The following is a 57,671-nucleotide window of genomic DNA, read 5'->3' on the forward strand; positions in this document are numbered from 1 at the left end:
TCTGCCCGTCTTTATTGAGGCGGTAAATATCCTTCATCATGGCAGAAGCCACCTGGTTAGGTACATGCTGCGAGGGATTTATGTGAACGAACTCCTGATCTTCCGGATGATATTTATCGCGCAGATGATCTCGTAGCACGCGAGCATAAAGTGGGATCAAGTATCTGAAATAAACAATCTCTTTTTCGCCAACAATGTATTTTAGCTTGATAGCGAAGTTGCGGCTGTTATTGGTAAGGCTACCCCAAAGCTTGCGCCCTTCCCACCAGCGATCATAAGCCGAATTGATACGAAAGGCCAGTAGCAAGGAAAACACGAAACCTATGGTTTGATGAATGTAGATTATCTTGGTAATGATACTGGTTTTGGGCAGCTCGAAATAATCGATCAGCAAAAAGGTAACAATGGCCGAATAAGCCCCAACGGCAGTCATCAGCGGAAACAGCTCGCGAAGGGTTTCGGCCTTGTGAAACCTAAATACAAATGAGAACCACTCTCTCGGGTTATAGTAAACCATACTTATTTTGCAATTATAAGCCCGCTGCGCTACTTAAGTGCCGGGCGGCGTTAAACACATCAACAAAAGAATTATAAAGCGGCACGGGGCTTAATCTGATCACATTGGGTTCGCGCCAGTCGCCGATTACGCCGTTTTGGGTAAGGTAATTAAAAATTGCCTTTCCACCGCGTTTGCAGATCAGCGACAATTGGCTGCCCCTGTCGGCAATAGTTTCGGGCGTAATGATCTTGAAAACCTCTTCGCCCTGCTCATTATTAACTGCCTTTATCAAAAACTCCAGGTAAGCCGTCAGAACATCCCCTTTTGCGCGAAGAACATCAATACCTCCCGCACGCTCAAAAATATCAAGAGAAGCCTTATAAAGCGCCAATAACAGGATGGGGCTGGTACTCACCTGCCAGCCTTCGGCACCAACTGCCGGATCAAAGCCCGGAGCCATTAGAAAACGCTTATCCTCACGGTATCCCCACCAGCCTGCAAAGCGATTGAGCGAAGTATCGTTAAAATGCTTTTCATGCACAAAAATTCCGCTTATACCACCCGGACCGGCATTCATATACTTATACGAACACCAACAGGCAAAGTCGACATCCCAATCGTGCAGCTTAACAGCCACATTACCCGCCGCATGTGCCAGATCAATACCGACATAAGCACCGGCCGCATGACCGGACTTGGTAATAGCCTCAATATCGAAGTACTGCCCGGTATAATAATTTATGCCGCCGAAGAGTACCAATGCCAGCTGATCCTTATTTTCTTCTATCGTTTTCAGGATATCTTCGGTACGTAAAGTATACTCTCCCTCACGTGGAAAGATCTCAATAACAGCATCCGCCGGAGCATAACCATGAAACTTTACCTGGCTTTCAACCGCGTACTGATCTGACGGAAAAGCACCGCCTTCCATAATAATCTTAAACTTATTATCAGTTGGCTTATAAAAACTTACCATCAGTAAATGAAGATTTACTGTAAGTGAATTCATGATAGAAACCTCACTAATTTTGGCACCTACAATAGGTGCGGCCAGCGCCGCGACTTGCTTATGATAGCTCAACCAGGGCGCATCGCCATCAAACCAACCCTCTACCGCAAGGTTTTGCCAGGAGCTAAGTTGCTCCGCGATATATTTTTGTGCCGATACCGGTTGCAGGCCAAGCGAATTGCCGCAAAGATAAATAGCATCTTTACCGGCATGCTGTGGTATTAAAAACTCTTCACGAAAGTGTTTAAGCGGGTCCTGCTCGTCCAGTTGCAGGGCAAATTCAAGCGTGTTCTGAAAATCCATTAGTCAATTATACAAAAAAGGCCGCTCCAATGCCTGCGCTTTATATTATTTATTGGGTTTACTTACATAAACATCGCCCTTCACAAAAAAGCGATACGGCAGCAAGGCATCATCCCCGGCATAGTCGACACCAACCCGCGGACAAATTTTCAATTCTTCATCTTTAAAAATCAGCACCCTGTCTTCAACCCAAAGCGTATCGCTCAACATGCTCACACCGTTTATTTGCCTGGAGATACCGAACGCCTTAGCCACCGAACCCGGCCCGGCAGTAATGTTAGGCTTCACTACAGCCATATTACGCCGCGCCTGCATCACCTCGATACCCTCTGTTGGGTGCACCGCGCGAATGAGAACCGCATGAGGCACGCCTTCTGCACCGGTTACGATATTAAACATCTCGTGAATGCCATAGCAAAGATAAACATAAGCGATGCCGCCATGCTCAAACATGGTTTGGGTGCGCGGTGTTTTCTTATTGCCAAAGGCGTGCGATGCTTTATCGCCTGCACCATTATAGGCTTCTGTTTCAACAATGTAACCACCAGTAATTACACCATCAATATAAGTGTATAGGTACTTACCCAATAACTTGCGGGCAATGTCAACCACATCGTTACCGGTATAAAAAGATGCTGGGAGTTTCATTTAATTTAGAATATTTTTAAGCCAAAGATTGATCTCGTCGGCTTTATCAAAGATCATGACATGCGTTCCGCCCTCAATAATATGCGCTCCTTTGATGCGCTTATAATCGAACACAGTATCCTTATTACCCGTAATATGATAAAGGTTTTCGGGAATGGTTCTGTTTGTCCATTTTAGGATAGCCTCCATGGCCCACTTGGCAAATACCGGTAAGGTATTCTTCAACATATCCTGAAACAGCCATGCTTCATCTGCCGACATTTTACCAAACAACGGCTTCACCATAAATCCCATGGAGGTAAATACTTTGCCGGGGATGGCACGGTTCAAAGGCACTCTTCTGAATACCGGGAAATACCAGGGCGCTTCATCAACCGACTTGATACTGGAGATCAATATCACTTTATCCAATTTCACTTGCTTGGCTATTTCAACCGCCAGCATCCCTCCTAACGAATTACCAATTACTATAAAATTTTCAGTGATATTATAATGATTGATAAGCTTTTGTGCATAGCTTTCTAAACTATCACTTAAATCAGGTAATAGCCAATTTATATATACAAGCTCGTACCCTTCAGTATGTATATTCTTGTAGATCCTGCTATCAGCTCCTAAGCCGGGGATAAGAAATAATTGACTCATCAGAACTTGATCAGGGCAACTATCTGCTCCAGGTACTTAGCGTCTGTTTCATCAAATTGCGCCAGCTCTTCGCTATCAACATCAAGCACGGCAACTACTTCGTTATCATGAAAAATAGGTACTACCACTTCCGACCTTGAAAGTGAACTGCAAGCGATATGCCCCGGGAACTCTTCCACATTCGGAACCACTAAAGTTTTAGCTTGAGCCCATGACTCGCCGCAAACGCCCCTGCCTTTAGCAATGCGTGTACAGGCTACCGGTCCCTGAAAAGGGCCTAATACCAATTCGCCATTTTTAACAAGGTAAAAGCCTACCCAAAACCATTTGAACTGCTCTTTTAAAGCCGCGGTTACATTGGCCAAGTTTGCCACTAAATCTTCCTCGCCGTATAATAAACCGGTTATTTGCGGTATCAGGGAAAGATATTGTTCTTCTTTATCTGTAGAGATAATTATTTTCAGATCTTCTGCCATGTAACAAATGTAAGTATGTGCCATTAAAAGTAAATAAGGCAAATCTCATATTTAATCTTTTATTTCGTGCTGATGATCGTTAGTCTCACCATTGTTCGATATAAAAAAGCCTTTGTGCCTTTCGCGCTGCTGGCTATGGCCTTGCACAGGCTACCACTGGCGTTGCAACATGGCTGCTACTTTTGGAAACTATTGGGCACCGGCCGCAATGGCACTTTCGACCTTGAGCCCGACTGGCGGCAATGGGGCTTATTAGCCACCTGGGATAGCCGCGAAGACTTTGATACCTTTTACAAAAATTCATTCATATCCGGCTGGTGGAGGCTGTTCGGTACCGAAATATGGACTGTACTATGCACACCCATGCAAAGCCACGGCAAATGGGATGGCAAACAGCCCTTTGGAAAGCCCGAAAGTAATGCGGACTACATTGGCCCCATCTGTGTACTTACCCGCGCTACCATCAGGTTTAAAAGGTTAAAAAACTTTTGGTCGCATGTGGATGAAGTAGCCAGCCTGATGAGCAAAGCGCCGGGTTATATCACCTCTATAGGTATTGGTGAAGCCCCTGTTTACAGGCAGGCCACCTTTTCGATATGGAGCGGCGAAGAAGCCATGAAAAGCTTTGCCTATAAAAGCAAGGAACACGCCGAGGTCATCAAAAAAACCCGCCAGGAAGACTGGTACAGCGAAGAACTTTTTGCCCGCTTTAAACCCATCGCCAGTTTTGGCACCATAAACGGACACGATCCTTTAGAGAACATTATATAAAAAATCGACATGAGAATTATTGCAGAATTACCCCACCCCGAATTTAAAATATCTATCCTGTCCATGAATCAAAAGTTCATTGTAAAAATAGAACAGGGCCTTTTAGAACAGACCTACAAGATAGCCGAAATGGATTTGACGGAAGGCGTGAACAGTGTGTTCGAGATATTGGATGAAGACTTTCTAAAAACTATTGCCATCCGCTTTACCGAAATGCGCAAGGATTATAAAGAAGCATATTACCGGTATAATTACTAAAGATATAGTTTATAAGTAATTGAAAAACTAATTACTTATAAAAAAAATACTTAGCAAACAGAATTTTATTTGGCACGTATTTTAAGTTCCAAAACGTTCTAAACAAGAAATGCCTTGCGAAACCGCAAGGCATTTCTTGTTTAGAGTAAAATCCGATCATTCGGGATTTAAAGGATCAATACCGAGCAACTGATCTACCAAAAGCGGCACGCCTACGGTCGCGTTCTTTTCTATTTGCACTACATTTTTGAGGTGCCCTACTCCCGGTATTTTCGGGTCGACAATTATTTTGGCTACATCTTTGGGTACGTAATTGATGAGGCCGGCAGCGGGGTAAACTGCCAGCGAAGTACCTATCAAAATAAAGATATCGGCAGCGGTACATATTTTCGCGGCTTCTTCAATCATCGGCACATCTTCACCAAACCACACTACATGGGCACGCAATTGCGAGCCTAATTCGCAAAGCTCTCCCATCTTCAATTCCCAGCCGTTAATGGGGTAAGTAAGCTTTGAATCGATGCTGCTTTGCGACCGGGTGATGATGCCATGCAGGTGCACCACATTGGTTGAACCGGCGCGCTCGTGCAGGTCATCAATGTTTTGGGTGATGATAGTAACCTTATATTTCTCTTCCAGCCTGGCCAGCGCATAATGGGCTGCATTGGGCAATGCCGCTAATACCGATTTACGGCGTTCATTATAAAAATCCTGCACCATTACAGGGTTCCAGTCCCAGGCTTCGGGCGTGGCCACGTCCTGTATATTGTACCCCTCCCAAAGTCCGTCGCTATCCCTGAATGTTTTTAAACCGCTTTCGGCGCTGATGCCCGCACCAGTAAGGATCACTATGTTTTTCATATTGCCAAGTTAAATATTAGCCACAAAAAAAGCGACCGCTTTGTTGGGCGGTCGCTTCAAAAAATATTGTTTATAAATTTTATAAAGCCAACTCGCGCGGACTGCGCAGGTATTCGAACTTGCTCTTAGCCATTTCAAAGCCGCCATACAATATTGCCCCAAAAACGAAATCGCCCAGTAGCATATTACGTTGAAAAGGGATCGCGTTGTATAAAGAAGTAGCATATCCTCCTAAAGTATTAGGGTACATACCCGGAATTAACCATGGCAAATCGGTAAGCAACCAAAATACGATTACAGATGCCAATGACGCCAAGCTTACATTTACAACACTCGCCTTTTTAATTAAGGTGCCAATAAACACCATAATAGCAAAACTTAAATACACCCAAAACGAATAAGAGTAGTCAATTTCAAGCCTTGATGAATACAGGTAGTTAATCACCGTATCACTTATAAAAAGTGTGGTTAAAGGCACTAAATAGGCTTTCCATTTATCGGTAAAGTACGTACCGCCAAATAGGGCTATGGCACCTACCGGTGTAAAATTGCTTAAGAAAGGCACCTGATAGGTAACAAAGCGCATGGCTGCTGCACCTAATATCATTAATATTAATACCGTATTACGGGCATTCATTTTTTGTACCGACATGTTAAAAGAATATTAAGCGAAATTACTCATTTATACTTTAAATAGAAAACAGCCGGCCACTACTTATTTATGAACAATATTTTACCCGGACTTATGCCAACCTCTAACGTGTATTCCTTTTTCCCATCCTTAGTAAAGGCAAAAACCTCGCCCGCGATGCTGTAATCCTTTGCATCGGTAATAAATACTTCGCCGGTTTGCTTGTCAGCTTCTATAGCATAAGGGGCAACTATAGCGGTGCCATCGATAACAAAGTTATCGGTCACTATTGCTTCCGTTTTTACATTGTATACTTTTATTTTACCATCGCCGCCAATAATGTAGGCTAAATCGCCATTGATGGTTATTACATTTCCGTAACCAACACTTGTTTCAACAGTTGAGGTTACATTATCAGCAGCACTACTGATGCGTGTAAATGATGGTGAAACATCAGTGTAATTACCCATAGATACCACATAAACATCGCCGTAAGCATCCGCGATTACACTTACAGGGTTAATGGGTACTTCTATCTTCTTTGTTTCGGTAAGCGTATTCAAATCAATGACTGACACTGTTTTATCATAATTAGGGAAACTGTATCCGCCGGAATTGGCTACATATAATTTATTGTTGCTGATAGCCATTTGTTCGGGGTTACGGCCTACCGCTATGTATTTTTCAATAGTGAGCGTAGCGGTATCCAATACAGCCACATTACCATCTGTACAACTTACAAAAGCTTTATTTTTATTAAAAACGATGTAACGCACTTCACGTGCAGCACCCTTGTCTTCAAATTTGATCTGCTTTATTGATTTGGCATTTTTAGGATTAACCACTTCTACCGTACCCGAGCGGTTTACTACGATATACATTTTAGCGCCATAGGTAGCCATATCGTTAGGAGTATTACCTATCGCCCGGCCGTTGGCGTCGTTAAATATATCTGCCGATAAATTCTTTTGTGTATAGTCGTAATAACTTAATGAACCCTTACCATCGCTCCCGCCCTGGTTTAAGATATACACCCCGGCACGCTCCGCCGTTGGCTGATCGGGCACTACATCATTCTTCCCTTTACGGCATGATGATAGTGCGCTTAACAACGCTATAGAAATAATTAAGTAATTGACCTTCAAATTTTTCATGTTATTTATATGAATTAAATTGTTAATTGAAACGTAAGCCTGAACGATCGCCCCGGCATTGGATAATACTTTATAACCGAATAGTTTTTATTCAATAAATTATTGGCTTCGGCAGATAAGGATACCGGCAACTTGCCATAAGTAAAGTTATACACTACCGATGCATCACTGATATTATAAGCAGGTATCATGTATTCAGGGATGTTATTACTGGTATACCTTACCGACGAAAAGGTATGATTATAATACACGCCCAGCTTATTATACAACACTCCCGCATTTGCCGAAAGTAAATGTTTTGGTGTATACGGAATTTGATCGAGATAGATGCGCTCAGACGGATTGGTTACGTTTTGAGCACGTTGATAGGTATACGCAACCGAGAACACGCCCTTGCAATTTTGCGCGAGGTTTAGCTGACTTTTCAGGTTAACATCCAGTCCTTTTATATCCACCTTGCCCAAATTGATCACCGCCGGTATTTCGGCCGAACGCCCCGGCAGGTAGATGATCTTATCTGTTATAGTGTTGTAGTAAGCATCGGCAGTAAAGGTTATATAATCAATCAGGCTGTTCACCACCTTACTATACGTAAAACCAAGGTTGTATTGATTGGTGTATTCGGGCTTAATGACCCTGGGTAGCGTAGTGTAATAATATTCTTCGGAGAAAGTAGGGTTACGGAAGATCCGTTTGTAAAATGCCCTCAATTGCAGGTTTTGTTTATTAAAAGGCTGTACCGAAAGCATCAGTGTTGGCAAAAAAGCCGACCGTGATGGCGGAGCCTTGCCTTCCTTAACTGATTGACCAATGTAGCGGTGCAACACATTGCCCTGCAAATGCCACTTATCTAACGTTACATCAGTAGCCAATACATTGTATAACTGCAATTGAGTTGGAAAGGCATAAGCATAAACGTCAGATTTAAGATCAGCCAGGGATGCATCCAAAGAATAGGAAACTTCCCACTCCGGCAGTATACGGTAAGCTAATGATGCCGACTGGTAAATTTCCCGCTGGGTGTAGTGCTCGCTTAATTCGCCTTTAGTGTTCACAAAAGATGTATCGAGGTAATGCTGATAACCGCGTGAAGCTTTTGTATTTAACAGCAAATGAAAGCCATTGGTAAAAACACGCTCGTACCCTGCCTGCACAAATACATCTTCGTTACGCAGGCGCTGATACGAGTTGTTTACGTAATAGATAAACGCGCCGGGCAAACCGCGTTCGCTATTATAATAATTGAACTGGATATGGAAACGGTTGCTATCTGATTTTGCCCAATACAAAGCGCCATCAATTTGATGCGTGGTTATATCGCTGTTTTTACGGATGGCCAAAGTATCTGAAGCATCATCATCCACCTTAAACTTATAGCGCCCGTTGGCTTTTTGATAGTAGCTGTTAACAATGAACGACCAGTCATCACTTATCCGCTGCTGCCACTGTAAGTAAGGATTGATCAACCCGAAACTCCCTCCTTTTAATCCCAACTGTACCTGGTAGGGTTTATCGACAGATAACCCTGGTCTTACCGTTTTAATGCTCAACACACTCGCCGAAGCGAAAGCGCGGGCAGTCATGCAAATTTCAGGTTGCTGGGCATTGTACAAGGCTATTTCCTGTACGTTATTCAGGTTGAATTTACCAAGATCTATTTGTCCGTTTTGCGCATCGGTAAGTTGAACGCCATCGTACAGCACGGCGGTGTGGTTAGCACCCATACTCCGTACCGATACCGTTTTTAAGCCGCCTATCCCCCCATAATCGCGTACATTTACGCCTGCAAAATTGCGTACGGCATCGGCAACGTTAAAGGCACTATATCTTTTAAAGTCGGCGGCGGTTACATGCTGCGCCGGGCTAAGTGTTTGCACTTTGGGTGCCGCGGATGAATTGATTTTTACTTCCTTCAGCTTTTTGGTGGTATCTGTTTGCGCGTAACTATCGGCACCGTGCAATACCAGTAACAGTGCTACCCATTTAGATAACCGTATTTGTTTACAGATATACACCGTGCTTTTCAATTGGCGACAAATTTATTATGGGGATAAAAAATAGCAGGTACAGGCTTAAAAGCCGTTACACGCATTCAAGCTTCAATCCCCGAAAGCTTCGAATAATTATTGTGCTATGGCAGGTCTTCTGACTATGCTCCTCTTTTACCCCGGCCTTCCCGTTTGCTTACAAACAGTGACCATATTTGAACAGGGCAATAATTTAACGGAGCTTACAGCTGCGGGACAGTTACAGATTTACGCTGTATTCCCTTTTAATTTAACATACATTGTGCGCATGCTAAAACCAAAGCATTTGTAAAAGTACAATATGCATTGGTAAATCAATATTGTTTACTAAAAATCACGCAAAGTTTGAATGCGATGTCAACAGTAAGATAGAAAATAACAATCTTGCATTGTTATTAATTAACTAAAACAAGCCATATAATAGATATATGATAAAAGATACGCTGAAAAATTTGATCATCCGCGACCTTGAAAAGTTAAAGCAAGAGATAGAAGCTTACCAAAATGAGGACAAGATATGGTATATTGAAAAGAGCATATTAAACTCTGCCGGTAACCTTTGTTTACATTTGGTTGGTAACCTCAACACTTATATCGGCGCGGAATTTGGCAAAACGGGTTATGTAAGGAACCGTGTGGATGAATTTGCGCTGAAAGATGTGCCGCGCGTGGAACTGGTGGATAAGGTAGAAAAAACGATTATCATGATCGCGAATACTTTTGAGATGATCTCGGAAGAGCAATTGAATGAAAAGTACCCGGCCGAGATACATTTAAAAGACGTTTCGACTGAATACTTTTTTGTTCACTTGGCAATACATTTAGGTTACCACCTGGGGCAGATAAACTACCATCGTCGCTTATTGGATAATTGAGTGTCAATATACTTTACTTTATAAACAAGGTTATATTATTTTCATTTAAAGAAAACCCATCGCCATGTATGCTGTTTTAATTACATACTACCTAAAGTAACAAATTATGACAACGACAGCACTAACAGTAACCGACCGTTACAAAGGCCAATCAACCGATGAACCTATAAATTTGAACTGGCCCGAGCGATATATATCTATCGCAAGTGGTATTAAACTGGGTCTTTCGGGTTTTAAGAATCTGTTTAAATCGCCATTTTCAAGTATCCTGAAAATTGGCGCTGGCGGCTATCTGTTAACCCGTGGTGTTACAGGCCATTGCGAATTATACACCAAAATGGGCAAAACAACTACCGATGATGCCGTGAATATCAATATACGTTCATCGTTTACAGTAGCGAAGCCTCGTTACGAGGTATACGATTTTTGGCGTAAGCTGGATAACCTTCCCCTGTTTATGAAACACCTTGAAAGTGTTGAAGTACTGGACGACAAACGTTCGCACTGGGTATTGAAATTACCTACCAATGTGGCCCGTGTTAGCTGGGATGCTGAAATTGTAAAAGATGAACCCGGCTACATGATCGGCTGGAGCTCGCTGCCCGATTCCATTATTGACAACGCAGGCAAGGTTCGCTTCCGTGATACCGAAGATGGCGGCACACTGGTTGATGTGGTGATATCATACCAACCACCGGCAGGCGGCTTTGGCGCAAGTATAGCCCATGTATTAAACCCAGTATTTAAGAACATGGTAAATACCGACGTACAAAACTTTAAACAGTATATGGATATCGATAATGAACCCCGCACTATTAATGGTGAGGGCGAAGAAACCTTTATAGTGATCTCGTAATAAGAATCCAACTACAGCAAAAGCATGGGCGTTTTTACGTTCATGCTTTTTTGTTATATCAGGTCAAATGCCCGCGCGTATTCTGCAAACTCCATTACATTTGATATGCCCAGCTTTATTTTAATATTACGGCGATGGGTTTGAACAGTTTCTGCCGATATAAATAGCTCATCGGCAATTTCGGGTGATGATTTACCGGTAGCTACCAGTTTCAATACTATTTTCTCACGTTTACCCAGCGTTGAAAAAGCCTCAAGGTTACGGCGAAGGAACAGGTTTTCGTTCAATATCTTCTCTGCCTTGGCTTCTACATATTTCATGCGTTCAATAGGCACCGCTGTTGTAATAGTTAAGGTGGGGTTGCCGGCTTCGTCCCACATAAAGATCCGGGTAGAGGTGATATGCCATGTCCAATCTGTTTTTCCCTGTAGTTTTACCTGCTGAAAATAAGAAAAGCTTTCTTCGGCACTGTTATTACGAAGCAAAGTGTCCATTTTGGGTAGCAGGCCTTCCATATATTCCATATTGAAGAAACGAGGGTAATAGCCCGCTCCCATTTCCTGTAATTCAGGCAAGGTAACGCCTAATAGTTTAAGCCCGTTACTGGTCATGTAAACAAGGTTGAAATCGCCGATCTGGTGAATCATTACTACACAGGGCATTAACTCGGCATAAGGAGCAAAATCATCTATTTTGCTCAGCGCATCTGGGTTTAGATTCATTATTTAGGGGCTAATATGATCTATTATTCTAAATATGAATAATAAAAAGCATTTGTTAATACAAGCCACTACTGAAAATAATTTAACTACTGATTATCAGTTATTTATTTTTCAGCATAAACACTGGCAAATTATTAAAGGCACAATAGTATGAGAATAAAACCCATAACAAAATATCGATTATTAATATTTTGGAAGATTAAAAAGCCAAATACCCTTAAAACAGAAAAACCCGCTTGTGGGCGGGTTCTTCTTTAAATAATATGCTGATATTATTTTACTGCATCAACGATAGCTTTGAAAGCATCTGGGTTGTTCATCGCTAAATCAGCTAATACCTTACGGTTCAAACCAATTTCTTTAGCGGCTAATTTACCTATTAATTGAGAGTAAGAAATACCGTGTTGACGGGCACCTGCGTTGATACGTTGTATCCAAAGGGCTCTGAATTCTCTTTTCTTGGTTTTACGGTCGCGGTAAGCATACTGTAAACCTTTTTCAACTGTGTTTTTAGCAACGGTATATACCTTGCTACGAGAACCCCAATAACCTTTGGCGAGGTTCATGATTTTTTTTCGGCGTCTTCTCGACGCTACTGCGTTTACTGAACGTGGCATCTTTTGATGTTTTTGGTAGTGAGTGCCCCTTTACGGTGATCTTTAATACTCTAATACCTGGTTAAAAATTTTGTTTAATTACTTACCGATACAAAGCATACGCTTTACGTTACCGGTGTCAGCATCAGATACTAAGCTGGTCTGACCTAAGTTACGCTTACGTTTAGTTGACATCTTGGTTAAGATGTGGCTTTTGTATGCGTTTTTTCTTGCAATTTTACCTGTTCCAGTAAGCTTGAAGCGCTTTTTAGCACTGGAATTGGTTTTCATTTTTGGCATAACTATTATTTATTTGTGTTTAGACGTTTTCGCAACGTTTTATTTTTATTCCGAATATCGAATTTCCGATTTCGAACTTATTTCATTTTTACCATCAGCACATCTGCATATCCACGCATCTGCACATCAAACAATTTACTTTTTACCACCTTTAGGTGCAACGGTTAAAAACATCCGTTTACCTTCCAGTTTAGGCAATTGCTCCACTTTGCCCACTTCTTCAAGCGCTTGCGCAAACTTAAGCAGTAGTATTTCGCCTTGCTCTTTGTATACAATGGCACGGCCTTTAAAGTGTACGTAAGCCCTCACCTTTTCGTTGGCTTCCAAAAACTTAATGGCATGCTTCAGTTTAAACTCAAAGTCATGGTCATCAGTATTCGGTCCAAACCTGATCTCCTTAATAACCGTTTGCTTGGCATTGCTTTTAATCTCCTTCAGCTTTTTCTTCTGTTCGTAAATGAACTTATTATAGTCAGTTACTTTACAAACCGGAGGTACAGCATTAGGTGATATCTCCACCAGGTCTAATTCCTGCTCGGCAGCAATTGCCAGCGCGTCCCTTAGTGAGAATATACCTTGCTCAACGTTGTCGCCTACAAGGCGTACTTCCGGAGCTTTGATGAATTGATTGATGTTATGTTCGGCTTCCTTTTTCTTAAAGGGAGGCCTGGGTCCTCTGTTATAAGGTCTGTTTAATGCCAAGTTATACTGTTATTTCTTTAGTTATCTGTTGTTTAAAATCCTCAATGCTCATGCTTCCTAAATCACCTTTTCCATGCCTGCGAACCGAAACCACACCTTCTGCGGCCTCTTTTTCGCCAACTATGAGCATATAAGGGATCTTTTTAACCTCAGCATCACGAATTTTTCTTCCTATTTTTTCGTCCCTGAAGTCAATTAGCCCGCAAATATCGGAATCTTTTAACACATCAGAAAGTTTTTTTGCATATTCTTCGTATTTTTCTGATATCGGCAAAATGATATACTGCTCCGGCGATAACCATAGCGGGAAATTACCTGCACAATGCTCAATCAATACGGCCACAAAACGCTCTAAAGAACCAAACGGCGCACGGTGTATCATAACCGGGCGATGCTTCATATTGTCGCTACCAGTGTATTCCAATTCAAAACGTTCGGGCAGGTTATAATCTACCTGGATAGTACCCAGTTGCCATTTACGGCCAAGGGCATCCTTCACCATAAAATCAAGCTTTGGCCCGTAAAACGCGGCTTCACCTGTTTCTACCACAGTAGGTAACCCTTTTTCGGCAGCGGCTTCAATAATGGCCGATTCAGCCAATGCCCAGTTTTCGTCAGTACCAATGTATTTAGCTTTATTCTCCGGGTCGCGTAATGATACCTGCGCGGTATAATCATCAAAACCCAACGCGCCAAATACATATAATACAAGGTCGATCACTTTTTTAAACTCTTCTTTCACCTGGTCGGGGCGGCAAAATAAGTGCGCGTCATCTTGCGTAAAGCCGCGTACCCTTGTTAAGCCGTGCAGCTCACCGCTTTGTTCGTAACGGTAAACAGTACCAAACTCTGCAAAACGAACCGGAAGATCTTTATAAGAACGTGGTTTTGTTTTATAGATCTCGCAGTGATGCGGGCAGTTCATCGGTTTCAGGAAGAACTCCTCTCCTTCCTGCGGAGTTTTTATCGGCTGGAACGAGTCGGCACCATATTTTTCATAGTGACCAGATGTTACATACAAGTTTTTATGACCGATATGCGGAGTAATTACCTGCTCGTAACCTGCTTTTGACTGTGCTTTTTGTAAAAAGTTAACCAACTTTTCGCGCAGGGCGGCACCTTTAGGTAACCACAATGGCAAACCCATGCCTACTTTTTCTGAAAAAGCGAACAACTCCAGTTCTTTACCCAATTTACGGTGGTCGCGTTTTTTAGCTTCTTCCAGTAAATGCAAGTATTCTGTAAGTTCGCTGGCTTTAGTAAAAGTAACACCATAAATACGTGTTAACTGTTTACGGCTTTCATCGCCACGCCAGTATGCACCGGCAACGCTCATCAGCTTTACAGCCTTTACAAAACCGGTGTTAGGTATATGCGGACCACGGCACAGATCGGTAAAGTTACCTTGCGAATAGAAGGTAATTGAACCATCGGGCAGGTCTTTGATCAGGTCGAGCTTGTACTCGTCATCCTTTTCGGTGAAGTACTCAATAGCATCGGCTTTGCTAACCGGTTTACGAATAAACTCCGATTTGGCCTTTGCCAGCTCGATCATCTTATCCTCGATCTTTTTAAATTCTTCGGATGAAAATTCGCGGTCGCCAAAGTCAACGTCGTAATAAAAGCCGGTTTCAATAGCCGGACCGATACCGAATTTAGTACCCGGATACAGCGCTTCAAGCGCCTCGGCCATTAAGTGGGCCGATGAATGCCAAAAGGTAGATTTGCCTTGCGCATCGTTCCAGGTAAGCAGCTTTACTGCACTATCCTTTTCAATGGGCCTGCTGGCATCCCAAACCTGGCCGTCAACTTCGGCTGCTAATACGTTACGTGCTAAACCTTCGGAGATCGACTGCGCGATCTGCATGGAAGAGATTCCCTTGTCGTACTGACGAACGGAACCATCAGGAAGTGTAATGTTAATCATCTACAACTATGATTTATTGTTTAAAATGTATTACTTATAGTAGATCGCCTACTAACGCGATCTGTAAAATTATCCTGCAAAAATAGGAATTTATTTGGGATGAAAGATGTTTTTTAACCGCTGAGATAACGGAGTTTTACGCAGAGTTACGCAGAGTATATTACTTGAGTAGAATTGTGAGCTTTTGTTAGCATTAATTCATATAATAAATTCATTTATATAATCTATGCGTACTCCGCGCAAAACACTCTGTTTCCTCCGCGGTAAAACACATCTTAAAAAAATATAAAAACCCCTTTAAATGTACATACATATCTACTATATTGCATCGCCAAATAATCTATCTTATGAACAAAACACTCAAATGTATCATCGCATTGCTGTGGAGTATTACGGCGATGCCTGCCATGGCGCAGCAAAAAGAACCTGTTGATTATGCCGACCCGTTACTGGGCACATCCGAATCGCGCTGGATGCTGAACCCGGGCGCTACCATGCCTTTTGGTATGGTACAGCTTAGTCCGGATAACCAGGGCGGCGTATGGAAAGGCGGTTATGAGTACACCCTTGGTAACGTAGGCGGCTTCAGCCATATCCACTCCTGGACCATGGCCGGGCTTTCGGTAATGCCAACTGTTGGTCCGCTTAACGTGGTACAGGGCCCGGCAGATGGCGCCACTACGGGATGGACGACCGGTTACCGCTCGCGGGTTGATAAAGCTACCGAAGTGGCCACTCCAGGTTACTACGCGGTTACCTTATTAAATGGCAACATTCGCACAGAAATTACAGCTACTACCCGCGCGGGCTTCTTCCGGCTCACCTACTCTGAAGCGCAGGACGCGCATATTTTGTTCGACCTGGATATCCCTGCCGAATACGCTTACGAGATACTCGATGCTAAAATAACCAAGGTGACCGATAAGGAAATTGAAGGTTACTCCAAGCAGAAAACAGGTTTTAATGAATATACAGTACATTTTGTAGCCCGGTTTAATAAGCCCATGAAAAGTTTTGGTGGCTGGCAAGGCAAGGATGTAAAAAGCAACATCAGCGATATTGCCGGTAAAGGCCATATTGGCGCTTATGCCGATTTTGATGCAACCAAAGGCGAAGTGATTATGCTGCAAACAGGTATTTCATTGGTAAGTATTGAGCAGGCGCGGCTGAACCTCGAAACGGAAATGAATCCTTTCAACTGGGATTTTGACGCGGTGCGCAAACATGGCCGCGATACATGGAACACCTTATTAAGTAAAATAAAGGTAGAAGGCGGTACAGACATAAACATGAAAAAGTTTTACAGTAACCTTTACCGCTCCTATTGTGCACGTACTACCTGGAGCGATGTTAACGGTAAATATGTTGATGTATGCGAAAATGTAAGACAACTGAAAGACCCAAAATCGCCGGTTTATGGCTCAGATGCGCTGTGGAACACCTTTTGGAACCTTAACCAATTATGGACGCTGGTAAACCCCGATCTGGCTGATAACTGGGTGAAATCATTATTGGAAATATATAAATATGGCGGCTGGCTGCCCAAGGGCCCGGCCGGGATTGAGTATTCGGGCATTATGGAAGCATCGCACGAGATACCTTTAATAGTTAGCGCCTACATGAAAGGTATTCGTAATTATAATGCCGATACCGCTTTTAAGGCTATGCTGCATAACCAAACAGTGGAAGGCATCAACCACCCTTGCGGAGGCTTTGCAGGTAATAAATTTTTGAACGCTTATATGAAACTTGGCTTTGTCCCTGATGAACTCGGGCAAGTATCAAACACACTTGAATATGCTTACGATGACTGGTGTGTAGCCCAAATGGCCAAAGCTTTAGGGCACGATAAAGAGTATAAAACCTTTATAAAACGTGCTGCCAACTATAATAATGTGTTTGATAAGGAAACCAAATACATCCGTATGAAACACCAGGACGGTACATGGGTAAAGGATTGGACTCCATATTGCTGTACATCATTTGATAAGTCGGGTTATTTGGAAGGTAACGCCTGGCAGTATACTTTTTTTAACCCGCACGATGTGCAGCAGATCATTAATTTGGTGGGTAAGGATGAGTTTAATAACCGACTGAATGAGGGTTTTGAAAAATCATCCAAATTTAACTTTAATGCTGATGCCGACATTTACGACAGGGTGCCGATTAATCATGGTAATCAACCCAATATGCAGGCAGCCTACCTGTTCAATTATTCGGGCAAGCCGTGGCTTACACAAAAATGGGCACGCGAAATCATGAATAAATATTATGGCGATAGCCCGTATTACGGCTGGCTGGGCGATGAAGATGAAGGACAGATGGGTGCATGGTATGTAATGAGCGCGATGGGTTTGTTTGAAACCAATGGCGGCGCTTCTGTAAAACCGTTCTATGAAATTGGCAGTCCGCTATTTGCCAAAACCGTTATCACGCTTGATCCGGCTTATTATTCAGGAAAAACGTTCACTATTGAAGCTTCAAATGTATCTGATACTAACCGCTACATACAATCGGCCACGCTGGATGGCAAACCGCTGAACAAACCCTGGTTCTACCATTCCGAACTGGTTGACGGCGGCAAACTGGTATTAACCATGGGTCCGCAACCTAACCCGAGCTGGGGCAGTAAACCTGAAGATGCACCTCCGTCGATGAGTAAGCGGAAGTGAAATATCGTTGTTATAAAATGACTTTTTTGTCATTTCGATCGTAGAGAGAAATCTTCTTCGCTATGTAGGTGTACTACCTTTATTGAGCAGAAGATTTCTCCTCGTACCTCGTTCGAAATGACAATTTTGGTTTAGACTTTATTACACGGAGTTACACAGAAATTTAAAATACAACTCTGTGTAACTCCGTGAAATCTTTGTGCCCTTTGTGGTTAAATAAATAATTATTAACTCAACTTCCAATCAGGCCTTTCAAAATGGCAGGTATACCCATAAGGATTTTTCTGAAGGTAATCCTGGTGTTCTGCTTCGGCATTCCAGAAATCGGTAGCCGGTACAACTTCGGTTACTATTTTGCCGGGCCACTTGCCCGATGCTTCCATCTCTGCAATTAAGGTATTAGCTGTTTCGCGTTGCGCTTCATCAAAATAGAATATAGCCGAACGGTACGATGTGCCTATATCATTACCCTGCCTGTTACGTGTTGTAGGATCATGAATTTGGAAGAAGTATTCCAATAGTCCGCGGTAAGACAAAACAGACGGATCAAATACGATCTCGATACCTTCCGCGTGTGTTCCGTGATTGCGGTAAGTCGCATTAGCAACATCGCCGCCGGTGTAACCAACCACAGTTGAAATAACACCCGGCTGATGCCTAAATAGTTCTTCTACTCCCCAAAAACAACCACCAGCTAAAATAGCTTTTTCAGTACTCATATATATTTTTTCTTAGTAATATAAAGGTAAGCAATAACCATGCAAATGGTGTCAAATACATGTCATTGCATAGCGACGCTCATACCTTTAAATCTTCATTTTTGACTTAAACAGTAAAGGCACAATTTCTTGTGCCTTTATAATAAATTTGGTTTCGATTAATGTTTTTCTTCCACATGGGCTTTTTTAGGCTCGGGGTGCTCGGTACCCTGGTGGCAACTGTTACAGTTTACACCGGTTTCGGCTATCATACCTAACGAATCTTTTTTGGCCTCGAAATATTTTTTGTTTAGCATGGCCGTCATTTTAAACATTTTACGGGCCATTTCTTTTTCGGGCTTGGCATCACTTGCCCAGTCCATTTTTTTAGTTTCCTCATTACGGGTATGGCAAAAACCGCAGCGTACACCCAGCGCGTGCTCCCACTCTTCCATTACCTCGTGCATGGCATCCTCTGAAATATTTTTCGGCAGCACTTTCAGGTTCTTAAACTTCTTCTCTTCAGGTTCAGGGGCTGATTTAAGCGAGGCCATTGACGACAAAACAACGGCACATGATAAACCAATTGTGGCAAACGTTTTTTTATTAAATAACATATTTGGGGATTAATGAAGTAAATATAAATATCCCTTTCAAAATGTTTACAAAAGGCTGACTATTTTTCTGCTTGTTTCACTAATGTTACATAAAGCAATTTATCATAGGCTTGTTGACTAAGATCCCACAACACTTCGCGAGCAGCGGCATCATTGGCCATAGCCGATGTTTTTGCCACACGGCATTTATTAAAGTACTGCCCGCTTTTAGTATGTAAACCATTTTGCGTGGCAAGGTAAATGGTAGTTCGAGCACCTTTTTCTGCCGATATCATAAACGGGCGGACCAGTGTCATGAGCAGTTTCATAAAACCAGTGATACCTTTCCAGCTAATGCCATCCCAAAAATTACTTTTAACTACGCCAGGGTGCAGCGCAAATGAGGTGATACCCTTGCTGCCGAATTTTTCGGCAAGTGATTTTGTGAAAAAGATATTGTACAGCTTGGCATTGGCATAAGCATGCATTGATGAATACTTTTTAACCCCGTGCAGTTCATCAAAGTCAGGTCGCCCAATTTTATGCCCTTCCGAACTTACGTTGATCACCCGGGCTTGTCCGCGTTCTAACAAAGGCAACAAGGCATTGGTCAATACAAAGTGACCTAAATGATTAGCAGCAAAAGTTAGCTCATAACCATCAGTACTTAACCCGAACTCCGCAAAAATACCACCTGCGTTATTAATCAGCACATTTATGGCAAACAGCTTACTCTTTAAAGTTTCAGCGGCTTTGTATACACTTTGCAGATCAGTCAGATTACAATATACCACATAAACTTCGTGGTTGCCCGTTTCGGTTGTTAACTGTTTAACCAACGCCTCCCCTTTGGCAACATCCCTCACCAACAGGTATAAGGCGTGCTTCTTTTTAGCCAAAGCAATGGCCGTTTCTTTACCTATTCCTGAAGTTGCCCCTGTTATTACCGTGGTGATTGCAGCCATCTGCTTAATTAGTGAATTATTGAATGAGTAATATAGTGAGTTGCAAATTAACTAAACATAACCTTTTATTCACCAGTTATTGTTGCTACTTTCCCTATCGCTCATTCACTAAATCACTAATTCATTAATTATTCTTAGCTCGCTTCGGCCAGCTTTTCATTTTCGAGGATACTGATGAGCGCTTTTTCGGCAGTATTGAGTTCTGATGCTTTTACATCTTTGGTTTCATCCAGGTCTTTGATGTATTTAAATATGTGGCCTTCTTCGTAGCTTTTTATCACCGTAGGGTGCACATAGTATTTTTTACAAACGGTACGGGTATTACCTAAATTAAGCGCGACTTCATCCAGCACGCTCACTATCTTTTTACGGCATTCGGTTAACGTTTCAAACTCCCCGGCTGCCTTAAAGGCATACAGGGCACTCACACTGCCTGCCCAGGTACGAAAATCTTTAGCGGTAAAATCTTCGCCGGTTATTTCTTTTAAGTAGTTATTGATATCGCCCGAACCTATGGTACAGCGTTCGTTAGCATCATTATAAAACTGGAATAGTTCCTTACCCGGTATATCACGGCATTGTTTTACCAAATGGGCCAGCTTTTTACTATGGAGGGCTATTTTTTGGTACACGCCTTTTTTACCCTTAAACTCAAACTTCATGTCGGAACCTTCAATTTTCACATGCTTATCCTGCAAGGTGGTTAAGCCGAAAGAACCATACAATTTTTTATACGACTCATTGCCTACGCGTATGCTGGTCAGCTCCATTAAGCGTACCACCAAAGCAACCACTTTAGGGAAATCGAGATTACGACGCAGCAAGTCTTTATCAACCTGTTCGCGTATGGCAGGGAGGTGCGAAGCGAAGGTTTGCAGCCGGTGATATTTTGATTGATTACGGATCTTGTTCCAATCGGCATGATAGCGGTATTGCTTTCGGCCTGCCACATCTATACCCGTAAATTGCAGGTGCCCGTTCTCATAAGGTGAGATCCAAACATTGGTGTAGGCCGGCGGAATCACCAGTTTGGTAAAGCGCGTTACCAGTTCTTTATCCTTTACCAGTTTGCTTTCCGCATCGTAAAAGCTCCAGCCTTTTCCGGCTTTTTTACGGGTATAACCGGGTGTGGTATCGGCCACATAGCGCAGCCCAACCGCCTTGGCTGTTGATTTTGGATCGCGGCCAATCTTCTCAAGTTTTTTTAATAATCGGTTCATTGTAATTATTACAATAGCACAACCGCCATTAATGTTTTAATGCCGCTATATTAGCAATACAATAAAAGTATTTATTATGGGCTTAGATATCTCCATCAACGTAAACAACCCCGAAGAAATATTTGACACCACTTATTACGACCCCGAAGAACGCAACTTTTACCAGCATGGTTTAAGCCGTACATTCTGCAATTTTATTTCGCGCAGGGATGTGATGAGTGGCGAGCCGGAGCTTGATCAGATAGGCAGGCTTACCTGTATTGATATTACGCCGATATACAATATGAACAATTATGGCGATGACGAACAATTACGGTTCATGCTAAGCCATACTGAAACCGACGAAGAACGCAAACAGATCATCGACAGCAACACAGCTAACCGCGACAAGTTAAAAGGCAACATTAGCCCAATGCTTTTGCTTATCAATAACCTGATAGAAAAGCTTTCGGTCGTTAAAAACCTGCCCGAATTATTACAGCAACAACCCGGCGACCCTGATACACTGAACCATAATGCCTATTTCGCTAATTTTGATAAAGACACAGGCGATGGTTATATGGATAATAACTTGGGGCAAGACTTTCGCAACTTTCGCCGGTTTTTGGTCTACGCTAAAAATAACGGTACCGAAACCGTGTATTTTACTTACGGATAAAATCCTTGTGAGTACTTTGAATGTTTTACCCTTAGCTGACCATAGCGTTTAAACAATTGATAAACTTTGGTTATTCATTTACAAAAACCACATATTTATGAAATACAATCTTTTAGGTAACACCGGCTTGCTGGTGTCTGAAATTTGTTTTGGCACCATGACCTTTGGCGGTACCGGTTATTGGGAAGCCATAGGTAAAATTCAGCAACAAGAAGTTAATGATCTCATGAAAACCGTAGTTGATTCGGGGATCAATTTTATTGATACGGCCAATATTTATTCTTTTGGCGAATCAGAAACTTTGCTTGGCCAATCTATCAAAGACATTGGTATTGCCCCTAACGAGCTGGTGATCGCCACCAAAGTACGCGGAAAGATGAGCGAGAAACTGAACGATACCGGTCTTTCCCGTTACCATATATTCAACTCGGTTGATGAAAGCCTGAAGCGTTTACAACTCGACCATATCGATCTGCTATACGTGCATGGCGTTGACCTGCGTACCACTATTGAGGAAACTATGCGTGCGCTTAACGATATTGTACAGACAGGAAAGGTACGTTACATTGCTGTTTGTAACTGGCCCGCCTGGATGGTGATGAAAGCTGCCGGAATAGCCGAACGCAATGGCTGGAACAAGTTTGTAGGCTTGCAATATTTCTATTCTTTATCGGGCCGGGATATTGAACGTGAGATACTTCCGCTGGCTGCCGATCAAAACCTGGCGGTATTGCCATGGAGTCCTTTAGCAGGAGGTTTCCTATCGGGAAAATACACCCGCGATGGTGACAAATCAGGCTCACGCCGTGATGCTTTCGATTTCCCTCCTATCAATAAAGACCGGGCTTATGATATTATTGATGTAATTACCTCGGTAGGTAAAGAGCACAACGCCTCGCCGGCACAAATTGCTTTGGCCTGGGTACGTTTACAAAAAGGTATAACCAGCACTATTATCGGCGCGAAAAACATCGACCAGTTAAAAGACAATCTTAAATCTGTAGGGCTGGAATTAACCGCCGAACAACTTCAAAAAATTGATGAAGTAAGCGCCTTGCCAAAAGAATATCCGGGCTGGATGGTTGAACGGCAAAACGCTTAAAGTTGCAGGTTGTGTGTTGTAAGTTGTGAGGGGAAACATAAGACAGTTTACCTACAACTTACAACACACAACTTACAACTTCCTCAAAACGTCCACCACATACTCCACTCCCTGCGGATGCACATCCAAATGGCTTACAAAACGAATGCGGTGCTTATCGGTGCTCATGGCGTGTATGCCTTTCTCTTTAAGCAAAGCAAGCACCTGTTCGGCAGGTTGCACGGTATCAAACAATACGATATTGGTTTCGGTAGGCATTACCCCTGTCACCCATTTCAGCTTGGCTAATTCACTGGCTAATATCTGCGCATGGGCATGATCTATCTTCAGGCGCTCCACATGATGATCGAGTGCATAGATACCCGCGGCAGCCAAAAAGCCCGCCTGGCGCATACCTCCGCCTAATACTTTACGAATGCGGCGCGCGTACTTTATCGTTTCCTTATCGGCAAGTAAAACCGAACCTACGGGCGCACCCAGTCCTTTTGAAAGACATACCGAAATACCGTTAAAATATTTACCATAATCAATAGCAGCATCACCCGTATGGGCTAAGGCATTAAAAATACGGGCACCATCCAAGTGTAATTTAAGGCCTTTCTGTGAGCAGAGCTGTTCTATAGGTTTGATATGATCAAGCGTGTAGCAACTGCCTCCGCCCTTGTTTACTGTATTTTCGAGCACTACTAAACTGGTATGCGGAAAGTGGATGTTTTCGGCATTGATCTCCGGTTCTATCATTTCCGCCGTTAATATCCCGCGGTAGCCGTTCAGCAAACGTGTGGATACACCCGAGTTAAAAGCAATGCCGCCGCCCTCATAACGGTACACATGCGCGGTTTGGTCGGCAATAAGTTCGTCAAGCGGTTGGGTAAAACATTTAATAGCGATCTGGTTGGTCATGGTACCCGACGGACAGAAGATTCCGGCTTCCATACCGAATTTGGCGGCAGCCTTTTGTTCCAGTTCGTTTATGGTTTCATCTTCACCAAAAACATCGTCACCCACACGGGCGCTCATCATGGCATCGAGCATGCCGGGTGTAGGCTTGGTTACGGTATCGCTGCGGAGATCGACTGTTAATTGCATGTTTTTAATTTTAGTACTATTTTAAGGCACAAATCTAATTTTTATTGGCTTATATAAATTGGCACGATGCTTTATCCATGTAACAATTTTAGCAGTACCATTTTAAATAATGCCCTCAATGAGCGTAATAAAAAGAGCATATTTGTGTTTAACTATATTATTTGAATAAAGTGAAAAAAGCAATTCTATCATTTATAAGCATTTGTTTTGTACTAACGGCTACAGCCCAAAAATGGCAGCCGGGTGTGTTTACCGATATAAAAGGCAATACCGAAACCGGTTTTATCCGCCCTAATCCGTCGGGTAAAGGCCCCGTTAAGGATGAAGGCTTTATCGAGTTCAAAAAAGATGAAAAAATGAACCCTATTAAATTAAGCGCGGGTGAACTGCGCTCGTTTATGGTGGGTAAAGATAGCTTTGTAGTTGCCCATGCGCCGAAAAATGAAAGCTGGGGAAGCAAGGAACTTGATTTTGTAAAGGTAGTACTCAACGAAGAAGTTAAACTATACCTGGGCAGAGGCAGCAGCGGTGGCGGCGGTTTTCGTCCCGGACTTTCAGGTGGCATTGGTGGAGGTAGCGGCGGCTACGGAGGTGGTGTAGGCGGCGGAGTAGGCATATCATTTGGCGGTAATGGTGGCGGCGGTAAAGGCAAGGCCACTTATTACTTTGGTGCCAATACATCCGAACTGGTACAACTCACCCCAAATAACTTTATCGATATTATGAGCGACATTATGGGCGATGAACCCGAAGTGGTCGACAGGATACACGAGAACAAGTTCAACATTAATAATATTGAAAAATTGATAGCCTATTTTAAAGCCGTAAAGGCAGAACACGCCGCACAACAATAAATATTTTAGAATATTTAAGCGTCGATAAATATTTATCGGCAAATTAAGCGAATGCGAGGTGTAAAACAACCTCGCATTTCTTTTTGGCAGGCTCATCAACTGGCTTTCAAAAGTTTAGTACAAAAACCAGGTATTTACTGTCAATAATTTACCAGTCAAAACATATCAAAAGCTGCTTGCAAACCGTGTTTTCACCCATTTTTAACCGTTAAAACTATTTTAAAAACAGGTATTTCTACGTGGTTTTTTATGGGGTAGGCTCCCTATTTTTACTGCCGTGGTAATACCTAAACCCATCACGTAAGCGCTTTTTATTTCTACCCTTTAAAAGCATACTATATCTCTATCCGTGGCCAGTGCTTGAGCCGCGGATGGAGTATAGTTAAAATCGTGAAGCCTTTACTAACCAATTATATAAACCTTAATTTAGTGGCCTACTCACTAATTTAAAATTGAAAACATTCAACAATGATTGATAATTTCTTTTGCATAAAGCATCTGCAAAATAGCAGAGATCATTAGATATCCTATTTAAAATTTATTGGCAAAGTAAATTGAACCCGAACCGGTTTATTATCGATTTTCCCGGGCTCCCACACTCCATTTTCTTTAACAAGGCGTATAGCCTCCTCGTTTGCCGCTTTTGACAAATCGTTTTTTAATGTTTCAATACCGGAAAGTGTTCCATCTCGTTCAACAACAAAAGTAACCATTATCCTACCCTTCGCTCCGCTTACATTTCTTCTGTTTTTTTCTAACTTATTAAAAAATTCCTGAATGCCACCCGGATATGATGGTTGTTCTTCTACAGGTCTGAACACTTCGGGAGCAGCATTAAGTGAACTTTCTAAACTATCGAGTTTATTGAGTGATGAGGTATTGTCAATATTTAAGTTTAATAGCGTTGCATATTGTACCCGTACAAATTTTCCGTTCAAAATACCGGGATTCCATACGCCCGATTTGTTTACGGCTTTTAATATTTCAGCATCGGTATTTGGCGATAAACCTCTTAATATCTTACTTGAAGAAATAACACCATTTTTTTCTACAATGATCTGGATATATACTTTACCTTTTAACACAGGCATATCCTCGGCCTGCTGAAATTCATTGCTGAAGTTTTTATAAAAAGCGGCTAATCCTTCCGCATGTTCAGGCTGCAGATCAACGGTGGTATATAAGGTAGTATCAGATTTAGCAATCAGATTATCTTCGTTGATTTTTAACCCGAATGATATTGGTAACCTGTAACTCATAGCTATAAAACCTGCCTTTGTTTTTCCGGGTATCCATTTTGGCAAGCCTCTTACCAATCGCACAGCTTCCGAATCAGCTGTAGCTGACAATTCCTGAATCACTTTGATATCAGCAAGTTCACCGGAATTCGCTACTGTAAAACCAACAACAACAGTACCTTTTTCATTTTTGCTATTGTTTAGATTTTTTTTAATGAAATCGCTGAGGGGTTGCATGCCTCCCGGAAATTCAGGGGCGGTTTGTGTTATAGTATTTTGAGCTATAACAGTGTGTGTTACTGAAAATAATATAAGTAACAAGATAAGGATAGGTTTTTTCATATATAATTAAACGATCAATTGTAAAACTATAAGAGGTTATTGGGTTATTCACAGTATCAATAATCCCTCACCATCAGGCCGTCAGCAAAATTGTGCAGATATTGTTTGCGGTCATCAGGCAGTGTGATAGCATCCAGCGCTTTGAAGGCTATTTCGGCGTAGGTATTCATGGCCGTTTCGGCATGTTGCCTTACTTGTATACTATTGTATAAAGCTGTTACGGCAGCTACCTTTTCGGTTGTATTAAAGCCGGTAGCAGCTATCCATTGCAGTAATTGTTGTTTTTGGTCGCTATCGGCCAGTTCAAGGGCTTTTAAAAGCAGGTAGGTTTTTTTATTGGAGATGATGTCGCCACCTACTTGTTTGCCAAACTTTTCCGGGTCGCCGTACACATCCAAAATGTCATCCTGTAGCTGGAAAGCCACACCAAGGTTTACACCAAACTGGTAAAGTTTTTCGGCATTCTCCTGGTCGGCCCCTCCTATCAACGCGCCAATTTTTAATGCACCGCCAAGCAGTACGGCAGTTTTAAGGCGAATCATGTTCAGGTATTCATCTATACTAACCCGATCATCCTGCTCAAAGTTCATATCAAACTGCTGACCTTCGCATACACCCTGTGCCGTTTCGTTAAAAATATCGAGAACAGGCCGCAATATGTTATCCGGCACCAACATCATCAGCTTGTTGGCTTCTACCATCATTACATCGCCGGAGAGTATGGCGATATTGGTATTCCACTTTTCGTGCACGGTAACATTGCCCCGGCGTAGCGGTGCATTGTCCATAATATCATCGTGCATCAGCGTAAAATTATGAAAAACCTCAATGGCCAATGCCGGTTTTACAGCCGCTTCCACATCGCCGCCAAACAGGTCACAGGCCATCAGCAGCAAAGCCGGGCGCAGGCGCTTGCCGCCTAATGATAAGATATACCTTATCGGTTCGTAGAGTTCCGCGGGCTGATCGGGATAGTTAAGATGATTAACGCCATCGATGATCAGGTCCTGCAGTTCGTTAAGTTTTTTCATATTACGCCCTGCAAATATAGTTACTCCTGTACTAACGAGAAATCTATTTGCTTTTTGGTGAGGTCAACGTTTTTTACACGTATTTGAACTTCATCGCCCAGTTGATATACCTTCTTTTTACGCTGACCAATTATGGCGTAGTTCTTTTCGTCTAAAGTGTAAAAATCATCGCTGATATCGCGCAGGCGTATCATACCCTCGCACTTGTTCTCTATGATCTCAACATACATTCCCCACTCGGTTAAGCCCGATATAACACCGCTAAAGATATTGCCAACCTGATTTTGCAGGTATTCGGCCTGTTTATATTTAACAGATGAACGTTCGGCATCAGCAGCCTTTTTCTCCATTTGGGAGCTGTGTTCGCACATTTTTTCGTAATGCTCGGCATTGGCCGATTGCCCTCCGTTTAAATAATGGAATAGTAACCGGTGCACCATTACATCGGGGTAACGGCGTATGGGTGAAGTAAAGTGGGTGTAATGATCAAAGGCCAGGCCGTAATGACTGGTTCCTTTTGTGGTATAAATAGCTTTTGCCATTGAGCGTATAGCCAGCTGGGTAAGCACGTTCTGTTCTTTTTTACCTTCCACATCGTTCATCAGGTAATTGAGTGAACGGGCAGTATCCTTGTCAGATTTTGTACTAATCTTATATCCAAACCTTGCGGCGAACTGCGCGAAGTTGGCCAGTGAATCGGGCTTAGGCGAATCGTGCACGCGGTATACAAAGGTATATTTATGTTTGCCTTTACCCATTTTGCTCACATGCTCGGCCACCTTACGGTTAGCCAGCAGCATAAAGTCTTCGATCAATTTGTGAGCGTCCTTACGCTCTTTTACATAAACGCCTATTGGCTTGCCTTGTTCATCCAGCTTAAATTTAACCTCGGTAGTTTCAAAGCTGATAGCGCCGTTCTTGAATTTACGGTCGCGCAGTATATGGGCCAGTTCGTTTAGTTTTAATATTTCGGCGCTGTATTCACCTTCCTGCGCTTCAATAATCTCCTGTACTTCTTCGTAGGTAAAGCGTCTGTCGGAATGGATCACCGTTTTACCGTACCATTCGTTCACGATATTGGCATTATTATCCAGCTCAAAAACAGCCGCAAAACACAATTTGTCTTCTTTCGGGCGAAGCGAGCATAAGCCGTTCGATAATCTTTCCGGTAGCATCGGGATCACCCTATCAACCAGATAAACAGATGTACCGCGTTCAAAAGCTTCCTTATCCAAAGCCGAATCGGGTATAATATAATGAGCTACGTCGGCAATGTGTACGCCAACCTCGTAATTGCCGTTATCCAATAATTTGTAGGATAAGGCATCGTCAAAATCTTTAGCGTCAAATGGGTCGATTGTAAAGGTTAATACGTCGCGGAAATCACGGCGTTTAGCAATTTCTTCCGGACTAATTATATCCGAGATCTGCTCTGCATCGTGTTCCACCTCTGCCGGGAACGATAGCGGAAAACCGTATTCGGCCAATATGGCGTTCATTTCGGTATCGTTTTCGCCCTGGGCACCCAATATGTTCTTAATGCGACCAATCGGATTTTTGGCATCTGTAGGCCAATCTGTTATTTCGGCTACAGCCTTTATCCCGTTTTTGGCGCCATTAAGTTCGGTAAGCGGGATGAAAATATCATGCAGCATCTTACGGTCATCCGGAATGAAGAAAGCATATCTTTCAGATAGTTTTACAATACCGGTAAACTCCATTTTGCGGCGTTGCAATATCTCTATTACCTCGCCTTCTTTGCTTCGGCCTTTGTTTTTGGCGTATACATAAACCTTTACACGGTCGCCATGTAAGGCAGTGCGCAGTTTGCGTGGAGCCACGAAGATGTCGGTTTCGTGTTCATCATCAGTCACAATAAAAGCCGAACCATCAGCCGTCATATCTACCCTGCCCTCAACAAAGGTTTTAAGTTCGAGCAGCTGGAATTTTCCGGGGGCGATTTGTTTTAGTACTTCTTTTTTGGCTTCGTCTTTTAATATTTCGAGGATGATGTCGCGTGCTTCGGTATCGCGTACATTTAGTTTGGCCGAAACCTGTTTATAGTTGAGCGGCGTATTGCCGTTTTGTTCAAATATGCCAAGCACTAACTGGGTTAGCACCGTTTTTATAGAAGAGTTGTTGTTTTTCTTTTTAGACATTTATAGTATGGTATAATAACAAAGGTATATAATTAAACACCAAAAAGCGGATTGTGTTCTAAGCCCTTGTTTTCAAAGTATTATTAAAATTTATTTTACTATATAAGGGTTGAAGGCTCTTTCTTAATTATTTAGGTATAGCTGCTATCAACCCTTTGGTGTAAGCTTGCTGCGGGTTATTGTAAATATCATCAGGATAACCCATCTCTACGATTTCGCCTTTGTTCATCACCATCATACGGTCGGATATGTGCTTGATCACCGCCAGATCGTGTGATATGAAGATATAGGTAAGGTTAAACTCCTGCTGTAATTCGCGCAGTAAATTAAGCACTTGAGCCTGTACCGATACATCCAGTGCCGAAACAGATTCATCGCAGATGATAAACTTGGGTTGCAACACCAGCGCCCTCGCAATAACGATACGCTGCCTTTGTCCGCCCGAAAACTCATGAGGGTAACGGTTAAAATGTTCGGGCAGTAAACTCACCCGTTCAAGCAAATCAAGCACCTTTTGCTTACGCAGGGTATCATTACAATACAGTTTATGCACCTGTAAAGGTTCCATTAACGATTGACCGATGGTTAATTGCGGATTAAGTGACGAGTACGGATCCTGAAAGATGATCTGGATATCGCGGCGCATCCGGCGCATATCGTTAACGTTGAGCTTTCGCAGATCGGTATTTTCGAAGTTGATATTGCCCGATGTTGGTTCTATCAACCTTAATATCGTTCGGCCCAATGTTGTTTTGCCACAGCCGGATTCGCCCACCAGTCCCAGGGTTTCACCCGGAAACACTTCAAAACTAACCTGGTTAACGGCTTTTACTACCGCTTTTGATGAACCGAAAAGCCCCCTGCTTACCGGGAACCATGTACTTAGTTGATTAACTTTTAGTATAGGTGCACGGTCGTACAGCTTTTTACGGCGTTTATCTATGTCTTTATCCGTATAGGCATATCGTTCACGAATGCTTTCAATGGATAGGTTATTATCTGTATTGAAAAAGTCGGCTACAACTGGTAGTTTCTTTAATCGGTAATCGGGCGATGGACGGCAGGCCAGTAAACCTTTGGTATATGGATGCTGCGGATTCTCAAACAGGTCGTTCACATAGGCTTCTTCTACCACATCCCCCTTGTACATTACCAGTACACGATCGGCAATTTGCCTGATCACCCCCAGATCATGCGAGATGAAGATGATGCTCATGTTGCGCTCGGCCTTTAGCTTTAGCAGTAACTCAATAATGGTTTTTTGCACGGTTACATCAAGCGCGGTGGTTGGCTCATCGGCAATCAGCAGATCGGGATTGCAGGATAGGGCCATAGCGATCATTACACGCTGTTTTTGCCCGCCCGATATTTGGTGAGGATAACTCTCAAATATCGCCTCCGGCCTTGGCAATTGCACCTCATTAAACAGTTTTATGGCTTGTACTTTCGCGTCTGCCTTACTTACTTTCAGGTGCTGAACAATGGCTTCGGTAACCTGGTAGCCGCAGGTAAGCACCGGGTTAAGCGAGGTCATGGGCTCCTGGAAGATCATGGCCATACGGTTGCCACGAATTTCGCGCATCTCCTCTTCCGATAAACTGCATATCGCTTTACCGTCTAAAGTAACACTACCACTTATCTGCGCCTGCTTTACATCCAATAAACGCATCAGCGCCAGCGAGGTAACCGATTTACCCGAACCGGATTCACCTACTATACCGATGGTTTCGCCCTTGCTTAAATTAAATGACACGCCTTTTACCGCTTCAAAAAAGCCGTTTTGGGTTTTAAACCGGATGCGCAGATCATTTACCTCCAGCATCATCAACCAACTATGGTAATATTTTCATCGGGAATGAGCTCTTCTCCCCTGTACCGCCTGAGCAATTGCGCGGTGGCTACCACATCTTTTTGGCAGTAGGTGCATATCCGCTCCAGTTGATTATCATTCCAGTAAACGGAACCTACCTGGCTGCCGTCAATATCATCTTTGGGTGTGGGGATATCAAATATGGCGGTAAGCAGGCTTAATGAAGTATAGTTTTTATAATCGCCGAACTTCCAAAGTTCCATAGTATCCAAATGGTTGATCTCCCATGGTTTTTTACCGGAAATTTCCAGCTGCTGCGGATGTTTAATGCCGTTCACCAGCATGCGTCGGCATATATACGGAAAATCAAACTCACGTCCGTTATGCGCGCAAAGCACCAGGTTGGGTGGCTGCCCTGCTAATAATCTTGCAAAATCAATCAACAGCTCGCGCTCATCATGTCCCGAAAAGGATTTTACACGCAAGCCCGGCTTTTGTCCGCCAGTAAAGATGCCTACCGATATGCAAATAATTTTACCAAACTCGGCCCATATACCTGCACGTTCGTAGAAAGTCTCGGCTGTTTCTTCTTTACGCTGGTTTACCGTTTTGGCATCCCAAAGTTTTTGAAAATGAGGAGGAACCTGGTCAAAACTGCTGTATTGCGGTACCGTTTCAATATCAAGCACCATTATATTATACAGGTCGTACTGTTCGAGCATGGGCAGAATAATAGTTTATATGAGTACCAAGATAAGCATTATGCGCGTGTTTTATTTATCCTTATCCAGTACCTCAAAATTTATGACAGTGGTATTGCCGTTGCCATCAACCAGTGTAAGCTTATGTTTACCCGGCAAAGGGTTAAGCGCCATCTGATGAAAATCCAAACTTTCGCCTGCATACTTATCATCAAGGTGCCAAAATATTTTAACGCCTTTTAGCCTGTGCGCGGCATTGCATATCATTCTTCCGCGTGTACCATCGGCCTCTAAAGGCACGTAAATTTTAGCTCCATCTTTAGGGTAAATCACCTCCATCGGGTTGGCATTCTCCTGCGCGCAATCTGCACGGAATGGTGGCAACACATGATATTCATAGCTGCGGGCCTTATAATAATACTCCATCGACGGCGGCAGTATAAACCAATTTTTGTTGACTATCCGTTCGGGCGGTTCGCAATCTGATGTTACCTGCCATTTACCATCGGCAGAAAGGTGCACCAGCTGATGCCATGGGCATACCCAGGCTTTTGTGCCATTTTTAGGTACCCATATTTCTTCGGGATGATCACAATATGGTCCGGCACGATAGCCGCTTTCGCGGCATACCTTTATCTTCACCATTTCGCCTACCGGCATTTCAAACCAATCGCGAACCGCGGGCAATAACCTGAAAATATCGAACAGTACCGGCGCGGCGGTATTAATCCCTGTTAAACCCGGACGACCTTCGCCATCGGTATTGCCTACCCATACCCCTACCACGTATTTAGGGGTAATGCCAATAGCCCAGCCATCGCGAAAGCCAAAACTGGTGCCCGTTTTCCAGGCCACCCGCTGCGATGAGCTGAACTGCTGCCAAAGCAACTCCTCGCCGGGGCGCATTACCTCTTCCATCGCTTGCAGGGTATAATAGATAGAGCCTGCATCCAGTAAACCTGCTTTTTCCAGTTCAGGTTTTTGCTTGGCTGAACGTGTGTATACCGGCCGGTGCAGATCGGCAGGATCATATTTACCATTGTATTTAGTATAATGGTTCAGTACCCGCGCCATATCGGCGTAGGCACCGGTAAGTTCCCAAAGGGTATTTTCGCCTCCGCCGAGGATTAACGAAAGACCGTAATGATCGGCAGGTTGGTTTAACGTGGTGATACCCGCCCGATGCAAAAAATCGTAAAACCGCTCGTATTTGTATTGCTGCAACATTTTTACAGCCGGTACATTCAATGACCGCGACAAGGCTTTTGAGGCCGGCACAGCACCATCATAACCGAGGTCGAAATTTTCGGGATGATAACCTGCTATCTGCGTGGGTACATCGGGTATCAAACTATTGGGCAGTATAAAGCCATCGTGTAGCATGGCGGCGTACAGCAAAGGCTTAAGCGTACTCCCCGGACTGCGCGGCGCATTTACCACATTTACATCGCTCTCTAATTGAACATCACCGGGATGAAAAACATTACCGGCATAGGCCAGCGCGGCGCCTGTTTCTACATCAAGCACTACGGCGGCTATGTTATTAATATCATTGGCCTTTAACACCTGGTGATGGCGTTCCATAATTTCAACTACCTGCTGTTGCAGGGTCGACTTTATAGTGGTAGTTATCCGGGTATCGCCGGTTTGTTTCTTGTTTTTGTGCGCCTGCCTGAATACCTGCAATAAGTGCGGCGCCTCCTGCGGTAAGGCCATCGGTTTATCGGGTACGGGTTCCAGTTTGGCTAATTCGGCCGTGGTGCTGTCAATGATGCCTTCCTTTCGCATCTTATCCAGCAGGCGGTTACGCTTCTTTAACAGGATCTGCCTGTTTCTGCCGGGATGTACCAGCGATGGTGAATTGGGCAGCACAGCCATAGCGGCCATTTCGCCCCAGGAGAGTTTATCCGGACTACGGCCAAAATACCGCCATGATGCGGCATCCAGCCCGATCACGTTACTGCCAAAAGGCGCGTTGCTGGTGTACAAGGCCAGTATCTCTTTTTTGCTGTACCCAGCCTCCAAACGGAGCGCCATAAAAATTTCCTTCAGCTTGTTCCACACCGTACGTTTATGATGAGTCGCCAGCCTGATTACCTGCATGGTAAGGGTACTGCCCCCGCTGGTTACATGCCCTGCACTGATACTATGCTTAATCGCGCGCCCCAAAGCCAAAATGTCAACTCCCGGGTGGTATTCAAAACGCTTATCCTCAAAAGCTATGATGCATTGCTTAAACTTCTCCGGAACATTTTCATTGTAAGGAAAGCGCCATTGTCCGTCTGACGCGATGGACGCTCCTAAAAGCTGACCCTGATCATCGTCGATAACGTAGGAGGTCGGGCTGTTGAATAAGGGTTTGGGCAGGCAAAAAATAAACAGCAATACAATCGCCAGCAATACCGAAAGCTTAACAAGGCTTTTGGGCTTTTTAAGCCAGTTGGTTATGCGTTTTAAGCGTGGATGCATGGAGAGTGACAGATCATCAACTCAAAGCTATGAAATCAACTAAATATTGCTATCCCTAATATAATACCTACCACCATAATTACGTACAGCATAATCTCGGTACCGGCGAAGTGTTTGTATTTGGTCCAGAATGAGTAGTCTTCTTTTTCTTTTGGCATGGGGTAAAATTACAAATAATTAGCTATCGCTTATCTGCCGCTGCTTTGTTCTTCGCTATCCCCTTCTAAAATGATAGAACCGCCGCGTGAAAAATACTTATACAACGATGGGTCGTGCAGTTTTACGATGATCACCCCGCGGCGGGTACTGGCATGCACCACATACCCATTTTGCAGGTACACACCTACGTGACTAAACTGTTTACCGTCGAAATCGAAGAAAACGAGGTCGCCTTCTTTTAATTCCTCTTCGTATTTACGTTTTATGAAATTGATCTGCAAATTAGTTGAGCGTGGCATATTGGCAATGTCGTATACCTGCTGCTCCAGGTTATATACAAAGCCGGAACAATCTACCCCATCTTTACCCAAGCCACCGAAACGGTAAGGAGTACCCATCCATTCTTCAATAAAATTATATAACCTGCCGTTCTTGATGTCGTTCTTCTTCACCCCCATTAACGTAGAATACTTGGTAGCGATCTCCTTATCGGGAGTCTCCATAATATACGGACCACGCTTTTTGACTGTTGGGGCGGTTGGTTCAGCTATTTGTCCGTTGCCATTACGGGCAATTGGCCGCTGTGTTTTCTTCATGCTGCTGCATGAGGCCATTATTGTGGCAATAGCTATTGATAGTAATAAAAGTTTCGGGTTGATAGGTAATTTCATCTGACTATGTTAAACGTTTCATTACAGTACGTTAGTTTATCTTTGAATGATACAAACCCGACACGTTGTTTACTATCAGCTTTTTACCACTCTTTGTATCTCATCCAGCTTCATCAGCGCCTCTACCGGGGTAAGTGTATTTACATCGAGGTTGTTCAGGGTATCGCGTATTTTCACCAGCACAGGGTCATCTATCGAGAACATCTGCATTTGCACCGCCTGTTTTTGCACCTTGCGGATACTCTCCTTAATGTGTTCACCACCAGTACGTTCGTTCTCCAGCTTCTTCAATATCTCGTTGGCACGGCTCAGTACCTTTGGCGGCATACCGGCCAGTTTGGCCACGTGGATACCAAAGCTGTGTTCGCTGCCGCCCGGTACCAATTTACGCAGGAAGATGATTTGCTGACCAACCTCTTTTACCGAAACATTGAAGTTTTTAACACGTGTAAATGAATTACTTAACTCATTTAACTCATGGTAGTGGGTAGCAAACAATGTTTTTGCCCTGGCAGATGGGTGGTTGTGTAAATATTCAGCAATTGACCATGCTATGGAGATACCATCGTAAGTTGATGTACCACGACCAATCTCATCCAGCAGGATCAAACTCCTGTCCGACAGGTTATTGAGGATGCTGGCCGTTTCGTTCATCTCCACCATAAAGGTCGACTCGCCCGACGACAGGTTATCCGAAGCACCTACCCGTGTAAATATCTTATCGATCAAACCAATAGTAGCGGCTTTTGCGGGCACAAAACACCCCATCTGCGCCATCAGCACAATCAGGCCTGTTTGCCGCAATAAGGCCGATTTACCCGCCATATTGGGGCCGGTAATAATAATGATCTGCTGCGTATCCGAATCGAGGTAAACATCGTTGGTGATATAGTCCTCACCTATCGGCAAGTTCTTTTCAATTACCGGGTGACGGCCGCCTTTTATATCCAGCATGCGGCTTTCGTCCATTTTGGGCTTAACGTAATGGTTACGGATGGAGATATGCGCGAAGTTCAGCAGGACATCTAAACGGGCAACCAGTTGGGCGTTAAGCTGTATCGGCTTAATATATTCGGCAAGCGAATAAAGCAGGTCATTATATAGTTGTGTTTCAAGCGCCAGTATCTTTTCTTCGGCACCCAAAATTTGTTCTTCGTATTCCTTAAGTTCGGGGGTAATGTAGCGCTCGGCATTTACCAATGTTTGCTTACGGATCCATTCGGTTGGTACCTTATCGCGGTGCGAGTGCGTAACTTCAAGATAGTAGCCAAACACGTTGTTGAAGGATACTTTCAGGGATGGTATCCCGGTAATCTCTGCCTCACGGCGTTGAATTTCCAGCAAATACCCTTTACCACCGAAAGCGATCTTGCGTAAACGATCCAGCTCTTCGTTAATTCCTTCGCTCATTACCGAACCTTTTACCAGCATTACCGGGGGCTCGGGGTTCAGTTCACGTTCTATCCGCTCGCACATAATAGTGCAAGGGTTAAGCTGTGAGCCAATGGCCTGTAAGGGCAAACTTTCAGATGTTTCGCTGATCTTTTTGATCTCGCTGATAGCGATTAACGCCTTTTTAAGCTGGCAAACTTCACGCGGATTGGCCTTTTGCAAGCCGATCTTTGAGATCAGCCTTTCCAGATCACCAATACGACGGATGTTTTCCTGTAAGGTTTCGCGCAGTTCCTGTTGCTCTATCAGGTATTCAACCACGTTAAGGCGGTCATTTATCGGCTTGATCTCCTTTAGCGGCATCACTATCCAGCGGCGAAGCAAACGTGCGCCCATCGGCGAACAGGTATTATCCAGCACATCAACCAATGTAAGGGCGTTCTCGTTAGCCGAGCCCACCAATTCGAGGTTGCGGATACTGAAACGGTCGAGCCACAGGTAACGGTCCTCCTCAATACGACCAATGGCCGAAATATGCTGAAGGTTACGGTGCTCCGTTTCGTTTAAATAATGCAAGGCTACGCCCGATGCGATGATGCCCAGCGGCAGCTTATCAATACCAAAGCCTTTTAATGATTTTACACCAAAGTGCTTTAACAGTGTTTCCTGCGCGTAATCGCCGCTGTAAGGCCACTCATCAAGGGTATAAGTATAAAAGCGGTCGCCATAGCTATCCTTAAAATCACTCTGACGGCTTTTAGGGTAAATCACTTCGCTCGGCGCGAAGCTTTGCAGCAGCTTATCAATATAATCGGTATTACCCTGCGCGGTTAAAAACTCGCCGGTTGATATATCTACCAAAGCAATACCCACTGTATTTTTTTCAAAATAGAGTGATGCCAGGTAGTTGTTACTTTTTTGTTGTAATATATTATCGCTGGTGGCTACGCCGGGAGTAACCAGTTCGGTAACGCCGCGTTTTACAATGGTCTTGGTAGTTTTTGGGTCTTCCAGCTGATCGCAAATAGCCACACGCTGACCTGCACGCACCAGTTTTGGCAGGTAGGTTTCGAGCGAATGGTGCGGAAAGCCCGCCAGTTCGATATGTGTTGCAGCGCCATTGGCCCTGCGGGTAAGTACAATGCCCAATATACCCGATGCTTTTACAGCATCTTCGCCAAAGGTTTCATAAAAATCACCTACACGGAACAATAGCAAAGCGCCCGGGTACTTCGCCTTTATAGCGTTGTACTGCTGCATCAGGGGTGTTTCTTTCGTAGTATCTTTTGCCAATGTTGTGCCGAATTTTAATCGGTAAAGTTAATTTCTTAGCGTGGCTTTATCAGCTATGTTGAAAAAAGTTTGTTTGTTGGTAAATAGAAAGGTAATTCAAAAGTTAAAATTCAAAAATCAAAAAAAGTACTGTCGCTTCAAGAAAACCTTTCGCTACCCTCCACATAAAACATCAAGGATACTGAAACCCCGAACCCGAAACCTCGGACCTCCTCCCACACAACTTACAACTCACAACCCACAACTATAAGCTTTGCGCTATAACAAAACCGCAAGCCCAGGCCCATTGAAAATTGTAGCCGCCCAACCAGCCGGTAACGTCAACGCATTCGCCGCCGAAATACAGGCCGGGCATTTTTTTAGCTTCCAGTGTTTTGGAGGATAGTTCATCGGTAGATACACCGCCGCGCATTACTTCGGCTTTATCATAGCCCTTATCCCCTGCCGGTTTCACCCGGAATTCGTGGATCAGCTGACTGATCGCTTCTATATCCGCTTTACTTAAAGAGGCAAGGTTCTTTTCAACGGGAAGATGATTGCTCAACGCTTCGGCAAATTTGCGGGTATACAGGGTAGCCAGCAGACTAAGCAGCATCTTTTTACCGTTTACTTCCCGCTCCTGCTGAATGATGTCTTCTATGTTTTTATCGGGCAGCAGGTCAAGGTAAATGTATTCGCCCGGTTTCCAGTAGGATGATATTTGCAGAATGGCGGGTCCGCTCAATCCCCAATGTGTAAAGAGTATATTTTCTTCAAAGCTGATCCTGTCGTTCCATACCCTGCAAAAAATACTGCTGCCTGATAGCTGCTCGTACCAGGGCTGATCTTTACCCGTTATGGTAAGCGGTACCAGTGCCGGGGCCGTTTCGGTGATCACCATGCCGAATTTACGACCAACACGCAGACCAAAATCGGTAGCGCCCATTTTTTGTACCGGCAATCCACCTGAAGCAATTACCACCTTGGCAGTATTGATCTGTAGTTCGCGGCCATTACGTTCGTAAGTTATGGTAAAGCCATCGCCGGTTTGGTCGATGCCTTTTACTTCGGTATCGCACCAAATTTCCTGTTCCATATCGTGGCACAGGTCGGTAAATACCTTTACAATGTCTTTCGCTTTATCGCTCACCGGGAACAATTGGCCAAGCGTTTTCTCCTTGCCTATTACGCCGTAAGTTTCAAAAAAGCTGATGGTATCCTCCACCGTCCACTGGGCGAAGGCCGATTTACAAAAGTGTTCGTTTTGCGAAATAAACTGCTGTGCCGAAGCATACAGGTTGGTATAATTGCACCTCCCGCCGCCGCTAATTAATATTTTAGCGCCAACGCGATCGGCCTTTTCCATTATTAAAGTACGCTTGCCTAAAAAGCCTGCCTGTACGGCACACATTAGTCCGCAAGCGCCGCCGCCAATAATTATAGCGTCAAAGTCTGTTTGTTTTGTTAAATTTGCTGTCATGCACGAGGTTTCGCAAATATCTGAATTTGGAAAGATACTCATATTTTTAATAGTAGGTATTTTGGCCGTTGGCGGCACCTTCTTTTTAAGCCGCTTAATTGCCCCACGCAACCCTAACGCCGAAAAGCTAACTTCCTATGAATGTGGTGAAGAGCCTACCGGAAATGCCTGGATGCCCTTTAACGGACGCTTTTATGTGATCGCGTTAATATTTTTACTGTTCGATGTAGAGATGGTATTCGTGTTCCCATGGGCCACGGTTTTTGGCAGCCATGAGCTGCTGGCTGTTGATGCCCGCTGGGGATGGTTTTCGCTGGCAGAGATGTTTATATTTTTAGGTATACTGATATTAGGGCTGGCCTATGTATGGTTAAAAGGCGACCTCGACTGGATAAAATCAAAACCGGTAGTACCTACGGTAGATGTAGCAATACCTGCAAGCCTTTACGACCGGATAAACCTGGAGCAGGGTTCATTTAAGATACGGGCATTTACAACAGAAAACACATTGCCCGAACCTGAAAAAGCCGCCGTTACCGCCGCGCCTGTTGCCGAAGCAGCTACCGCTGTAAAGAAACCTATGTTTAAACCAACCTTTAAAAAGCCCGCAAATGACGCCTGATTTGACTAATGAAAGCGGTGGTGTAGTGATCACCAAAATGAACGACCTGCTTAATTGGGCACGTTTATCATCATTATGGCCGTTAAGTTTTGGTATAGCCTGCTGCGCTATTGAAATGATGGGCTCTATGGCATCAACTTATGATCTCGATCGTTTCGGCGTATTCCCACGTCCATCGGCCCGCCAGGCAGATGTGATCATTATTGCAGGTACAGTTACCTTTAAAATGGCCGAACGCATCAAAAGGTTATACGAGCAAATGCCCGATCCTAAATATGTGATCAGCATGGGTTCATGTTCAAACTGCGGCGGCCCGTATTGGCAGCACGGTTATCATGTGGTAAAGGGTGTTGACAGGGTGATACCGGTTGACGTGTATGTACAAGGTTGCCCGCCACGCCCCGAAGCATTGATAGGCGCTATTTTAGAATTGCAAAAGAAAATTGCCGGAGAAAGTTTGATAAAAGCTTAATGAAAAATTGATTTAGAGTCGATGTTCGACATTAGGCGTTGGATACCGATTTGTAAAACTCCACTATACTCTTCACCAGCGATTGTAAAACAATGGCGTTCCAATCGTTAGCGAAACTACAGCTTTTGTTAACGCGGTAGTTTTTACGATCATATATCATAAAGTAGGCACGGTAATTACTAATGGCGATATCTACCCAGGCTATATTGTGTTTCTTATCCAATATAATACCATCGGCAGTAAACATCACCCCCGCTATTTCAAAAGCCTGCTGAATGTTAACCAGTTCTATATAGTAGTTAAGGATATTGGCAAAATAGTAAGTCCACAGCTTATCAAAAATATCTATCCATAAACGGTAATAGGTTTTATTTTTGATACCGTAAACGGAGTTGAGCTTAATGCGGTGTACCTTATCGTTATACTCCTTTAGCTCGATGTAATACTGCCTGCCAATGGCAAAAATATAGCCGCGGGTTAAGTAAGTGCCGTAGCGTATGGCAGCGATATTCTCTGCCGGAATATTTACAGGATTGTTGAAACCGGAAAGTTTTTCAATAGAAAGCCCCTCAACAGAAAAGATGATCTTTTTGTTGATCTTGTTTTCCAGTAAAAACGGTAATTCAACTACGTCCATTTTTTATAAAGTTACAAGAAAAAGTTGCCCGTATCTTTAATAAAGGCAGCTTTTTATTTTTCATTTTATTATATCAAAGCGCAAATAATTATTGCCCTTGGGCCAGCGAATAGCCGGGTTTTCCATCAAAAATCATCAATAACTCAACAGAACACACTTTTATAGCATCCGATAGTTCGGCGGCTATAGCAAGCACATCTCTTTGGCTAAGTTCAACGCCATCAGTTTTTTCATAACGTATCCTGAATTCATTCACCAGTTCGGTATAAATTGAGCCTGTTGGCCAAACCTGTGTGCCACGGTTTGAGATCATGATCAGCTTAAACTTATCGTTCAGTTTGCTCTTGGCCACTTCGGCGATTTCACCGGGTTGTAAGGTTGATTCTACGAAAATATCTACACCTTGTATCTCCTGTTTTGTTACGGGAGCAATAACGGTTAGCTTATTTTTTTCAGGCCTGGTTATCGTATTCGCCTTAGGCTCGATATCAGCCTGCGCTTGTACGCTGCCCTTTGCCGGTTGTTTACCCAAATTGGCAATTATCGCGTTAGCAAAACCTTCGATATTAACTGATGTAGTTGAGCGGTCGCCGAAATCACCTGTGTGGATGCCTTGTTCAAGTGTATATAGCAACGCGTTTTCAATAGTAGCCGCATGAGTTGTTAAACCTAAATACCGCAGCATAGAAATACCGGAAAGCAATAAGGCTGTTGGGTTGGCAATGCCTTTACCTGCAATATCCGGCGCGGTACCGTGCACAGCCTCGAAGATGGAAATATTATCGCCGATGTTAGCTGATGGTGCAAAGCCGAGGCCGCCAACTAAACCGGCACAAAGATCTGATACGATATCGCCTTGTAAATTAGTCAATACCACTACCTCAAACATTTCGGGGCGCGATACCAGCTTCATGCAAAGATCATCCACTATGATATCATAAGCCTCTATTTCGGGGTAATCTTTAGCTACTTCATAAAACGTTTCCAGGAAAATACCGTCCGTTAGTTTCATGATATTGGCCTTATGGCCGCATGCTACTTTTTTGTATCCTTTTCGGCGGGCCATTTCAAACGCGTAACGGATTACCTGCGCCGAACCCGGGCGGGTAATAATGCGGCGACCAACAGCTACGTCATTAGTCAGCATGTGCTCAATACCGCCGTAGGTATCCTCAATATTTTCGCGTACAATGGTGAGGTTTATTTGTGTGCCTGCTTTTGAAAACACGGTTTCCACGCCGTTCAACGTTCTAAAATCGCGTTGATTAGCGTAAGTATTCCAAACTTTGCGTGCAGTAACATTAATACTTTTTACGCCCTTGCCTTTCGGGGTTTCCATTGGGCCTTTAAAAAGCAGGCCTAAATTTTCGATGGTTTCTTTCGCTTTTTCGGTCATCCCGGTTGAATGCCCGGCATCAAAGTAAGATTTACCCATCTCTACAAACTCGTATTCGAGCGGTACATGATCAGCTTCAAAAATATTAAGTACTGATGCCATTATCTCCGGCCCTATTCCATCGCCATTGGCTACTGCTATTTTGGTCTTCATCAAAAAAATATCTAATTATTAGTAAAACGCTGCAAAATTAGGGCTTTTAAATCCCCCTATTGAAGTTGAACAGTAAAATTGATGTATGGTTTTTGTCAGATTTAGAGTAAACTTGTAACCTGATAATGAAGGCATTTTACGGAGATTTGAAATTAGGTATTTTAGGCGGCGGCCAGTTGGGTCGTATGCTAATACAACAGGCTATAAACTACAACGTTACGGTTAAGGTTTTAGACCCCGACCGCAGCGCGCCATGCCGCAAATTGTGCGAAGAATTTGTAGTAGGATCGTTAAGCGATTACGAAACAGTTTACAATTTTGGGAAGAAAGTAGACCTGCTTACCATTGAAATTGAGAAGGTAAATGTTGACGCGCTGGAGCAACTGGAACGCGAAGGCGTTATGGTTTACCCGCAATCGAGAGTGATCAGACTGATACAGGATAAAGGTTTGCAAAAGCAATTCTTTAAAGAAAACAATATCCCAACGGCCGAGTTCCAGGTGATTTCATCGCCCGAGCAATTAAGGCAAAGCCATATCCCCTTCCCGTATATACAAAAGCTGCGCAGGGATGGCTACGATGGTAAGGGCGTTTATCGTGTAAACAACGAAGCCGACCTGGCAGGCGCTTTTACCGAACCAAGTTTGGTGGAGCGTTTAATTGACTTTGAAAAGGAAATAGCGGTAATTGTAGCCCGTAACGAAAGCGGCGAGGTTAAAACCTTCCCGCTGGTTGAAATGGAGTTTAACCCGCAGGCTAATCTGGTAGAGTTCCTGATAGCCCCTTCTACCCTGAGTTTCGAGATACAGCAGGAAGCCGAACAGATAGCTAAAAAAATAGCAGAAGACCTTAAAATAGTAGGTTTGCTGGCTGTGGAAATGTTTTTGGATAAGAGCGGCAAGATACTGGTGAACGAACTGGCTCCGCGCCCACACAACAGCGGCCACCAAAGCATTGAGGGTAATACCGTATCGCAATTTGAGCAGCATTTAAGGGCTATATTCAATCAGCCATTAGGTGATACCGCCTGCCTGCACAATGCCATTATGATAAACGTACTGGGCGAACCAGGCCACGAAGGCCCTGCAATTTACCAGGGGATAGAAAAGGTACTGAAATGCCCAGGGGTATACATACACCTTTACGGCAAAGCCTTAACCAAACCTTTCCGTAAGATGGGCCACGTAACCATTGTTGACGTTGACAGGGAAAAAGCTATTGAAAAAGCAAGATATGTGCAGAACACTTTAAAGGTGATCAGTTAAAAATGTTGATAGACGTTTAAATGAAAAAAATAGTATTAACTATTGCTTTTATACTGAATTTCCTGATGGTGTATTGTCAAAATCAATATACACAAAATCTGGGTATAGCTAAAATAACATTTCCGGATACGCCTCAGATAAAGGATCTGAAAATAAACGAGGTTGAAACCGGTAAAATGTATTTTGTAAATTATGACGGCACTTTCTACTTATCACAAGTTTCTAACATACAAAATCGCTTTAAAGATCTTTTGACTGAGCATTTGGCAGATAGTATTTATGAGGGCTTTATAAGTGGCTCCCTTGAATCTACAAAGGGTAAACTTATTTACAAGAAGCAAATTAAAATTTCCGGTTTAGAGGGCATTGAATTTGCATATAAAGCACCCTTAAATAACATTGAATCATTCAGATATCACCGGGCTGTGTTCTTAAATGATTCTTTGGTTACCTATGGTTTATGGAGTGCCGATTCTTTATCTTCTGATAATGATCAGTTACAAGCGTTTCTTAATACGTTCAGAATTACAGTCAAACGTGAATTAAGAAGGCAAAGTAATGCATCAAATATTGGCTATGCCACAGGCAAATTTATAGGGTACATGATATCCATAGGTGCAATAGCATTATTTGGACTTGTAATTGTATTTATCATTAAAAAATTAGCAACAAAACAAAAATGAGCCAACCACAAATAGGAATAATAATGGGTAGCAAATCAGATCTGCATGTAATGCAGGATGCTGCCGATGTACTTAAAGAATTAGGTGTTGATTACGAAATTACTGTTGTATCGGCGCACCGTACACCCGATCGTATGTTTACTTACGCAAGGGAAGCTGCCGGTCGTGGCATAAAAGTGATTATTGCCGGTGCAGGTGGCGCGGCGCATTTGCCGGGCATGGTAGCCTCTTTAACGCATTTACCTGTTATAGGCGTGCCTGTAAAATCGAGCAACTCCATTGACGGCTGGGATTCTATCTTATCTATATTGCAAATGCCTAACGGCATCCCCGTTGCTACCGTGGCTTTAAACGCGGCAAAAAACGCGGGCATATTAGCCGCTCAAATCATCGCGACAGCAGATGAAAACATAACTAAAAACCTGATAGCCTTTAAAGAAAGCTTAGCCCAAAAGGTAGAAGAATCTGCAAGGGAAATGGAAGGTTTGTAGGTTAGTTGTAGGTTGTGAGTTGTAAGTTGTAAGTTGTGGGTAACAACTTACAACTCAATTTAACGAAGGGTTTTCCGGGAAATTGGCTATGTGCGCGTAGCGGTTGCCTAAGCTGATTACTACTTCGCGCCAAATGTTGTGATCGTTATTGGCGAAAACAAGGTCGCTGTTGAAACGATTGGCCACAATCCAGGTATCTTCCGTTAGTTCATCATCCAGTTGGCCGGGTGTCCAGCCTGAATAACCCGCAAAGAATTTTATCTCGTTCTCCCTGAGCTGGTAATTTGATATCAGATCTTTCACCACTTCAAAATCTCCGCCCCAAAAAATATTATCCCATATTTCTATCCCTCCCGGAATTTTCTCCGGACAGCGGTGTATAAAATGCAGCGTATTTTTAGCAACAGGACCGCCATCGTAAACCGGTATCTCCGAATACGAAGTATCGGGCAAAACATCGCCCAGCAAAAGTTCGCTCTGGTGGTTTAACACAAAACCCATCGCCCCCTCTTCCGAATATTCGGTAAGCAATATTACCGACCTTTTAAAATTCGGGTCCATCATAAAAGGCTCCGAAATAAGTAACCGGCCCGCAGCCGCTGATATTGAATTAAGCATAAGGTTACATTTACTTATACATTACTTAACAAACATCGTAATAATATGTTCACACACTAAATTACGATTTAACAATATGTACGGTATAATTAATTTGTAAGTTTGCATAAAATGGATAAAGATACATTACAAAATTTAAGGCAGGAATACAGCTCGGCTACGTTGATCGAAGACCAAACATCGCCTAACCCTATAAAGCAGTTCGACAAATGGCTTAACGAAGCCGTTGAAGCACAGATACATGAACCTAACGCCATGACCCTGGCTACCGCTACACACGATGGCCGACCGTCGGCACGTATTGTACTGTTAAAAGGGTTCGACCAAAATGGTTTTAACTTTTTCACCAACTACCTGAGCCGTAAAGGCAAAGAGATCACCAAAAACCCGCTGGGCTCACTGGTTTTCTTTTGGGGCGAACTGGAACGCCAGGTACGCATTGAAGGTACTATTGAGAAACTGAGCAAAGAAGAATCAGAAAAATATTTTCACTCACGCCCTAAAGGCAGCCAGATAGGTGCTTTGGCATCGCCGCAAAGCCAGGAAATTGATGGCCGCCAGGAGCTTGAAGCCAAATGGCAGCAACTGGAAACCGAATACGAAGGTAAAGATGTGCCTAAACCATCGTACTGGGGCGGTTACGTATTAAAACCACGCCTCATAGAGTTTTGGCAAGGCAGACCGAGCCGTCTGCACGACCGTTTGGTTTACAAAAAAATCGACAATAAAACCTGGAAGAAAGTTCGTTTGGCACCATGAGTTTTGATGATATTAAACTACTGCTTACCGAAAAGTTTGGCACCGATGTAATTATCGGTGAAGAGCGTACCGGTTTGCAGCCCGCCCTGCTGATAGCGCCCGATAATATAGTTGAGGTATGCGCCGAATTGCGCAACAACCCGAAAATTTATTTCGATTTCCTCTCCTGCCTTAGCGGGGTTGATTATGGTGTGGAAGCAGGTAAATTCGGCGTAGTATATCACTTATCATCAATACCTTATAAGCTTCAGTTAACGCTAAAGATAAGCGTTGAGAATGGCCGTAGCGGCGAAGAACTGCCTACCTTTAAAAGTATATCACCAATATACCGCACAGCCGACTGGCACGAACGCGAGGCTTATGATATGTTAGGAATCTTTTTTGAAGGTCACCCCGATTTAAGACGGATTTTATTGCCCGATGACTGGGAAGGCTTTCCGTTAAGAAAGGATTATAAAGCAGCGGAATACTATAAAGGGATTAAGATAGATTGATGAGTGAGAGTTTCGCCCCGCTCGTCATTGCGAGGAACGAAGCAATCTCTACATATACAGAGCGAATAAGCATGGTTTAAAGATTGCTTCGTTCCTCGCAATGACGAAATATATAATATAAAGACTACCCAATAACAATACTCGAAATTGAATATCACAAATACCAAATACGAGGAAGCATTAGAACGATACCATCAAAAGATAGCCAACGCGGCTACTGAAGATATGGTGCTGAATATGGGGCCGCAACACCCGTCTACGCATGGTGTATTGCGGTTAGAGTTGATCACCGATGGCGAGATCATTAAGGAAGTGATACCGCATTTGGGTTATCTGCACCGTTGTTTTGAAAAGCATGCCGAATCGTTAACCTATCAGCAAACCATTCCGTTTACCGACAGGATGGATTACCTGGCCTCTATGAACAACAGCCACATTTGGGTAATGGGCGTTGAGCGGATGATGGGGATTGATAAGGATATTCCTAAACGTATTGAGTATATTAGGGTATTGGTTTGTGAGCTGAACCGCATAGCGTCGCACCTGATAGCCATTGGTACTTATGGTATCGATATTGGCGCCTTCACTCCTTTCCTATGGTGTTTTCGCGACAGGGAGCACATTATGGGTATGCTGGAATGGGTGTCGGGCTCGCGCATGTTATATAATTATATTTGGGTGGGCGGCTTATTTTATGACCTGCCGGTTGGGTTTGAAGAACGCTGCCGCGAGTTCATAGAATACTTTAAGCCAAAAATGGTTGAGCTGAACCAGCTACTAACCGATAACCAAATATTTATTGCCCGCACCGCCAATGTAGGTGTGTTGCCGCTTGATGTGGCCATTAACTACGGTTGCTCGGGGCCAATGCTGCGTGGGTCGGGTTTAAAATACGATTTGCGCCGGGTGGATAATTATTCGGTTTACCCCGAAATAGATTTTGAGATACCTGCCGGAAAAGGCGAAATGGGTACTGTTGGCGATTGCTGGGACCGTTACAAGGTACGGGTAGACGAGATAGAGCAGTCGGTGAAGATCATTGAACAATGCCTTGATCGCCTGCAAAAAGAATTAAAACGTACACCTGAGTTTGATCCGCGTGCCAAAATGCCGCGTAAGATAACGCCTAAGGCACAGGATTTTTATATCCGTGGTGAGGGTGCTAAAGGTGAGCTTGGCTTCTACTTTATAGCCGATGGCCGTACCGAAGTGCCGTTCCGCGCCAAATCGCGAGGGCCAAGCTTTAACAACCTTTCTGTACTGCCCGAAATATCAAAAGGTGTAATGATAGCCGACCTGATCGCCATTATAGGTTCTATTGATTTTGTATTGGGCGAGGTAGATCGCTAACGACCTTGATTAGTGGGATTAAACCATGATTTGGAGGATTTCTTGGGGATTCGTAGCATTAATTCGACCTTGATTAGTGGGATTAAATCATGATTTGGAGGATTGATCAGATTCACCGGATTTTATTTTCAGTGAGATATCTTTTTATTTACCCTCAATAAAAAAGCCTTACAAAGTTTCAGTACTTTGTAAGGCCGGATATGAATGTTTAGGTTTAAACCGAAATTATATATACCTGTTGATCAGGTTCTCTAAATATTCTTGTTTACCGCTTAGCGTTTGAGGCTCGCCGTTGCTTACAGCGTACTGGCGCAAGTCTTCTAAAGATAGTTTACCATCTTCAAAGTCTTTACCCGCACCGGCATCGTAAGACGCGTAACGGTCGCTGCGAATTTTATTATAGTCTGATTTTTGGAGGATGTTATCAGCGATAACCAAAGCTCTTGCAAAGGTATCCACGCCACCAACATGCGCGTAGAACAGATCGGCAGGATCGGTTGAGTTACGGCGTATCTTGGCATCAAAGTTAATACCACCGCCCTGTAAGCCACCGGCCTTCAAAATGATCAGCATTGATTCGGTAACTTCATTAATATCGTTCGGGAACTGATCGGTATCCCAGCCGTTTTGAGTATCGCCACGGTTGGCATCTATCGAACCTAATAAACCGGCATCGGCAGCCACCTGTAATTCGTGCTGGAAGGTATGGCCCGCCAGTGTAGCATGGTTCACTTCAAGGTTCAGTTTAAAATCGCTGATCAGGTCGTATTTCTGTAAGAAACCTAATACTGTTGCAGCGTCATAATCATACTGGTGTTTAGTAGGCTCGCAAGGCTTAGGCTCAATAAAGAAGGTACCTTTAAAGCCTTGTTTACGGGCATAATCTTTAGCAGTGTGTAAAAAGCGTGCCAGGTGCTCCTGCTCGCGTTTCATGTCGGTGTTTAATAACGACATATAACCTTCCCTTCCACCCCAAAATACATAGTTTTCACCACCCAGCGCGATAGTAGCATCTAAAGCAGATTTAACCTGTGCCGCGCCATGCGCCAGTACATGAAAATCAGGATTGGTAGCGGCACCGTTCATATATCTGCGGTGGCTGAACAAGTTTGCAGTACCCCAAAGTAATTTTACACCACTGGCAGCTTGTTTTTGCTTGGCATATTCAACCAGCGCGTTCAGGCGGCGATCGTTCTCATTAATATCGTTGGTGTAATCAACCACATCAACATCATGAAAGCAGTAGTATGGTAAATTTAACTTGGTGATAAATTCAAAAGCGGCATCCATTTTATCTTTGGCACGCTCTACAGCATCTGCCTTGGCATCCCATGGAAAAATATGGGTTGGGCCGCCAAACGGATCGGCACCGTTACCGCAGAATGAATGCCAGTAAGCTACCGCGAAACGCAAATGCTCTTTCATGGTTTTGCCGGCAATTACCTTATCGGCATCATACCACCTGTAAGCTAAAGGATTATCAGATTGTAAGCCCTCATACTTGATCTGCCCTATCCCGCTAAAAAATTCCTTATCTCCAGTTAAAACGCTCATGTAATTAATTGTTGGTTTATGAATATTAATTGATTTAAATAAGTATCTGTTGTTCAACCTGTAACTGCTTGTCAAGTAAAGCTTTCCACTCGTAGTAAACAGGTTCTAATTGTTTGGTATTGGGTTCGATCACCTCAATAGGGTGCATATTGCTGAAGGCCTCTGCCGGTGACGTGAAAATGCCTGCACCTATACCCGCGCCCAATGCCGCGCCTACGCTGCCATCATTTTTATAAAGTTCTACAGGCACGCCGGTAACATTCACAAAAGATTCGGCAAAGAGGTTGCTTAAAAACAAATTGCTTTTACCTGCACGTATCACGGTTGGGTTCATCCCGTTCTCGCGCATAATATCAAGCCCATAACGGAAAGCGCAGGCTATACCCTCCTGTACAGCCCTGAATATATGCCCGCGTGTATGCAGGTTAAGGTCAATATGGTGCAGATGCGTGCCGATAAGCTTATTATTAAGCATTCTCTCCGCGCCATTACCAAAAGGAAGTATACGCAGGCCGTCGCTGCCAAAAGGGGCTTGTGAGGCCTCTGTATTCATTTGCAGGTAACTCACGCTGCTGCCAAATAAGGTTTTAACCCAGCGGTATAAACTGCCCGTACCATTGATGCAAAGCAAAACTCCTAAACGTTGCAGATCATGAGCATAGTTTACGTGGGCAAAGGTATTCACGCGCGATTCAGGGTCATAAGCTAACTGATCGCTCACGCCATAGATCACGCCCGATGTTCCGGCTGTCGCGGCCACCTCTCCCGGATTTAACACGTTTAACGAAAGCGCGTTATTTGGCTGATCGCCTGCCTTGTATGCAACAGGTATGCCCTGTTTTAGGCCCAACTTTTCGGCTAATGATGCCAGCAGGTACCCGTGTGCCGAAAAAACAGATCTTACAGGCGGGATAATATTGTTGTCGAAGCCAAAATAATTAAGCACATCTTCAGATATACCATTGGTTTTAAAATCAAAGAAGATTCCTTCTGACAATGCCGATTCGGAGGTGGTGATCTCCCCTGTCAGTTTCATGGCTATATAATCGCCCGGCAGCATGATCTTGTCTACCTGCGCGTATATTTCAGGCTCATTCTCTTTTACCCAGGCCAGCTTTGCCGCTGTAAAATTGCCGGGCGAATTAAGCAAATGCGATAAGCTTTTTTCATAACCAATGGCATCAAAGGCTTTATTGCCTATTTCAACCGCGCGGCTATCGCACCATATAATGCTGTTTCGTAATAATTTCTGGTTCTTATCTACCATTACCAGGCCGTGCATTTGGTATGCTATACCAATGGCAGCAATATCAAGCGGATTGTATTTGCCCGATGCCTGGCATATTGCAAGGGCCTGTTGTGCCTGCTCCCACCACATATCCGGATCCTGCTCGGCCCAGCCCGGCTGAAGCGAAAGAATAGGCGATTCTTCTTCAGGGTATTGGGCAGATACGATCATTTTTTGTGAATCGGCATCAACTACGCAAACTTTTACAGATGAAGTACCTATATCTATACCCAATAACAGCATGGCCTTTATTTGAATTATTTTTTAATTATTACTTTGCAACGAATTTAGAGTAAAATCTGAACAATGCAATCGATTGCATAAAATTTTTTATACATAGATAATTTATGAAACCGAAAAAACGGACAACGATATATGATATTGCTGAAAAACTGAACCTTACAGCATCTTCTGTATCAAGGGCTTTGAATAATAGCAGTAATGTAAACGAAGACACTAAGAAGCTGATACTAAAAACCGCTGCCGAAATGAACTATAAACGCAATGTGCTGGCCTCAAACCTGCGCAAAGGCGAATCAAAGACCATCGGTGTGGTTGTGCCGCGCATAAACCAAAACTTCTTTTCGAACGTGATTGCCGGTATTGAGGAAATGACCTACGCCAAAAACTTCAATCTCATCATCTGCCAGTCTAACGAATCGCATGAAAAAGAGATCAAATGCGTTAACGCGCTCATCAACCAGCATATAGACTGTATTATTATATCGGTAGCTGCCGAGGGCAATGATTATACGCACCTTAAAAACGTGATTGACCACGGCATCCAGCTTATTCAGTTCGACCGTGTGGTAGAAGAGATCGATACCCTGAAAATAATTAACGATAACGAACTGGCCACGCTTGAGGCAATTACCCACCTGATTACAGAGGGATACAAACGCATTGCGCTGCTGGAAGGTCCGCAGAACCTCGATATATTTAAACAACGTAAAACAGGTTACCTGAAAGCTTTGGCTCAACATAACTTGCCAATAGTTGAAGAGCTGATCATTGAAAATGCCTGGACTAAAGAACTTGGTGCTGAAGCAACCCGCAAGTTGCTAAGCCTACCCGAACCGCCTGATGCCATCTTCGCCTCTACTTCAGATTTTTCGGCACTGGGTGTATTGGAGGTAGCTACTTCGATGAATTTCAAAGTACCGGGCGAATTAGGGATCTTGGGATATGCCAATGAACCATTTACCGAACTCACGAGCCCGTCAATAACCACTATCGATCAGTTTACGCACCACATGGGCAAAACCATAGCTACGCTGTACTTCCAGGAAACACAAACTAAGGATACCACTATAGTACCGCGTACCATCAGTATTAAGCCGAAGCTGATCATCAGGGCATCTACCTCAAAAAGCCAGGTTATTTAATCATAAGCTTTATGATATGTAAACTTTGTTTACAAGAAAAGAAATTAGTCAAATCACATATAATACCCAATTATATGTATGATGGAATTTTTGATACAAAGCATAAGATCGTACATGTTGATTTTGTTAACGACATGAAAACTCAATTCAAATCGGATGGTGTTTTTGATACTAACCTGCTATGTAGTCATTGCGATAACAATGTATTAGGAAGTCTGGAAAACTATTTTGCGGAGATGATTTATGAGAAGGGTTCCATCAAAAGACGACAGCAAATAACTAAACAGTTAATTCCTCATAATAATCAATTTCATACCGTAAGATATAAAGGATTAGATTACAACAAAATCAAATTATTCTTATTGTCCATTTTATGGAGGGCAAGTATTACAAAGCAACCTTTTTTTAAAGAAGTAGATTTAGGCTCTCATACTGAAACAATACGAAAAATGCTTATTGAAAACAAAGCGTGCAAAAGTACTTTGTTTCATACAATACTTTTAAGCTTAGGTCAAAATGATTCTCGCCCTTTCTATTCTATAATAGGTCCAAGACGAGTTAAAAAAAACAGTAACACATATTATATTTTTTATATAAACGGCTTAGTAATTTACTACAATATTTCTAACAATAACATAAACGATATTTTCCATACAGGTTACGTAAATGAAGCTGGCGAAATGGATGTTACTGTAATAAATGGTAAACCGGCTCAACAACTTTATGATAATTTAATTGGAAAAGGAATCTCATACACAGGGCCTTTCAAATCATAATATTATTTAAGTCCGCGTACCTGCATTTGCAGGGTGTAGATAGCTTTTGAAGCGGTGATAAACAATATATCGTGGTTTTTACCGCTGAAACATACGTTGCCTGTCCATGGTTCAGGGATATCTATGTGCGCCAGTTTTTTGCCCTCGGGATTGTAAATAGTTACGCCTTTGCCCGATACATAAATATTGCCCTTAACATCAAGCGTCATCCCATCCGACTGATGATTGGCAATAAATTTACGATCGGTAAGGCTGCCATCCTTAGCAATAGTATAGCGATAAATCTTGCTGTCGCCAATGTCACCAACATAAAGGTATTGGCCATCCGGCGAACCGATAATACCATTTGGCTGCTTTATTTTATCGTCGGCCACTATTGGCTTATCAGAGCCTTTTGGTACGTAGTAAACCTTTTGCCCTTCAACATCCGGTTGCTTGCGTGTCCAATAGTCACGCTGATAGTATGGATCGGTAAAGTAAATACCGCCCGACGGTGATTGCCATACATCATTAGGGCCATTCAACAGTTTCCCATCCAAATCTTTAACTAATACTTTCACCTTACCATCCGGGCTTACCGACCATAGCTGGTTATGTTCATCGGCACAAACCAGTAAATCGCCCTTTTTATTGAAGAACATGCCATTTGCCCTGCCCGAGTTTTCCATAAACACGCTTAGCTTGCCATCTGTACTGTATTTCCAGATCTTGTTATTCGGCTGATCGGTAAAAAACACATCGCCTTGTTTATTAGATGTGGGGCCTTCGGTAAACGCGAAATCTTTAGATACCAGTTTTGCTTTCAGCAAGGTATCATACAATGGTTTTTCTTGTGCCGATACCTTGCCCGTAAAGGCCAGCAGACAGGCAATAGCAAAGGTGTATGTTCTTCTCATTTTTCAGGTTTTAGTTGGTAGCTTCCTTATATAATCCAAAATCGCTTAAGGCGATACACACCGGCGATTTGGTAACGCGTAATCTCACTTTAGCAGTGGTAACAGCTTCAGGTAAACGGATCAACCGGTTACCGCCAATGCTTGTCGCCGTGGCCACTTGTTTCCATTCGCCGTTGGTGTAAGCATCAATAGCCACTTCCTCAATACGTTGCCCCAATTTAATGTTTTCGCGTAAACGGATAACGTTAAATGTTTTATTTTGGTGCAAATCCATTACCAGTTCGGCAGTGTTTACTTTATCATCGGTAGCCCAGTAGCTGTAGCGGCTGTTATCAAACAAAAATTGGGGCCCGAATTTAGCCTTGTTCCCCCCTCTTACATTACTGGCCTTTAACGTAGCGCCTTTAGCCAAATTAACAGCGAAGGTATTTTTTAATATGTTGCCGAACTGCGTTAATGAGCGCACATCGTTATCGTGCAATAACCCTCTTTTATCCGGAGATAAACCAAGATCGAGTCCCGCACCGCGGCCAACACTTTTATAGTATAATGATAGCAAGGTATCCGGCGATTTCACTTTATCATCCTGATCCTGGTGGTAGAACCATCCCGGTCGCAACGGAACATCGCATTCGGCAGGCATCCAGTATTTACCATCGCGGTGGCCTGCTGTACCTTCATAATCTTTCACAAAGCCATTGCCGGGCGTTTTACCTTCTTCGGGCGCATGCGGCGTGTAGGTTTCCCAGCTGGTTTCGGCGGCAAAACCGCTTTCGTTACCTACCCAGCGTACATCAGGACCAACATCGCCAAATATTACCGCACCGGGTTGCAATTTGCGGGCTATGCCCCAGGTAACAGGCCAGCCATAATAGGTAGAACGATCAATTTTACGGACTTCACGTGCGCCGCCATAATAGCCATCGCCGCCATTAGCGCCATCGTGCCAGGTGATAAATAACGAACCATAGCGGGTATATAATTCTTCTAATTGTTTACGGTATACATTGGTAACGTATTCCGGTTTGCCGTAAAGCGCGTTGTTCCTGTCCCATGGTGAGCAGTACACGCCCATTTTAATACCTAATTCATCGCAAACTTTTCTGTATTCGGCCACCATATCGCCTTTGCCGTTTTTCCATGGGCTTTGGCTGATGTTATGCGGGGTTGTTTTGGTAGGCCAAAGGCAAAAGCCATCATGATGCTTTGCCACCACGATAATGCCTTTAAAACCACCCGCCTTTGCCGCGCCCACAATTTGTTTAGCATCAAAATTTGTTGGATCAATGATCTTAGGGTCTTCATCGCCAAAAGCCCATTCCTTATTGGTGTAGGTAGCAGCGCCAAAATGGATAATACAATACATTTCGGTTTCCTGCCAGTTTAACTGTGCCGGTGTTGGTAATGGCCCGTATGGTTTGGGCGGGGCCTGGCAATTTGCCGTTAGGCTACCTACAGTAAGCAGTGCCGCTAATAAGATATTTTTCATGCTGTGGTTAATAGTTCGCTAATATAATGAAGCATTTAATATTTGCCGCCCATTTAATTATTACTAAATTTGTTAGCATGAAGCGTTCCGGCAATGCCGACCTCCCCTTACATTATGGCTATGTACCCACCTGGCTTGCCGAGCGTATGGCTAAGCTTGGCCTTGCCATAGTTGAAAATATTATTGCCGATTATGGTACCGAAGATGTACTGCGTCGTTTGAGCGATCCTTTCTGGTTTCAAAGCCTTGGCGCGGTAATGGGTATGGACTGGCATTCATCGGGCATTACCACATCGGTAATGGGCGCGTTAAAGCGTGCTATTAATCCGCATAGTAAGGAGTTGGGTATTTACATCTGCGGCGGCAAGGGCAAGCATTCCACCCAAACCCCTGCCGAGCTGCTTAAGGTATGCGAAACCACCGGGCTTAATGGTGAGCATTTGGTTAGGTGCAGCAAGCTTAGCGCAAAGGTTGATAATACCGCCGTGCAGGATGGCTTTCAGCTTTATACCCATAATTTTATTTTAAGTAATACTGGGCAATGGACAGTGATACAGCAAGGTATGAGCGCTAACAGTAAAACCGCAAGGCGCTATCACTGGCATTCGGAAGGCCTTAATTCGTTTGTGAACGATCCGCATACTTCCATATACGGGCAAAACAGTGGCTACATCCTGAATATGGCCGATAAACAGGCCGAAGGTTCGCGCAATGGCGTAATGGCTATAGCTGCCGAAAAGCCGGAACAAATGCTCCGCGAGATCAGCCACCTGGTTATGCCGGATCACCATGATGTACGTGCACGGGATGTGGATATGAAACGACTGGGAGCCGTACTATGGCTGGCGCACGAAAAGCAACCGAAAGATTTTGAAGACTTGCTATTGTTGCAAGGGCTTGGCCCACGCACGCTGCAATCGCTTGCCCTTGTAAGTGAAGTAATACACGGTACGCCATCCCGGTTTAAGGACCCGGCGAGGTTTTCCTTCGCGCATGGCGGTAAAGATGGGCACCCCTTTCCGGTGCCTACCAAAGTGTACGACGAAACTATCGGCGTACTGCAAAAAGCCGTTTATCGTTCCAAATTGGGCAATAACGACAAGAACGAGGCCATCAAAAAGCTATCGCAAATTGCTGAACGTGCCGAACGCGATTTTACGCCCGTTGAAACCAATTTTGAAAAGGTAATTGAAAAGGAAAGAGCCGATTCGTGGAAATACGGAGGCCGCACGGTATTTGGTAAAGCACAACCACCTGTACAGCAACAATTAAAGTTATTTTAGAGATGCCACTATCGCCTTAGCAGAGTCAAGGTGCATTTTAATAACCGGCAGGTTGCTTTTGGCGAATTTGCTTAAAGCTGTATTTTTAAGCTGGCTCCCCTCCTGAAAAGTATGAATGATCTTTTCGTGCTCATTAGCCATCATTTCAAGATAGGCATGGTCAAATTCGGTACCGCTTAGTTTGCTTAGATCGGCAATGGTTTGCTGGTGGTCGGTATTAAT

The 57,671-nt window shown here is 43.6% G+C and carries 56 protein-coding genes and 1 riboswitch (2 of these 57 cut by a window edge); of the genes, 19 read left to right on the plus strand and 37 right to left on the minus strand.

Translation table 11 applies throughout. The features are described from left to right. The 5 genes in view from AC07NA_RS02820 to AC07NA_RS02840 are tightly spaced (at most 45 nt apart) and all read right to left on the minus strand, a layout consistent with a single transcriptional unit that may run on beyond the window. Window positions 1–517: the 5' portion of a bestrophin family protein gene (locus AC07NA_RS02820; protein WP_494895497.1), read on the minus strand. The gene continues 338 nt to the left of window position 1, outside the view; 517 of the gene's 855 nt are visible here — the first part of the coding sequence; its start codon is at window positions 515–517; its stop codon lies beyond the left edge, outside the window. 13 nt (window positions 518–530) lie between these two features. After that, the gene (gene kynU, locus AC07NA_RS02825; protein ID WP_494895499.1) at window positions 531–1,811 is read right to left on the minus strand and encodes a kynureninase; all 1,281 of its coding nucleotides are present in this window, start codon (window positions 1,809–1,811) and stop codon (window positions 531–533) included. A gap of 45 nt (window positions 1,812–1,856) precedes the next feature. Then, window positions 1,857–2,459, minus strand: a complete 603-nt coding sequence (locus tag AC07NA_RS02830) for a DNA-3-methyladenine glycosylase (protein ID WP_494895501.1) — start codon at window positions 2,457–2,459, stop codon at window positions 1,857–1,859. Then, complete coding sequence (locus AC07NA_RS02835) at window positions 2,460–3,104, minus strand: alpha/beta hydrolase (RefSeq protein ID WP_494895503.1); 645 nt, start codon at window positions 3,102–3,104, stop codon at window positions 2,460–2,462. It lies immediately after the preceding gene. Continuing rightward, window positions 3,104–3,580 (minus strand): GAF domain-containing protein, encoded by a 477-nt coding sequence (locus AC07NA_RS02840; protein ID WP_494895505.1) that lies wholly within the window; start codon window positions 3,578–3,580, stop codon window positions 3,104–3,106. The genes AC07NA_RS02835 and AC07NA_RS02840 overlap by 1 nt, the downstream gene beginning before the upstream one ends. A 72-nt stretch (window positions 3,581–3,652) precedes the next feature. Between AC07NA_RS02840 and AC07NA_RS02845 the strand changes: the two genes are divergently transcribed. Further along, entirely contained in the window at window positions 3,653–4,351 is a 699-nt protein-coding gene (locus AC07NA_RS02845; RefSeq protein ID WP_494895507.1) for a DUF3291 domain-containing protein, read from the plus strand. A 9-nt stretch (window positions 4,352–4,360) separates the two neighbouring features. After that, window positions 4,361–4,609 (plus strand): hypothetical protein, encoded by a 249-nt coding sequence (locus tag AC07NA_RS02850; protein WP_494895509.1) that lies wholly within the window; start codon window positions 4,361–4,363, stop codon window positions 4,607–4,609. A 156-nt stretch (window positions 4,610–4,765) separates the two neighbouring features. Here the strand turns inward: AC07NA_RS02850 and AC07NA_RS02855 are convergent, their stop codons facing one another. The 4 genes from AC07NA_RS02855 to AC07NA_RS02870 form a co-directional block, all read right to left on the minus strand. Next, complete coding sequence (locus tag AC07NA_RS02855; protein WP_494895511.1) at window positions 4,766–5,470, minus strand: SIR2 family NAD-dependent protein deacylase; 705 nt, start codon at window positions 5,468–5,470, stop codon at window positions 4,766–4,768. A 79-nt stretch (window positions 5,471–5,549) separates the two neighbouring features. After that, window positions 5,550–6,122, minus strand: a complete 573-nt coding sequence (locus tag AC07NA_RS02860) for a DUF6580 family putative transport protein (RefSeq protein WP_494895513.1) — start codon at window positions 6,120–6,122, stop codon at window positions 5,550–5,552. 59 nt (window positions 6,123–6,181) lie between these two features. Beyond that, a complete protein-coding gene (locus AC07NA_RS02865) occupies window positions 6,182–7,255 on the minus strand; it encodes a YncE family protein (RefSeq protein WP_494895515.1) in 1,074 nt (357 codons plus the stop codon). Window positions 7,256–7,269: 14 nt separating this feature from the next. Then, window positions 7,270–9,282, minus strand: coding sequence for a TonB-dependent receptor plug domain-containing protein (locus AC07NA_RS02870; RefSeq protein WP_494895517.1), 2,013 nt, complete (start codon window positions 9,280–9,282; stop codon window positions 7,270–7,272). A gap of 91 nt (window positions 9,283–9,373) precedes the next feature. Continuing rightward, window positions 9,374–9,579, minus strand: a riboswitch (cobalamin riboswitch). A gap of 131 nt (window positions 9,580–9,710) precedes the next feature. Here AC07NA_RS02870 and AC07NA_RS02875 point away from each other — a divergent pair. Beyond that, window positions 9,711–10,157: a DUF1572 family protein gene (locus AC07NA_RS02875; protein WP_494895519.1), complete on the plus strand. Its 447-nt coding sequence runs from the start codon at window positions 9,711–9,713 to the stop codon at window positions 10,155–10,157. A gap of 106 nt (window positions 10,158–10,263) precedes the next feature. Continuing rightward, on the plus strand, window positions 10,264–11,013 hold the full coding sequence (locus AC07NA_RS02880) for an SRPBCC family protein (RefSeq protein ID WP_494895521.1): 750 nt from the start codon (window positions 10,264–10,266) through the stop codon (window positions 11,011–11,013). Window positions 11,014–11,066: 53 nt separating this feature from the next. Here AC07NA_RS02880 and AC07NA_RS02885 read toward each other — a convergent pair whose 3' ends face one another. The 5 genes from AC07NA_RS02885 to thrS form a co-directional block, all read right to left on the minus strand. Further along, window positions 11,067–11,735, minus strand: a complete 669-nt coding sequence (locus AC07NA_RS02885) for a response regulator transcription factor (RefSeq protein WP_494895523.1) — start codon at window positions 11,733–11,735, stop codon at window positions 11,067–11,069. Window positions 11,736–12,007: 272 nt separating this feature from the next. Continuing rightward, the gene (rplT, locus tag AC07NA_RS02890) at window positions 12,008–12,352 is read right to left on the minus strand and encodes a 50S ribosomal protein L20 (RefSeq protein ID WP_345209226.1); all 345 of its coding nucleotides are present in this window, start codon (window positions 12,350–12,352) and stop codon (window positions 12,008–12,010) included. A 78-nt stretch (window positions 12,353–12,430) separates the two neighbouring features. After that, window positions 12,431–12,631 (minus strand): 50S ribosomal protein L35, encoded by a 201-nt coding sequence (gene rpmI, locus AC07NA_RS02895; RefSeq protein ID WP_114003955.1) that lies wholly within the window; start codon window positions 12,629–12,631, stop codon window positions 12,431–12,433. A gap of 135 nt (window positions 12,632–12,766) precedes the next feature. After that, window positions 12,767–13,333 carry a translation initiation factor IF-3 gene (infC, locus tag AC07NA_RS02900; RefSeq protein ID WP_345209227.1) on the minus strand — a complete coding sequence of 189 codons (567 nt, stop codon included), beginning with the start codon at window positions 13,331–13,333 and terminating at the stop codon, window positions 12,767–12,769. Window position 13,334: 1 nt separating this feature from the next. Next, window positions 13,335–15,260: a threonine--tRNA ligase gene (thrS, locus tag AC07NA_RS02905; protein ID WP_345209228.1), complete on the minus strand. Its 1,926-nt coding sequence runs from the start codon at window positions 15,258–15,260 to the stop codon at window positions 13,335–13,337. A gap of 347 nt (window positions 15,261–15,607) precedes the next feature. On the opposite strand from thrS, the gene AC07NA_RS02910 reads away from it, so the two are divergent. Continuing rightward, a complete protein-coding gene (locus AC07NA_RS02910) occupies window positions 15,608–17,932 on the plus strand; it encodes a GH92 family glycosyl hydrolase (protein WP_494895527.1) in 2,325 nt (774 codons plus the stop codon). Window positions 17,933–18,159: 227 nt separating this feature from the next. On the opposite strand, the gene msrA is transcribed toward AC07NA_RS02910, so the two are convergent. The 4 genes from msrA to AC07NA_RS02930 form a co-directional block, all read right to left on the minus strand. Further along, the gene (msrA, locus tag AC07NA_RS02915; RefSeq protein WP_494895529.1) at window positions 18,160–18,651 is read right to left on the minus strand and encodes a peptide-methionine (S)-S-oxide reductase MsrA; all 492 of its coding nucleotides are present in this window, start codon (window positions 18,649–18,651) and stop codon (window positions 18,160–18,162) included. 158 nt (window positions 18,652–18,809) lie between these two features. Beyond that, window positions 18,810–19,247 (minus strand): c-type cytochrome, encoded by a 438-nt coding sequence (locus AC07NA_RS02920; RefSeq protein ID WP_494895531.1) that lies wholly within the window; start codon window positions 19,245–19,247, stop codon window positions 18,810–18,812. A gap of 59 nt (window positions 19,248–19,306) precedes the next feature. Beyond that, window positions 19,307–20,191: an SDR family oxidoreductase gene (locus AC07NA_RS02925; RefSeq protein WP_494895533.1), complete on the minus strand. Its 885-nt coding sequence runs from the start codon at window positions 20,189–20,191 to the stop codon at window positions 19,307–19,309. A 134-nt stretch (window positions 20,192–20,325) separates the two neighbouring features. After that, complete coding sequence (locus tag AC07NA_RS02930) at window positions 20,326–21,411, minus strand: DNA topoisomerase IB (protein ID WP_494895535.1); 1,086 nt, start codon at window positions 21,409–21,411, stop codon at window positions 20,326–20,328. Window positions 21,412–21,487: 76 nt separating this feature from the next. On the opposite strand from AC07NA_RS02930, the gene AC07NA_RS02935 reads away from it, so the two are divergent. Together AC07NA_RS02935 and AC07NA_RS02940 are read left to right on the plus strand one after the other, a co-directional pair. Next, window positions 21,488–22,069 carry a hypothetical protein gene (locus AC07NA_RS02935; RefSeq protein ID WP_494895537.1) on the plus strand — a complete coding sequence of 194 codons (582 nt, stop codon included), beginning with the start codon at window positions 21,488–21,490 and terminating at the stop codon, window positions 22,067–22,069. A gap of 97 nt (window positions 22,070–22,166) precedes the next feature. Then, window positions 22,167–23,171: an aldo/keto reductase gene (locus AC07NA_RS02940; protein WP_494895538.1), complete on the plus strand. Its 1,005-nt coding sequence runs from the start codon at window positions 22,167–22,169 to the stop codon at window positions 23,169–23,171. A gap of 72 nt (window positions 23,172–23,243) precedes the next feature. On the opposite strand, the gene AC07NA_RS02945 is transcribed toward AC07NA_RS02940, so the two are convergent. Beyond that, window positions 23,244–24,260, minus strand: coding sequence for a threonine aldolase family protein (locus tag AC07NA_RS02945; RefSeq protein WP_494895539.1), 1,017 nt, complete (start codon window positions 24,258–24,260; stop codon window positions 23,244–23,246). 170 nt (window positions 24,261–24,430) lie between these two features. Here AC07NA_RS02945 and AC07NA_RS02950 point away from each other — a divergent pair, with 170 nt between their 5' ends. After that, window positions 24,431–25,114, plus strand: a complete 684-nt coding sequence (locus AC07NA_RS02950; RefSeq protein ID WP_345209237.1) for a hypothetical protein — start codon at window positions 24,431–24,433, stop codon at window positions 25,112–25,114. A gap of 527 nt (window positions 25,115–25,641) precedes the next feature. Here AC07NA_RS02950 and AC07NA_RS02955 read toward each other — a convergent pair. From AC07NA_RS02955 to AC07NA_RS03000, 10 genes are all read right to left on the minus strand, one after another. Next, the gene (locus AC07NA_RS02955; RefSeq protein ID WP_494895540.1) at window positions 25,642–26,694 is read right to left on the minus strand and encodes an energy transducer TonB; all 1,053 of its coding nucleotides are present in this window, start codon (window positions 26,692–26,694) and stop codon (window positions 25,642–25,644) included. A gap of 56 nt (window positions 26,695–26,750) precedes the next feature. Then, window positions 26,751–27,725 carry a polyprenyl synthetase family protein gene (locus AC07NA_RS02960; RefSeq protein ID WP_494895541.1) on the minus strand — a complete coding sequence of 325 codons (975 nt, stop codon included), beginning with the start codon at window positions 27,723–27,725 and terminating at the stop codon, window positions 26,751–26,753. 20 nt (window positions 27,726–27,745) lie between these two features. Further along, entirely contained in the window at window positions 27,746–29,884 is a 2,139-nt protein-coding gene (gene rnr, locus AC07NA_RS02965; RefSeq protein ID WP_494895542.1) for a ribonuclease R, read from the minus strand. A 127-nt stretch (window positions 29,885–30,011) separates the two neighbouring features. Then, window positions 30,012–31,709 (minus strand): ABC transporter ATP-binding protein, encoded by a 1,698-nt coding sequence (locus AC07NA_RS02970; protein WP_494895543.1) that lies wholly within the window; start codon window positions 31,707–31,709, stop codon window positions 30,012–30,014. Continuing rightward, a complete protein-coding gene (locus AC07NA_RS02975; protein WP_494895545.1) occupies window positions 31,709–32,416 on the minus strand; it encodes a 3'-5' exonuclease in 708 nt (235 codons plus the stop codon). Before AC07NA_RS02975 ends, AC07NA_RS02970 begins: the two co-directional genes overlap by 1 nt. A gap of 51 nt (window positions 32,417–32,467) precedes the next feature. Then, window positions 32,468–34,864 (minus strand): penicillin-binding protein 1C, encoded by a 2,397-nt coding sequence (gene pbpC, locus AC07NA_RS02980; protein ID WP_494895547.1) that lies wholly within the window; start codon window positions 34,862–34,864, stop codon window positions 32,468–32,470. 35 nt (window positions 34,865–34,899) lie between these two features. Then, window positions 34,900–35,022, minus strand: a complete 123-nt coding sequence (locus tag AC07NA_RS02985; protein ID WP_494895549.1) for a hypothetical protein — start codon at window positions 35,020–35,022, stop codon at window positions 34,900–34,902. A gap of 30 nt (window positions 35,023–35,052) precedes the next feature. Next, the gene (locus tag AC07NA_RS02990) at window positions 35,053–35,694 is read right to left on the minus strand and encodes a C40 family peptidase (protein ID WP_494895551.1); all 642 of its coding nucleotides are present in this window, start codon (window positions 35,692–35,694) and stop codon (window positions 35,053–35,055) included. Between the two features lie 75 nt (window positions 35,695–35,769). Next, window positions 35,770–38,346 carry a DNA mismatch repair protein MutS gene (gene mutS, locus AC07NA_RS02995; RefSeq protein ID WP_494895553.1) on the minus strand — a complete coding sequence of 859 codons (2,577 nt, stop codon included), beginning with the start codon at window positions 38,344–38,346 and terminating at the stop codon, window positions 35,770–35,772. A 277-nt stretch (window positions 38,347–38,623) separates the two neighbouring features. Beyond that, window positions 38,624–39,838 (minus strand): BaiN/RdsA family NAD(P)/FAD-dependent oxidoreductase, encoded by a 1,215-nt coding sequence (locus AC07NA_RS03000; protein ID WP_494895555.1) that lies wholly within the window; start codon window positions 39,836–39,838, stop codon window positions 38,624–38,626. On the opposite strand from AC07NA_RS03000, the gene AC07NA_RS03005 reads away from it, so the two are divergent. Both AC07NA_RS03005 and AC07NA_RS03010 read left to right on the plus strand, forming a co-directional pair. Next, a complete protein-coding gene (locus AC07NA_RS03005) occupies window positions 39,837–40,460 on the plus strand; it encodes an NADH-quinone oxidoreductase subunit A (protein ID WP_494895557.1) in 624 nt (207 codons plus the stop codon). The two genes, AC07NA_RS03000 and AC07NA_RS03005, sit on opposite strands and share 2 nt — an antisense overlap. After that, on the plus strand, window positions 40,450–40,932 hold the full coding sequence (locus AC07NA_RS03010) for an NADH-quinone oxidoreductase subunit B (RefSeq protein ID WP_345209247.1): 483 nt from the start codon (window positions 40,450–40,452) through the stop codon (window positions 40,930–40,932). Before AC07NA_RS03005 ends, AC07NA_RS03010 begins: the two co-directional genes overlap by 11 nt. 31 nt (window positions 40,933–40,963) lie before the next feature. Here the strand turns inward: AC07NA_RS03010 and AC07NA_RS03015 are convergent, their stop codons facing one another. Both AC07NA_RS03015 and AC07NA_RS03020 read right to left on the minus strand, forming a co-directional pair. Beyond that, on the minus strand, window positions 40,964–41,569 hold the full coding sequence (locus tag AC07NA_RS03015) for a hypothetical protein (protein WP_345209248.1): 606 nt from the start codon (window positions 41,567–41,569) through the stop codon (window positions 40,964–40,966). 88 nt (window positions 41,570–41,657) lie between these two features. After that, complete coding sequence (locus tag AC07NA_RS03020; RefSeq protein ID WP_494895559.1) at window positions 41,658–43,118, minus strand: NADP-dependent isocitrate dehydrogenase; 1,461 nt, start codon at window positions 43,116–43,118, stop codon at window positions 41,658–41,660. A 125-nt stretch (window positions 43,119–43,243) separates the two neighbouring features. Here AC07NA_RS03020 and AC07NA_RS03025 point away from each other — a divergent pair, with 125 nt between their 5' ends. The 3 genes from AC07NA_RS03025 to purE are packed head-to-tail and all read left to right on the plus strand — an operon-like array spanning window position 43,244 to window position 45,557. Then, on the plus strand, window positions 43,244–44,383 hold the full coding sequence (locus tag AC07NA_RS03025; RefSeq protein ID WP_345209250.1) for a 5-(carboxyamino)imidazole ribonucleotide synthase: 1,140 nt from the start codon (window positions 43,244–43,246) through the stop codon (window positions 44,381–44,383). Window positions 44,384–44,403: 20 nt separating this feature from the next. Then, window positions 44,404–45,066, plus strand: coding sequence for a hypothetical protein (locus AC07NA_RS03030; RefSeq protein ID WP_494895562.1), 663 nt, complete (start codon window positions 44,404–44,406; stop codon window positions 45,064–45,066). Further along, window positions 45,063–45,557: a 5-(carboxyamino)imidazole ribonucleotide mutase gene (purE, locus tag AC07NA_RS03035; protein WP_494895564.1), complete on the plus strand. Its 495-nt coding sequence runs from the start codon at window positions 45,063–45,065 to the stop codon at window positions 45,555–45,557. Before AC07NA_RS03030 ends, purE begins: the two co-directional genes overlap by 4 nt. 54 nt (window positions 45,558–45,611) lie before the next feature. On the opposite strand, the gene AC07NA_RS03040 is transcribed toward purE, so the two are convergent. After that, window positions 45,612–46,175 (minus strand): YqgE/AlgH family protein, encoded by a 564-nt coding sequence (locus AC07NA_RS03040; protein ID WP_494895566.1) that lies wholly within the window; start codon window positions 46,173–46,175, stop codon window positions 45,612–45,614. A 111-nt stretch (window positions 46,176–46,286) separates the two neighbouring features. Here AC07NA_RS03040 and pdxH point away from each other — a divergent pair, with 111 nt between their 5' ends. The 3 genes from pdxH (at window position 46,287) to AC07NA_RS03055 (ending at window position 48,778) form a co-directional block, all read left to right on the plus strand. Next, window positions 46,287–46,934 (plus strand): pyridoxamine 5'-phosphate oxidase, encoded by a 648-nt coding sequence (gene pdxH / locus AC07NA_RS03045; protein WP_494895568.1) that lies wholly within the window; start codon window positions 46,287–46,289, stop codon window positions 46,932–46,934. After that, on the plus strand, window positions 46,931–47,428 hold the full coding sequence (locus tag AC07NA_RS03050) for an NADH-quinone oxidoreductase subunit C (RefSeq protein ID WP_494895570.1): 498 nt from the start codon (window positions 46,931–46,933) through the stop codon (window positions 47,426–47,428). The genes pdxH and AC07NA_RS03050 overlap by 4 nt, the downstream gene beginning before the upstream one ends. A gap of 225 nt (window positions 47,429–47,653) precedes the next feature. Then, window positions 47,654–48,778, plus strand: a complete 1,125-nt coding sequence (locus AC07NA_RS03055) for an NADH-quinone oxidoreductase subunit D (protein WP_494896000.1) — start codon at window positions 47,654–47,656, stop codon at window positions 48,776–48,778. A 225-nt stretch (window positions 48,779–49,003) separates the two neighbouring features. Here the strand turns inward: AC07NA_RS03055 and xylA are convergent, their stop codons facing one another. Together xylA and AC07NA_RS03065 are read right to left on the minus strand one after the other, a co-directional pair. After that, on the minus strand, window positions 49,004–50,332 hold the full coding sequence (gene xylA / locus AC07NA_RS03060) for a xylose isomerase (protein WP_494895572.1): 1,329 nt from the start codon (window positions 50,330–50,332) through the stop codon (window positions 49,004–49,006). A 34-nt stretch (window positions 50,333–50,366) separates the two neighbouring features. Beyond that, complete coding sequence (locus tag AC07NA_RS03065) at window positions 50,367–51,863, minus strand: xylulokinase (protein WP_494895574.1); 1,497 nt, start codon at window positions 51,861–51,863, stop codon at window positions 50,367–50,369. Between the two features lie 104 nt (window positions 51,864–51,967). On the opposite strand from AC07NA_RS03065, the gene AC07NA_RS03070 reads away from it, so the two are divergent. Together AC07NA_RS03070 and AC07NA_RS03075 are read left to right on the plus strand one after the other, a co-directional pair. Further along, window positions 51,968–53,005: a LacI family DNA-binding transcriptional regulator gene (locus tag AC07NA_RS03070; protein WP_494895576.1), complete on the plus strand. Its 1,038-nt coding sequence runs from the start codon at window positions 51,968–51,970 to the stop codon at window positions 53,003–53,005. A 134-nt stretch (window positions 53,006–53,139) separates the two neighbouring features. Continuing rightward, window positions 53,140–53,781 carry a hypothetical protein gene (locus tag AC07NA_RS03075; protein WP_494895578.1) on the plus strand — a complete coding sequence of 214 codons (642 nt, stop codon included), beginning with the start codon at window positions 53,140–53,142 and terminating at the stop codon, window positions 53,779–53,781. 2 nt (window positions 53,782–53,783) lie between these two features. Here the strand turns inward: AC07NA_RS03075 and AC07NA_RS03080 are convergent, their stop codons facing one another. Then, the gene (locus tag AC07NA_RS03080; RefSeq protein ID WP_494895580.1) at window positions 53,784–54,677 is read right to left on the minus strand and encodes an SMP-30/gluconolactonase/LRE family protein; all 894 of its coding nucleotides are present in this window, start codon (window positions 54,675–54,677) and stop codon (window positions 53,784–53,786) included. 10 nt (window positions 54,678–54,687) lie between these two features. Further along, window positions 54,688–56,166 carry an alpha-L-fucosidase gene (locus AC07NA_RS03085; protein WP_494895582.1) on the minus strand — a complete coding sequence of 493 codons (1,479 nt, stop codon included), beginning with the start codon at window positions 56,164–56,166 and terminating at the stop codon, window positions 54,688–54,690. Between the two features lie 77 nt (window positions 56,167–56,243). Between AC07NA_RS03085 and AC07NA_RS03090 the strand changes: the two genes are divergently transcribed. Next, window positions 56,244–57,449, plus strand: coding sequence for a DUF763 domain-containing protein (locus tag AC07NA_RS03090; protein WP_494895584.1), 1,206 nt, complete (start codon window positions 56,244–56,246; stop codon window positions 57,447–57,449). Here AC07NA_RS03090 and AC07NA_RS03095 read toward each other — a convergent pair. Beyond that, window positions 57,441–57,671: the end of a DUF4142 domain-containing protein gene (locus AC07NA_RS03095; RefSeq protein WP_494895586.1), read on the minus strand. It continues 300 nt past the right edge of the window; 231 of the gene's 531 nt are visible here — the last part of the coding sequence; its start codon lies beyond the right edge, outside the window; its stop codon occupies window positions 57,441–57,443. The two genes, AC07NA_RS03090 and AC07NA_RS03095, sit on opposite strands and share 9 nt — an antisense overlap.

The sequence above is a fragment of the Mucilaginibacter sp. GW821-FHT07G05 genome (assembly GCF_059418565.1).

What these genes read in the sequence shown, in the direction of transcription:
- AC07NA_RS02880 (WP_494895521.1), top strand. Translation starts at nt 10,264, where the DNA reads ATGACAACGACAGCACTAACAGTAACCGACCGTTACAAAGGCCAATCA.
- AC07NA_RS02850 (WP_494895509.1), top strand. Translation starts at nt 4,361, where the DNA reads ATGAGAATTATTGCAGAATTACCCCACCCCGAATTTAAAATATCTATC.
- AC07NA_RS02960 (WP_494895541.1), bottom strand. Translation starts at nt 27,725, where the DNA reads ATGAAAAAACTTAACGAACTGCAGGACCTGATCATCGATGGCGTTAAT.
- AC07NA_RS02955 (WP_494895540.1), bottom strand. Translation starts at nt 26,694, where the DNA reads ATGAAAAAACCTATCCTTATCTTGTTACTTATATTATTTTCAGTAACA.
- AC07NA_RS03080 (WP_494895580.1), bottom strand. Translation starts at nt 54,677, where the DNA reads ATGAGAAGAACATACACCTTTGCTATTGCCTGTCTGCTGGCCTTTACG.
- kynU (WP_494895499.1), bottom strand. Translation starts at nt 1,811, where the DNA reads ATGGATTTTCAGAACACGCTTGAATTTGCCCTGCAACTGGACGAGCAG.
- pbpC (WP_494895547.1), bottom strand. Translation starts at nt 34,864, where the DNA reads ATGCATCCACGCTTAAAACGCATAACCAACTGGCTTAAAAAGCCCAAA.
- rpmI (WP_114003955.1), bottom strand. Translation starts at nt 12,631, where the DNA reads ATGCCAAAAATGAAAACCAATTCCAGTGCTAAAAAGCGCTTCAAGCTT.
- AC07NA_RS03070 (WP_494895576.1), top strand. Translation starts at nt 51,968, where the DNA reads ATGAAACCGAAAAAACGGACAACGATATATGATATTGCTGAAAAACTG.
- AC07NA_RS03015 (WP_345209248.1), bottom strand. Translation starts at nt 41,569, where the DNA reads ATGGACGTAGTTGAATTACCGTTTTTACTGGAAAACAAGATCAACAAA.
- AC07NA_RS03020 (WP_494895559.1), bottom strand. Translation starts at nt 43,118, where the DNA reads ATGAAGACCAAAATAGCAGTAGCCAATGGCGATGGAATAGGGCCGGAG.
- AC07NA_RS02865 (WP_494895515.1), bottom strand. Translation starts at nt 7,255, where the DNA reads ATGAAAAATTTGAAGGTCAATTACTTAATTATTTCTATAGCGTTGTTA.
- AC07NA_RS03085 (WP_494895582.1), bottom strand. Translation starts at nt 56,166, where the DNA reads ATGAAAAATATCTTATTAGCGGCACTGCTTACTGTAGGTAGCCTAACG.
- rnr (WP_494895542.1), bottom strand. Translation starts at nt 29,884, where the DNA reads ATGTCTAAAAAGAAAAACAACAACTCTTCTATAAAAACGGTGCTAACC.
- AC07NA_RS02925 (WP_494895533.1), bottom strand. Translation starts at nt 20,191, where the DNA reads ATGGCTGCAATCACCACGGTAATAACAGGGGCAACTTCAGGAATAGGT.
- AC07NA_RS03025 (WP_345209250.1), top strand. Translation starts at nt 43,244, where the DNA reads ATGAAGGCATTTTACGGAGATTTGAAATTAGGTATTTTAGGCGGCGGC.
- pdxH (WP_494895568.1), top strand. Translation starts at nt 46,287, where the DNA reads ATGGATAAAGATACATTACAAAATTTAAGGCAGGAATACAGCTCGGCT.
- AC07NA_RS02930 (WP_494895535.1), bottom strand. Translation starts at nt 21,411, where the DNA reads ATGAACCGATTATTAAAAAAACTTGAGAAGATTGGCCGCGATCCAAAA.
- mutS (WP_494895553.1), bottom strand. Translation starts at nt 38,346, where the DNA reads ATGCAGCAGTACAACGCTATAAAGGCGAAGTACCCGGGCGCTTTGCTA.
- AC07NA_RS03040 (WP_494895566.1), bottom strand. Translation starts at nt 46,175, where the DNA reads ATGCTTAATTCAATATCAGCGGCTGCGGGCCGGTTACTTATTTCGGAG.
- AC07NA_RS02885 (WP_494895523.1), bottom strand. Translation starts at nt 11,735, where the DNA reads ATGAATCTAAACCCAGATGCGCTGAGCAAAATAGATGATTTTGCTCCT.
- AC07NA_RS03075 (WP_494895578.1), top strand. Translation starts at nt 53,140, where the DNA reads ATGAAAACTCAATTCAAATCGGATGGTGTTTTTGATACTAACCTGCTA.
- AC07NA_RS02970 (WP_494895543.1), bottom strand. Translation starts at nt 31,709, where the DNA reads ATGATGCTGGAGGTAAATGATCTGCGCATCCGGTTTAAAACCCAAAAC.
- AC07NA_RS02845 (WP_494895507.1), top strand. Translation starts at nt 3,653, where the DNA reads ATGATCGTTAGTCTCACCATTGTTCGATATAAAAAAGCCTTTGTGCCT.
- AC07NA_RS03000 (WP_494895555.1), bottom strand. Translation starts at nt 39,838, where the DNA reads ATGACAGCAAATTTAACAAAACAAACAGACTTTGACGCTATAATTATT.
- AC07NA_RS03090 (WP_494895584.1), top strand. Translation starts at nt 56,244, where the DNA reads ATGAAGCGTTCCGGCAATGCCGACCTCCCCTTACATTATGGCTATGTA.
- AC07NA_RS02875 (WP_494895519.1), top strand. Translation starts at nt 9,711, where the DNA reads ATGATAAAAGATACGCTGAAAAATTTGATCATCCGCGACCTTGAAAAG.
- AC07NA_RS03065 (WP_494895574.1), bottom strand. Translation starts at nt 51,863, where the DNA reads ATGCTGTTATTGGGTATAGATATAGGTACTTCATCTGTAAAAGTTTGC.
- AC07NA_RS03055 (WP_494896000.1), top strand. Translation starts at nt 47,654, where the DNA reads ATGGTGCTGAATATGGGGCCGCAACACCCGTCTACGCATGGTGTATTG.
- AC07NA_RS02835 (WP_494895503.1), bottom strand. Translation starts at nt 3,104, where the DNA reads ATGAGTCAATTATTTCTTATCCCCGGCTTAGGAGCTGATAGCAGGATC.
- AC07NA_RS02840 (WP_494895505.1), bottom strand. Translation starts at nt 3,580, where the DNA reads ATGGCAGAAGATCTGAAAATAATTATCTCTACAGATAAAGAAGAACAA.
- AC07NA_RS02985 (WP_494895549.1), bottom strand. Translation starts at nt 35,022, where the DNA reads ATGCCAAAAGAAAAAGAAGACTACTCATTCTGGACCAAATACAAACAC.
- xylA (WP_494895572.1), bottom strand. Translation starts at nt 50,332, where the DNA reads ATGAGCGTTTTAACTGGAGATAAGGAATTTTTTAGCGGGATAGGGCAG.
- AC07NA_RS02830 (WP_494895501.1), bottom strand. Translation starts at nt 2,459, where the DNA reads ATGAAACTCCCAGCATCTTTTTATACCGGTAACGATGTGGTTGACATT.
- msrA (WP_494895529.1), bottom strand. Translation starts at nt 18,651, where the DNA reads ATGAGTACTGAAAAAGCTATTTTAGCTGGTGGTTGTTTTTGGGGAGTA.
- AC07NA_RS03010 (WP_345209247.1), top strand. Translation starts at nt 40,450, where the DNA reads ATGACGCCTGATTTGACTAATGAAAGCGGTGGTGTAGTGATCACCAAA.
- AC07NA_RS02855 (WP_494895511.1), bottom strand. Translation starts at nt 5,470, where the DNA reads ATGAAAAACATAGTGATCCTTACTGGTGCGGGCATCAGCGCCGAAAGC.
- AC07NA_RS02945 (WP_494895539.1), bottom strand. Translation starts at nt 24,260, where the DNA reads ATGCAATTAACAGTCGATCTCCGCAGCGATACCGTAACCAAGCCTACA.
- AC07NA_RS03005 (WP_494895557.1), top strand. Translation starts at nt 39,837, where the DNA reads ATGCACGAGGTTTCGCAAATATCTGAATTTGGAAAGATACTCATATTT.
- AC07NA_RS03050 (WP_494895570.1), top strand. Translation starts at nt 46,931, where the DNA reads ATGAGTTTTGATGATATTAAACTACTGCTTACCGAAAAGTTTGGCACC.
- purE (WP_494895564.1), top strand. Translation starts at nt 45,063, where the DNA reads ATGAGCCAACCACAAATAGGAATAATAATGGGTAGCAAATCAGATCTG.
- AC07NA_RS02990 (WP_494895551.1), bottom strand. Translation starts at nt 35,694, where the DNA reads ATGAAATTACCTATCAACCCGAAACTTTTATTACTATCAATAGCTATT.
- rplT (WP_345209226.1), bottom strand. Translation starts at nt 12,352, where the DNA reads ATGCCACGTTCAGTAAACGCAGTAGCGTCGAGAAGACGCCGAAAAAAA.
- AC07NA_RS02860 (WP_494895513.1), bottom strand. Translation starts at nt 6,122, where the DNA reads ATGTCGGTACAAAAAATGAATGCCCGTAATACGGTATTAATATTAATG.
- AC07NA_RS02920 (WP_494895531.1), bottom strand. Translation starts at nt 19,247, where the DNA reads ATGTTATTTAATAAAAAAACGTTTGCCACAATTGGTTTATCATGTGCC.
- AC07NA_RS02975 (WP_494895545.1), bottom strand. Translation starts at nt 32,416, where the DNA reads ATGCTCGAACAGTACGACCTGTATAATATAATGGTGCTTGATATTGAA.
- AC07NA_RS02940 (WP_494895538.1), top strand. Translation starts at nt 22,167, where the DNA reads ATGAAATACAATCTTTTAGGTAACACCGGCTTGCTGGTGTCTGAAATT.
- AC07NA_RS03030 (WP_494895562.1), top strand. Translation starts at nt 44,404, where the DNA reads ATGAAAAAAATAGTATTAACTATTGCTTTTATACTGAATTTCCTGATG.
- AC07NA_RS02935 (WP_494895537.1), top strand. Translation starts at nt 21,488, where the DNA reads ATGGGCTTAGATATCTCCATCAACGTAAACAACCCCGAAGAAATATTT.
- AC07NA_RS02910 (WP_494895527.1), top strand. Translation starts at nt 15,608, where the DNA reads ATGAACAAAACACTCAAATGTATCATCGCATTGCTGTGGAGTATTACG.
- thrS (WP_345209228.1), bottom strand. Translation starts at nt 15,260, where the DNA reads ATGATTAACATTACACTTCCTGATGGTTCCGTTCGTCAGTACGACAAG.